49 protein-coding genes and 2 pseudogenes (1 of these 51 cut by a window edge) are annotated in these 56,563 nt (G+C 72.4%); 28 read left to right on the forward strand and 23 right to left on the reverse strand.

Annotated elements, in window-relative coordinates:
* Positions 1–150: 150 nt before the first annotated feature.
* Positions 151–1,491: an extracellular catalytic domain type 1 short-chain-length polyhydroxyalkanoate depolymerase gene (locus ACFFIA_RS39455; RefSeq protein ID WP_377261650.1), complete on the reverse strand. Its 1,341-nt coding sequence runs from the start codon at positions 1,489–1,491 to the stop codon at positions 151–153.
* 234 nt (positions 1,492–1,725) lie between these two features.
* Between ACFFIA_RS39455 and ACFFIA_RS39460 the strand changes: the two genes are divergently transcribed.
* Together ACFFIA_RS39460 and ACFFIA_RS39465 are read left to right on the forward strand one after the other, a co-directional pair.
* Positions 1,726–2,772 (forward strand): LacI family DNA-binding transcriptional regulator, encoded by a 1,047-nt coding sequence (locus tag ACFFIA_RS39460; RefSeq protein WP_377261652.1) that lies wholly within the window; start codon positions 1,726–1,728, stop codon positions 2,770–2,772.
* Positions 2,773–2,968: 196 nt separating this feature from the next.
* Positions 2,969–3,316 (forward strand): gamma-glutamylcyclotransferase family protein, encoded by a 348-nt coding sequence (locus tag ACFFIA_RS39465; RefSeq protein ID WP_377261654.1) that lies wholly within the window; start codon positions 2,969–2,971, stop codon positions 3,314–3,316.
* Between the two features lie 36 nt (positions 3,317–3,352).
* Here ACFFIA_RS39465 and ACFFIA_RS39470 read toward each other — a convergent pair whose 3' ends face one another.
* Positions 3,353–3,850: an SRPBCC family protein gene (locus ACFFIA_RS39470; protein WP_377261656.1), complete on the reverse strand. Its 498-nt coding sequence runs from the start codon at positions 3,848–3,850 to the stop codon at positions 3,353–3,355.
* The gene (locus ACFFIA_RS39475; RefSeq protein ID WP_377261659.1) at positions 3,847–4,455 is read right to left on the reverse strand and encodes a metalloregulator ArsR/SmtB family transcription factor; all 609 of its coding nucleotides are present in this window, start codon (positions 4,453–4,455) and stop codon (positions 3,847–3,849) included. Before ACFFIA_RS39475 ends, ACFFIA_RS39470 begins: the two co-directional genes overlap by 4 nt.
* A 231-nt stretch (positions 4,456–4,686) precedes the next feature.
* Here ACFFIA_RS39475 and ACFFIA_RS39480 point away from each other — a divergent pair, with 231 nt between their 5' ends.
* Positions 4,687–5,214: a LytR C-terminal domain-containing protein gene (locus ACFFIA_RS39480; protein WP_377261662.1), complete on the forward strand. Its 528-nt coding sequence runs from the start codon at positions 4,687–4,689 to the stop codon at positions 5,212–5,214.
* 45 nt (positions 5,215–5,259) lie between these two features.
* On the opposite strand, the gene ACFFIA_RS39485 is transcribed toward ACFFIA_RS39480, so the two are convergent.
* Positions 5,260–7,386, reverse strand: a complete 2,127-nt coding sequence (locus ACFFIA_RS39485) for a carbohydrate-binding module family 20 domain-containing protein (protein WP_377261664.1) — start codon at positions 7,384–7,386, stop codon at positions 5,260–5,262.
* A gap of 140 nt (positions 7,387–7,526) precedes the next feature.
* On the opposite strand from ACFFIA_RS39485, the gene ACFFIA_RS39490 reads away from it, so the two are divergent.
* The 5 genes from ACFFIA_RS39490 (at position 7,527) to ACFFIA_RS39510 (ending at position 13,215) form a co-directional block, all read left to right on the forward strand.
* The gene (locus tag ACFFIA_RS39490; protein ID WP_377261666.1) at positions 7,527–7,664 is read left to right on the forward strand and encodes a hypothetical protein; all 138 of its coding nucleotides are present in this window, start codon (positions 7,527–7,529) and stop codon (positions 7,662–7,664) included.
* A 79-nt stretch (positions 7,665–7,743) separates the two neighbouring features.
* A complete protein-coding gene (locus ACFFIA_RS39495; protein WP_377261669.1) occupies positions 7,744–8,997 on the forward strand; it encodes a sugar ABC transporter substrate-binding protein in 1,254 nt (417 codons plus the stop codon).
* On the forward strand, positions 8,998–10,629 hold the full coding sequence (locus tag ACFFIA_RS39500; RefSeq protein ID WP_377261672.1) for an ABC transporter permease subunit: 1,632 nt from the start codon (positions 8,998–9,000) through the stop codon (positions 10,627–10,629).
* Positions 10,626–11,459: a sugar ABC transporter permease gene (locus ACFFIA_RS39505; protein WP_377261674.1), complete on the forward strand. Its 834-nt coding sequence runs from the start codon at positions 10,626–10,628 to the stop codon at positions 11,457–11,459. Before ACFFIA_RS39500 ends, ACFFIA_RS39505 begins: the two co-directional genes overlap by 4 nt.
* A 4-nt stretch (positions 11,460–11,463) precedes the next feature.
* Positions 11,464–13,215 carry a glycoside hydrolase family 13 protein gene (locus tag ACFFIA_RS39510; protein ID WP_377261676.1) on the forward strand — a complete coding sequence of 584 codons (1,752 nt, stop codon included), beginning with the start codon at positions 11,464–11,466 and terminating at the stop codon, positions 13,213–13,215.
* Between the two features lie 302 nt (positions 13,216–13,517).
* On the opposite strand, the gene ACFFIA_RS39515 is transcribed toward ACFFIA_RS39510, so the two are convergent.
* Positions 13,518–14,570: an App1 family protein phosphatidate phosphatase gene (locus ACFFIA_RS39515; protein WP_377261678.1), complete on the reverse strand. Its 1,053-nt coding sequence runs from the start codon at positions 14,568–14,570 to the stop codon at positions 13,518–13,520.
* 70 nt (positions 14,571–14,640) lie between these two features.
* Positions 14,641–14,871, reverse strand: a pseudogene (locus ACFFIA_RS39520) (ATP-binding cassette domain-containing protein); the annotation flags it as partial.
* Between the two features lie 274 nt (positions 14,872–15,145).
* On the opposite strand from ACFFIA_RS39520, the gene ACFFIA_RS39525 reads away from it, so the two are divergent.
* Positions 15,146–16,486 (forward strand): family 43 glycosylhydrolase, encoded by a 1,341-nt coding sequence (locus ACFFIA_RS39525; protein ID WP_377261680.1) that lies wholly within the window; start codon positions 15,146–15,148, stop codon positions 16,484–16,486.
* Between the two features lie 145 nt (positions 16,487–16,631).
* Here the strand turns inward: ACFFIA_RS39525 and ACFFIA_RS39530 are convergent, their stop codons facing one another.
* Together ACFFIA_RS39530 and ACFFIA_RS39535 are read right to left on the reverse strand one after the other, a co-directional pair.
* Positions 16,632–17,183, reverse strand: a complete 552-nt coding sequence (locus ACFFIA_RS39530) for a GNAT family N-acetyltransferase (protein ID WP_377261682.1) — start codon at positions 17,181–17,183, stop codon at positions 16,632–16,634.
* 85 nt (positions 17,184–17,268) lie between these two features.
* Positions 17,269–18,099 (reverse strand): cyclase family protein, encoded by an 831-nt coding sequence (locus tag ACFFIA_RS39535; protein ID WP_377261684.1) that lies wholly within the window; start codon positions 18,097–18,099, stop codon positions 17,269–17,271.
* Positions 18,100–18,169: 70 nt separating this feature from the next.
* Here ACFFIA_RS39535 and ACFFIA_RS39540 point away from each other — a divergent pair, with 70 nt between their 5' ends.
* On the forward strand, positions 18,170–19,234 hold the full coding sequence (locus ACFFIA_RS39540) for a winged helix DNA-binding domain-containing protein (RefSeq protein WP_377261686.1): 1,065 nt from the start codon (positions 18,170–18,172) through the stop codon (positions 19,232–19,234).
* 385 nt (positions 19,235–19,619) lie between these two features.
* Here ACFFIA_RS39540 and yicI read toward each other — a convergent pair whose 3' ends face one another.
* From yicI to ACFFIA_RS39560, 4 genes are read right to left on the reverse strand one after another with little or no spacing between them, the layout of a single operon-like run.
* On the reverse strand, positions 19,620–21,857 hold the full coding sequence (gene yicI / locus ACFFIA_RS39545; protein WP_377261688.1) for an alpha-xylosidase: 2,238 nt from the start codon (positions 21,855–21,857) through the stop codon (positions 19,620–19,622).
* 10 nt (positions 21,858–21,867) lie between these two features.
* The gene (locus ACFFIA_RS39550; RefSeq protein ID WP_377261690.1) at positions 21,868–22,689 is read right to left on the reverse strand and encodes a carbohydrate ABC transporter permease; all 822 of its coding nucleotides are present in this window, start codon (positions 22,687–22,689) and stop codon (positions 21,868–21,870) included.
* The gene (locus ACFFIA_RS39555) at positions 22,686–23,579 is read right to left on the reverse strand and encodes a carbohydrate ABC transporter permease (RefSeq protein ID WP_377261692.1); all 894 of its coding nucleotides are present in this window, start codon (positions 23,577–23,579) and stop codon (positions 22,686–22,688) included. The genes ACFFIA_RS39550 and ACFFIA_RS39555 overlap by 4 nt, the downstream gene beginning before the upstream one ends.
* Positions 23,576–24,958, reverse strand: coding sequence for an ABC transporter substrate-binding protein (locus ACFFIA_RS39560; RefSeq protein WP_377261694.1), 1,383 nt, complete (start codon positions 24,956–24,958; stop codon positions 23,576–23,578). The genes ACFFIA_RS39555 and ACFFIA_RS39560 overlap by 4 nt, the downstream gene beginning before the upstream one ends.
* A gap of 497 nt (positions 24,959–25,455) precedes the next feature.
* On the opposite strand from ACFFIA_RS39560, the gene ACFFIA_RS39565 reads away from it, so the two are divergent.
* Positions 25,456–25,647, forward strand: coding sequence for a hypothetical protein (locus tag ACFFIA_RS39565; protein ID WP_377261696.1), 192 nt, complete (start codon positions 25,456–25,458; stop codon positions 25,645–25,647).
* 127 nt (positions 25,648–25,774) lie between these two features.
* Complete coding sequence (locus ACFFIA_RS39570) at positions 25,775–25,981, forward strand: hypothetical protein (RefSeq protein ID WP_377261698.1); 207 nt, start codon at positions 25,775–25,777, stop codon at positions 25,979–25,981.
* Between the two features lie 150 nt (positions 25,982–26,131).
* Here the strand turns inward: ACFFIA_RS39570 and ACFFIA_RS39575 are convergent, their stop codons facing one another.
* The gene (locus ACFFIA_RS39575) at positions 26,132–26,668 is read right to left on the reverse strand and encodes a GNAT family N-acetyltransferase (protein ID WP_377261700.1); all 537 of its coding nucleotides are present in this window, start codon (positions 26,666–26,668) and stop codon (positions 26,132–26,134) included.
* A gap of 216 nt (positions 26,669–26,884) precedes the next feature.
* On the opposite strand from ACFFIA_RS39575, the gene ACFFIA_RS39580 reads away from it, so the two are divergent.
* Positions 26,885–27,169 carry a hypothetical protein gene (locus ACFFIA_RS39580; RefSeq protein ID WP_377261703.1) on the forward strand — a complete coding sequence of 95 codons (285 nt, stop codon included), beginning with the start codon at positions 26,885–26,887 and terminating at the stop codon, positions 27,167–27,169.
* A 464-nt stretch (positions 27,170–27,633) separates the two neighbouring features.
* Here the strand turns inward: ACFFIA_RS39580 and ACFFIA_RS39585 are convergent, their stop codons facing one another.
* Both ACFFIA_RS39585 and ACFFIA_RS39590 read right to left on the reverse strand, forming a co-directional pair.
* On the reverse strand, positions 27,634–29,238 hold the full coding sequence (locus ACFFIA_RS39585; RefSeq protein ID WP_377261705.1) for an amidase: 1,605 nt from the start codon (positions 29,236–29,238) through the stop codon (positions 27,634–27,636).
* Positions 29,235–29,441: a hypothetical protein gene (locus tag ACFFIA_RS39590; RefSeq protein ID WP_377261708.1), complete on the reverse strand. Its 207-nt coding sequence runs from the start codon at positions 29,439–29,441 to the stop codon at positions 29,235–29,237. The genes ACFFIA_RS39585 and ACFFIA_RS39590 overlap by 4 nt, the downstream gene beginning before the upstream one ends.
* Positions 29,442–29,668: 227 nt before the next feature.
* Between ACFFIA_RS39590 and ACFFIA_RS39595 the strand changes: the two genes are divergently transcribed.
* Positions 29,669–31,495, forward strand: a complete 1,827-nt coding sequence (locus ACFFIA_RS39595; RefSeq protein WP_377261711.1) for an aminotransferase class V-fold PLP-dependent enzyme — start codon at positions 29,669–29,671, stop codon at positions 31,493–31,495.
* Between the two features lie 147 nt (positions 31,496–31,642).
* On the opposite strand, the gene ACFFIA_RS39600 is transcribed toward ACFFIA_RS39595, so the two are convergent.
* Positions 31,643–32,293 carry a response regulator gene (locus ACFFIA_RS39600; protein WP_377261713.1) on the reverse strand — a complete coding sequence of 217 codons (651 nt, stop codon included), beginning with the start codon at positions 32,291–32,293 and terminating at the stop codon, positions 31,643–31,645.
* On the reverse strand, positions 32,290–33,630 hold the full coding sequence (locus tag ACFFIA_RS39605; RefSeq protein WP_377261716.1) for a sensor histidine kinase: 1,341 nt from the start codon (positions 33,628–33,630) through the stop codon (positions 32,290–32,292). Before ACFFIA_RS39605 ends, ACFFIA_RS39600 begins: the two co-directional genes overlap by 4 nt.
* A 154-nt stretch (positions 33,631–33,784) precedes the next feature.
* On the opposite strand from ACFFIA_RS39605, the gene ACFFIA_RS39610 reads away from it, so the two are divergent.
* Both ACFFIA_RS39610 and ACFFIA_RS39615 read left to right on the forward strand, forming a co-directional pair.
* A complete protein-coding gene (locus ACFFIA_RS39610) occupies positions 33,785–35,866 on the forward strand; it encodes an MMPL family transporter (RefSeq protein ID WP_377261719.1) in 2,082 nt (693 codons plus the stop codon).
* Between the two features lie 10 nt (positions 35,867–35,876).
* Complete coding sequence (locus ACFFIA_RS39615; RefSeq protein ID WP_377261721.1) at positions 35,877–36,605, forward strand: hypothetical protein; 729 nt, start codon at positions 35,877–35,879, stop codon at positions 36,603–36,605.
* Here the strand turns inward: ACFFIA_RS39615 and ACFFIA_RS39620 are convergent.
* A complete protein-coding gene (locus tag ACFFIA_RS39620; protein ID WP_377261722.1) occupies positions 36,602–37,348 on the reverse strand; it encodes an N-acetyltransferase in 747 nt (248 codons plus the stop codon). The genes ACFFIA_RS39615 and ACFFIA_RS39620 overlap by 4 nt on opposite strands.
* Before the next feature lie 127 nt (positions 37,349–37,475).
* Here ACFFIA_RS39620 and ACFFIA_RS39625 point away from each other — a divergent pair, with 127 nt between their 5' ends.
* The 3 genes from ACFFIA_RS39625 to ACFFIA_RS39635 all read left to right on the forward strand — a co-directional run bounded on the left by ACFFIA_RS39625 (position 37,476) and on the right by ACFFIA_RS39635 (position 43,122).
* Positions 37,476–40,514: an EAL domain-containing protein gene (locus ACFFIA_RS39625; protein ID WP_377261724.1), complete on the forward strand. Its 3,039-nt coding sequence runs from the start codon at positions 37,476–37,478 to the stop codon at positions 40,512–40,514.
* Positions 40,511–41,821, forward strand: coding sequence for an aminotransferase class I/II-fold pyridoxal phosphate-dependent enzyme (locus tag ACFFIA_RS39630; RefSeq protein WP_377261726.1), 1,311 nt, complete (start codon positions 40,511–40,513; stop codon positions 41,819–41,821). Before ACFFIA_RS39625 ends, ACFFIA_RS39630 begins: the two co-directional genes overlap by 4 nt.
* A gap of 530 nt (positions 41,822–42,351) precedes the next feature.
* A complete protein-coding gene (locus ACFFIA_RS39635) occupies positions 42,352–43,122 on the forward strand; it encodes a hypothetical protein (RefSeq protein WP_377261728.1) in 771 nt (256 codons plus the stop codon).
* A 189-nt stretch (positions 43,123–43,311) separates the two neighbouring features.
* Here the strand turns inward: ACFFIA_RS39635 and ACFFIA_RS39640 are convergent, their stop codons facing one another.
* A complete protein-coding gene (locus ACFFIA_RS39640; protein WP_377261730.1) occupies positions 43,312–43,572 on the reverse strand; it encodes an amphi-Trp domain-containing protein in 261 nt (86 codons plus the stop codon).
* A 305-nt stretch (positions 43,573–43,877) separates the two neighbouring features.
* Positions 43,878–44,519 (reverse strand): DsbA family oxidoreductase, encoded by a 642-nt coding sequence (locus ACFFIA_RS39645; protein WP_377261732.1) that lies wholly within the window; start codon positions 44,517–44,519, stop codon positions 43,878–43,880.
* A 244-nt stretch (positions 44,520–44,763) separates the two neighbouring features.
* On the opposite strand from ACFFIA_RS39645, the gene ACFFIA_RS39650 reads away from it, so the two are divergent.
* On the forward strand, positions 44,764–45,411 hold the full coding sequence (locus tag ACFFIA_RS39650) for a TetR/AcrR family transcriptional regulator (protein ID WP_377261735.1): 648 nt from the start codon (positions 44,764–44,766) through the stop codon (positions 45,409–45,411).
* Positions 45,412–45,427: 16 nt separating this feature from the next.
* On the opposite strand, the gene ACFFIA_RS39655 is transcribed toward ACFFIA_RS39650, so the two are convergent.
* Positions 45,428–46,840: a GMC oxidoreductase gene (locus tag ACFFIA_RS39655; protein WP_377261853.1), complete on the reverse strand. Its 1,413-nt coding sequence runs from the start codon at positions 46,838–46,840 to the stop codon at positions 45,428–45,430.
* Here ACFFIA_RS39655 and ACFFIA_RS39660 point away from each other — a divergent pair.
* Positions 46,745–46,942, forward strand: a complete 198-nt coding sequence (locus tag ACFFIA_RS39660; RefSeq protein ID WP_377261856.1) for a hypothetical protein — start codon at positions 46,745–46,747, stop codon at positions 46,940–46,942. The two genes, ACFFIA_RS39655 and ACFFIA_RS39660, sit on opposite strands and share 96 nt — an antisense overlap.
* A 390-nt stretch (positions 46,943–47,332) precedes the next feature.
* Here the strand turns inward: ACFFIA_RS39660 and ACFFIA_RS39665 are convergent, their stop codons facing one another.
* A complete protein-coding gene (locus tag ACFFIA_RS39665; RefSeq protein ID WP_377261737.1) occupies positions 47,333–48,595 on the reverse strand; it encodes an NAD(P)/FAD-dependent oxidoreductase in 1,263 nt (420 codons plus the stop codon).
* A 244-nt stretch (positions 48,596–48,839) separates the two neighbouring features.
* Between ACFFIA_RS39665 and ACFFIA_RS39670 the strand changes: the two genes are divergently transcribed.
* From ACFFIA_RS39670 to ACFFIA_RS39680, 3 genes and pseudogenes are all read left to right on the forward strand, one after another.
* Positions 48,840–49,424, forward strand: coding sequence for a TetR/AcrR family transcriptional regulator (locus ACFFIA_RS39670; RefSeq protein WP_377261739.1), 585 nt, complete (start codon positions 48,840–48,842; stop codon positions 49,422–49,424).
* 68 nt (positions 49,425–49,492) lie between these two features.
* Positions 49,493–50,797 carry a ferredoxin reductase family protein gene (locus ACFFIA_RS39675; protein ID WP_377261742.1) on the forward strand — a complete coding sequence of 435 codons (1,305 nt, stop codon included), beginning with the start codon at positions 49,493–49,495 and terminating at the stop codon, positions 50,795–50,797.
* Between the two features lie 120 nt (positions 50,798–50,917).
* Positions 50,918–52,428: pseudogene (locus tag ACFFIA_RS39680) on the forward strand (amidohydrolase).
* A 115-nt stretch (positions 52,429–52,543) separates the two neighbouring features.
* Here ACFFIA_RS39680 and ACFFIA_RS39685 read toward each other — a convergent pair.
* Positions 52,544–53,161, reverse strand: a complete 618-nt coding sequence (locus ACFFIA_RS39685; RefSeq protein WP_377261744.1) for a hypothetical protein — start codon at positions 53,159–53,161, stop codon at positions 52,544–52,546.
* 254 nt (positions 53,162–53,415) lie between these two features.
* Here ACFFIA_RS39685 and ACFFIA_RS39690 point away from each other — a divergent pair, with 254 nt between their 5' ends.
* The 4 genes from ACFFIA_RS39690 to ACFFIA_RS39705 form a co-directional block, all read left to right on the forward strand.
* Positions 53,416–54,567 (forward strand): sensor histidine kinase, encoded by a 1,152-nt coding sequence (locus ACFFIA_RS39690; RefSeq protein ID WP_377261746.1) that lies wholly within the window; start codon positions 53,416–53,418, stop codon positions 54,565–54,567.
* Positions 54,564–55,235 carry a response regulator gene (locus ACFFIA_RS39695; RefSeq protein ID WP_377261748.1) on the forward strand — a complete coding sequence of 224 codons (672 nt, stop codon included), beginning with the start codon at positions 54,564–54,566 and terminating at the stop codon, positions 55,233–55,235. The genes ACFFIA_RS39690 and ACFFIA_RS39695 overlap by 4 nt, the downstream gene beginning before the upstream one ends.
* A 113-nt stretch (positions 55,236–55,348) precedes the next feature.
* Positions 55,349–56,035 (forward strand): SMI1/KNR4 family protein, encoded by a 687-nt coding sequence (locus tag ACFFIA_RS39700; protein WP_377261750.1) that lies wholly within the window; start codon positions 55,349–55,351, stop codon positions 56,033–56,035.
* Between the two features lie 135 nt (positions 56,036–56,170).
* Positions 56,171–56,563: the 5' portion of an ArsR/SmtB family transcription factor gene (locus tag ACFFIA_RS39705; RefSeq protein ID WP_377261753.1), read on the forward strand. Its footprint extends 393 nt past the window's final position; 393 of the gene's 786 nt are visible here — the first part of the coding sequence; the start codon lies at positions 56,171–56,173; its stop codon lies beyond the right edge, outside the window.

The following is a 56,563-nucleotide window of genomic DNA, read 5'->3' on the forward strand; positions in this document are numbered from 1 at the left end:
CTGGTCCGCCACGGCTACCCGGAGCTCACCTACGACGACCTCAACCTGCTGCGGGCGATGCTGGCCCGCTTCATCTACCCGCCGCAGTCCGCGGCGAGGCCGCCCGCCGCACCCGGGAGCGGGCACGGCGGGCGGCCGGACAGCCGTACGTCACGTGACGGTACAGGCGGTGCCGTTCAGCGTGAAGGCGCTCGGCCGGCCGGTGTTACCCGTGTGCGTGGCCTGGAAGCCGATACCCGTCGACGCGTTCGGCGCAAGGGTGCCGTTGTACGAGGCGTTGCGGGCGGTCACCTGCCCACTGGCGGGTGAGTACGAGGCGTTCCACCCGGACGTGATCGTCTGTCCACTGGGGAGGGTGAAGGAGAGCGTCCAGCCGTTGACCGTGGCGGTGCTCGTGTTCGTGATGGTGATGGCGGCGGTCAGCCCGGTGTTCCAGGCGTTGACCGTGTAGCCGACCCGGCAGGCGCCGCCGGCGGGCGGGGGAGTGGTCGGCGGTTGCGTGGTGGGCGGGGCGCTGGTCGGCGGGCCCGAGGTGGGCGGGGCGGAAGTGGGCGGACCCGAGGTGGGCGGCGTGGCGGTGTTCAGGCCGAAGAAGCGGATCGCCTCGGCCGCGTTCACCGGCAGGTTGTGCGGCACGCCCTGCATGCTGATCGCCTCGACCGGCGCCTGGCCGCCGCTGCCGCCGTACCGCGTGCGGGTGTGGCCGGACTGCGGCGTGTCGGTGAACGTGGGCGTCTGGCTCAGCCCGTGCAGGTTGGTCCACTGCTTGATCTCTTCGGTGAAGTTGGGGTAGCGCAGCGTCTCGTCGTTGGTGCCGTGCCAGAGCTGCATCCGCGGGCGGGCGCCGGTGTAGCCCGGGTACGCGTTGCGCACCAGGTCGCCCCACTGCTGAGGGGTGCGGGTGATCTGGCCGTTGGCGCACTGGCTGTTCCAGGTGGAGCCGTCGGTGGTGGCGAAGCAGCCGAACGGCACGCCGGCGTACGCCGCCCCGGCCTTGAACACGTCCGGATAGAGGCCGAGCAGCACGTTGGTCATCATCGCGCCGGAGGAGACGCCGGTGGCGAAGACGCGGTTGGGGTCGGTGCCGTACCGCTGCTGCACGTAGCTGACCATCGACATGATCGAGACCGGGTCGCTGCCGCCGCCGCGCCGGAGGGCCTGCGGGGAGTACACGTCGAAGCACTGGCCGCTGCGGGTCGCGGACGGGTAGATGACGATGAAGCCGTGCTGGTCGGCCTGCTGCGCGAACTGCGTGCCGGAGTAGAAGGCGGGCCCGCTTCCGGTGCAGTAGTGCACGGCCACGAGGATGCCGGGCCGGGCCTGCAGGCGGTCCGGCACGTACAGGTGCATGCGCAGGTTGCTCGGGTTGGTGCCGAAGCCGGTGACCTCCTGGAGCGTGGCCGCGGAGGCCGGCGGGGCGAGCGTGAGGGTGGCCGCCACGAGCGCGGTCGCGAGGCCCGCGGCGCCGATCACGATGCTTCTGAGTCTCATGCGGGGTGGTCCTTCCGAACCGATGGATGCCCTGGGCGCTGAAACATTCCGTAGTATGGACCGGAACACATCAACGCGCAAACATTCATCTATATGTGCTGGTCGGGAGTGATATCAGGGCATCGTTGCAGCGACCGAGGTGAGCGGCCGGTGCGATCGTCAGGGGGACGTCTCCGGAGGGTTCCGGAAGGCCGCTGCGACCGCGGCGGCGTGCCGCACCGTACAATGCCGCTCGTGACCGGGACGGGAGCCGCCGCATCCCTCGGCGACGGGCGTCGCCGAGGCAAGGTCACCGTGGCCACGATCGCCCGGCTGGCCGGCGTGTCGGCGCCGACCGTCTCCCGGGTCATCAACGGCCAGGCCGGCGTGGCGCTCAGCACGCGCCGCCGGGTCGAGGCGGTGCTCCACGAGCACGGCTACCAGCGCGGTGACGCCGCCGCCCAGGCGCCCCTCATCGAGCTGGTCTTCCACGCCCTCGACAGCCTGTGGGCGCTGGAGATCATCCAGGGCGTCGAGGAGGTCGCCCGCGACCAGAAACTCGGCGTCGTGCTCACCACCATGCAGGGGCGGCTCACGCCGGGCGCCGGCTGGACCGAGCAGGTGCTCTCCCGCCGCCCGATGGGCGTGATCGCGGTGCTCTCCGACCTCACCGCGCACCAGCAGGCCCAGCTCGCGACCGGCTCGATCCCGCTGGTCACGCTCGACCCCACCGGTGAGCCGCTGCACGACACGCCCTCGGTCGGCGCGGCCAACTACAACGGCGCGATGGTCGCCACCCGCCACCTGCTCGACTTGGGGCACCGGCGGATCGGCATGCTCTGCGGCAACCTGAAGTGGCCGTTCTGCCGGGCCCGCCTCGACGGCTTCCGCGCCGCGATGGACCATGCCGGCGTGCCGGTCGACCCCGACCTGGTGCGGGTCGGCCCGCTCTACGTCGAGGGCGCGGTCCGCGAGACCGAGGCGCTGCTCGGCCTCCCCGAGCCGCCCACCGCCCTCTTCGCCACCAACGACCTCCAGGCGCACGGCGTCTACGAGGCGGCCCGCCGCGCCGGGCTGCGCATCCCCGACGACCTGAGCGTGGTGGGCTTCGACGACCTCCCGTTCACGCGTTGGGCCGGGCCGCCGATGACCACCGTGCGGCAGCCCCTCAAGCGGATGGGCACGACGGCGGCCGCGATGCTCGTCGCCCTGGCCTCGGGCCAGGCGCCCCGCGAGCGCCGGGTCGAGCTCACCACCGACCTCATCGTGCGGGAGAGCACCGCGCCGCCGCCCGGCCGCTGACGCGGTGGCTGGCGGCCTTCGGCCGCTGATCCTCCGGCCCGCCGTAAGGCGCCGTTGGTCGGTGGTCGCCGCCCGAGAGATTTCGAGCTACCGCGATGTCCGCGCGCGACCGGCCCGGCCCGCCGCGATCCGTTCCCGTATACGTCCCATCAACTGAGAGTAAGTGCGGGGCGGTGGGGAGGGTATCCACCGTGGCATGATCATCGCCATGCCTCTGCTCTTCTCGTACGGCACTCTCCGCGACCCCGCCGTCCAGCTCGCCAGCTTCGGGCGCGAGCTGACCGGCCGGGCGGACCGCCTTCCCGGATACCGGCTGGAGCTGCTGGAGATCAGCGACCCGCGCGTGCTCGACCTCAGCGGGCTGGCCCAGCACCCCATCGTGGTGGAGACCGGCGACGAGCGGGACGGCGTGGATGGCATCGTGTTCGAGGTGACCGACGAGGAGCTGGTCTCCGCCGACGAGTACGAAGTGGACGACTACGAACGCGTCCTCACCTCCCTCGCCTCGGGCGTGCGCGCGTGGGTGTACGTGAGGAGCATCTGACGGCTGCCTGTTCCGCGCTCTACGGGTCGCGGCTGGTCACTCGGCGGTGAGCCCTTCGTAGTACGCCTTCTGGGCGGGGTAGTAGTCGTCGAAACGCACCGGCGGAGTGCCCGCGCGGGCGGCGACGAGAAGGTCCAGATAGTACTCCCAGCCCGGCCCGACCTCCTGGATGCCCTCGGCGTCGGCCAGGTGCTGGGTGAAGCGCACCTCGGTGCCACCGTCCACCTCGGACAGCCGCAGTGACGTGTGCCAGGTGCCGTGGTCGTCCACAGCGGACAGCTCCAGCCGGCGGGGCGGCTCGCACGCCTCGACGCGCATCTCCATCCAGGGCTGACCCTCCTCGAACACCATCCGCACCTTGACCGACCCGCCCGGCGCCGCCGTGCCCTCCCACGGCCCGAACCACCGCGCCGTCCGCTCCGGCTCGGTGAGGCTGGCCCACACGTCCTCGGCGGGGGCCCGGAATGTGCGGGTCAACACCAGATCGACCCCGCTCTCCGTGCGAAACAGTCGCCCGGTGGGAATGGCACTCATGCGCTGCGCTCCTCTCTCTGCGCCGCCCGCGGCGGCACACGCTGGTCGAACCTGTCGCGGCCGGCCTCCGCCGCCGCACCTTTGCCCGATCCCGCTTCGCTGCGACCCGCGGCCCGCCGCCCCGCCCCGGTGACCCCGGCAGCGGGCGGCGTGCGGCGCTCCCGCCGCGCGCGGTAGACCTCGGTCTCCAGCGCGTCGAAGCGTCGCTCCCAGGCCGCGCCCTCGTCGCCTGCCAGCGCGGCGGCGTCACCCGCCCGCGGGCCGGCCGTCGCCGCGACGTCGGTCGCCGGTGTGGCGACCCGTGTGGCGGCGTCGGTCGCCAGCGTGGCGGGCTGGCCGGCGACCAGGCCGGCCGGCATGAACGGCGCGAGCCAGCCGACCAGCTCGGTGAGGGGCGCCGGATCGAGCCGGTAGAACCGCTGGCGGCCGGTCAGCTCGTCGTGGACCAGCCCGCTCTCCCGCAGCACGCGCAGGTGGCGGCTGACCGCGGGCCGGCTGATCGTGAACCGGTCGGCGATCTGCCCGGCCGACATCCGCCGCTCGCGGAGCATCACCATGATCTCCCGCCGCACCGGATCGGCGATCGCGCCGGCCACCTCGTCCACGGCAGAAGCGTAACTGATGGGTTACACGTTTGGCCAGCCAGCCAGCTCGCCCGCCGCGCTGGCGGCAACGCCCCGGGCGCGGACACGGCGTCATCGCGGAAGTCGCGCGGACCTCCGAGAGGCGCGTGCGGACGATCCGATCGGGGGAGTAACGGATCCGGCCCTTCCCGCGTCTGACCATGGGGAGTGTCCGGTCCGGACGCCTCGCCGACCGGCACGGAGGTGGTATTTGTGACGTTCGCCCGGGTACGCGCGCTCGCCCTCGTCGGGCTGCTGCTCGTGGCCGCGGCGGTGGTGGCCGTCGTGGTGATGGTGCGGGACAGCCAGCGCGGTGACGCCGGGCCGGCCGCCTGTCCGGAGGGCGCGGTAGTGGTCGACCTGGCACTCCGGCATCAGCGCGAGATCACAGTCGCGGTGCTCGGCGGCACCGGCGCCGAGCGCGTGGCCGCTTCGGTCGCGGCCGACTTTCGCAACTGCGGCTTCCAGGTGGACGAGCCCCGCGACGAGCCGCGCCCCGAGCGGGTCGAGGGCATCGCCGTGCTCCGGTACGGGCCGGACGGGGTGGGCGCGGCGCACGTCGTGCGCGCGTACTTCCTGGGCAAGGCCACTTTGGACTTCGACGCCGGCCGGACCGGGGCGCAGGTCGACGTGCTCGTCGGCGAGAGGTTCCGGGCACTGGCCCAGCCGACAGACGTGAACATCGCACTGGCCGACCTGGGCCGTCCCGCCCTGCCGCCGGGGACCTGCCGGCGGGCCTGAGACCGGTGCCCGCCCGCACGGGACACGGGCGGGCACCGGGGCGGGTCACCGCCAGGTGATGCTCACGGTGGCGTTGGCGGTGGGCGTGAGCGTGCGGTTGCCGCCCGTCTCCCAGGTCACCGTGCCGTCGGGGTTCTTCTTGATCAGCTTGTACTCGACCGACTGGCCGGCTGGCAGCGACACCGTGCCGGTCCAGACCGGGTACTGGCTGGGGGAGAGGGCGACCGCGTTCGCCGGGTTCCACGAGCCGAGCGGCGCGGTGGAGCCGACCACGAAGACGTTCTGGCCGAAGGTGGTGGTGGCCGTGGCGTTGAAAGTGATCGCCGCGGTCCCGCCTCCGCCGCCGGTCTGGCTCCACGTCGCCGTGTGCGCCGCGCCGGCCGTACCCGACCGGTTGGGGGTGCTCTCCCAGGTGACCTGGCCGTTGCTGATCCGCACCAGCTTCCACTCGAAGGCGGTGCCGGCCGGGATCGAGACGGCGCCGCTGTACGAGCCGGCGGTCGCGCCCGGGGTGAGGCGCAGCCCGTTCGCCGGGGTCCACGAGCCGAGCTGGGGGATCGAGCCCACCACGTACACGTCCTGCCCGGTCGGGGCGGTCACCTGGAACGTGGTGTTGCCGGCCGGCGGTGGCGTGGTTGGCGGCGGGGACGTCGGCGTGCCGCTCGTTCGGGCGTTCACGTGCAGCGCCACGCCCCGGTCGGCCGGGATGCTCGTGGTGAACGTGCCGCCGGAGACCGTGACCGTGCCGCCCGTGCAGGCGCCGGTCGCGGCGTTGAACGTGCCCCGCGCGACGTTGCAGTACGTGCCGTTCGGCAGGCTCGTGCTGAACGTGCGGCTCCACGCGCTGCCCGTGGCGTTGAACGCGGCGTACCCTCGGCTGCCCCGGGCGAACGCGAGCCGCCCGTTGCCGTCGGTGACGGTGTTGGAGATGCCGGTGCCCTCGGTGGCGTTGCGGAAGCTGGGCATGCCGGCGACCTGCTCGTTGCGGTGCTCGCAGACCCACTGACCGTTGGCGCAGTTGGTGGCGCTGGTGGTGCCGTTCGACGAGCTCGGCGGGCCCTGCGCCTGGTTGGTGCCGAACGTGTAGCTCGACATCAGCTGCACCGTGCCGTACGGATGGGCCATCATGAACGCGTCCGCGAGGTAGTACCGGGCGCCGTTCTTGTATGTGAGCGTGGGCGTGGCCCGCTGCGTGTCGTGGTTGTCGACGAAGACGACCGCCTGGCCGCCGGTGAGCCCGCCGTAGTTCGGCATGCTGGCGAACTGGGCGATGTTGCCGCCCTGGAAGCCGCTGGCGACCGCCCGCTGGTAGTCGAAGTTGGTCACCTTGCCGAGCGGCGCGTACGCGGTGTACGGGATCGTCGCGTCGCCGTACACCTCGTGGAAGATGTCCGGCCGGCCGCCGAAGGCGGGCACGTCGCGCAGCCGGGAGATGATGTCGGCCAGGTGCGCCTCCTGCACGTGCTTGGCCGCGTCGACCCGGAAGCCGGCCACGCCGAGATCGATCACCGCGTTCATGTACTTGGCTATCTTGCGGCGCACCTCAGGATCGCCGGTGTTGAGGTCGGCGAGCGCGAGCAGCTCGCAGTCCTGCACCTCGGCCTTGTTGTTCCAGTTGCTGATCGTGGTGTAGCAGGGCCCGAAGTCCGCGTACCGGTACGCGTCGCCGGAGCCGTCGTTGAACAGGTTCGGGTAGTCGTACTTGCTGTAGACGGTGCCCGCGCTGCCCGGCCCGCTGCCCGCCGAGCCGGTGCCGGACATGTGGTTGAGCACCACGTCGACGTAGATCTTGACGCCGGCGTCGCGGCAGCGGTTGACCATGTCGACGAACTCGGCCCGCGTGCCGCGCCGGGTTTGGTCCAGCCGGTACGAGACCGGCTGGTAGTCCTGCCACCAGGGGTAGGTGGCGCCCTCCGCGCTCGGTAGGACGACGTGCTCCTGAGGTGGGGAGACCTGCACGCCGCCCCAGCCGTTGGGGCCGAGCGTGGTCTCGCACTCGCTGGCGATGGAGCTCCACCGCCACTGGAAAAGGTGCACGATCGACGACCCGTTCGCCACGGCGGCACGCGCGGCCGGCGCGGTCGCGATCGAGACGGCGACGGCGGCGAGCAGGAGCAACGGGATGGTCGCGACCGCTGCCCAGCTGGTCGCGGCCCTTCTTCGAGGTGTCACTGCACACTCCCCGGGATGGGATCGGTTGGCGGTGCCCCGCTCCGGAATCTCTTGCGATCCTTGCAAGAAGTTCCGCACACTGTCGCAACAAGGTAGCAACATAGATGGCCGTTTGTGAACCTCTGGTTTCGGGAGGCTCCATGCGAAGGCGCACCGAAATCCGCTGCTGGATCGCCGCCGGCCTCGTCGCCGGCCTGGCGGTCGGCCTGACCCCGCCCCGACCGCCGCGCAACCCGGCGCCGGGACGGGTCGGCGGCCCCGGCCAGTACCTGCGATGAAAGGTCTTCCAATCATTGCAAGAAGTTGCTAGCGTGCTCCCGCGACAACCCCCACGCGCAACTGAATAGGAGTTCCCCGATGCGCATCCGAACCGCGGGTGCGGTCGCCGCCGCCTTGGCTCTGTCGTTCGCCACCACCGCGTGTGGTGGCGGCGACGAGCCCGCCGCGACCGACTCGCCCGCCGCGAAGGCCGCCGGTGGCCGCTTGGTGATCTGGGCAGACACCAAGCGCACCGCCGCCCTCAAGCCGTTCGCCGACCGCTTCGGCCAGGAGAACGGCGTCACCGTCGAGGTGCAGGAGATCGCCGACGAGCAGCAGACCACGTTCGTGACCGCGTCGCAGCAGGGCAGCGGGCCGGACGTGATGGTCGGCGCGCACGACTGGATCGGCAACCTGGTGCAGAACGGCGCCATCGACCCGGTGCAGCTCTCCGCCGAGCAGAAGGCCGGCTTCGCCGAGATCGCCCTCAAGGCGGTGACCTTAAACGGTCAGGTGTACGGCGTGCCGTACGCGATGGAGAACATCGCCCTGATCCGCAACACCGACCTCGCCCCGCAGGCACCGTCCACAGTGGAGGACCTGGTGGCGACCGGCAAGCGGCTCATGGCGGAGAAGAAGGCGAGCGAGATCCTCTGCCTCCAGGTGGGGCAGAACGGCGACGCCTACCACCTGTACCCGCTCTACACCTCGGCCGGCGGCTACCTCTTCGGCACCGGCGCCAACGGCGACTACGACCCCAAGGACCTGGGCGTCGGCAAGCCCGCCTCGGTGGCCGCGTTCGACAAGATCCGGGCACTGGGCGAGAAAGGTGAGGGCGCCCTCAAGCGCTCGATCGGCGGCGAGAACTCGATCGCCACCTTCACCGCCGGCAAGTGCGCGTTCCTGGTCTCCGGCCCCTGGGCGATCACCGACGTGAAGAAGGCCGGCCTGCGGTACGACATCTCGCCGGTCCCCGCCTTCACCGGGGGCAAGCCGGCCACGCCGTTCGTCGGCGTGCAGGCGTTCTACGCGGCGGCGAAGGGGAAGAACAAGGCGCTCGCCCAGGAGTTCGTCGCCAATTACCTGACGGTGCCGGACCTGGCCGTCGCGCTCTACCGGGCCGAGCCCCGGCCGCCCGCGCTCACCGCCGCCTTCGACCAGGTGAGGGCGGAAGATGAGGACCTCGTCAAGTTTCAGGAGGCGGGGCGGAACGGCGTCGTGCTGCCGGCGATCCCGGAGATGGCCGCGATCTGGGACCCGTTCGGCAAGGCCGAGGCGGCGATCATCGGAGGCGCCGACGTCGCCACCACGGTCGACGCCGCCGCCAGGACGATCTCCGGGCAGATCAGGTAGATGGCGACCCAACTGACCAGTGCGGGGCCCGGCGTCCGGGCCCCGCGCGGCGGCCGGCACCGACCCGAGCCGCCACACGTCGCACGGGACGCCGCGCCGGTCACGCTCACCGGCCTGGTCGCGAGGGTCGTGCTCCTCGGCCTCGCCGCGGGGATCGCGATCTGGGCCGCGTTTCCGCTGGTGGAGGCGGGCGCGTGGATCGGCCTGGCGATCCTCGCCGGCACCACCGCCGGGATCTTCTACCTCTACCTGGGCCGCCGCCACGTCCCGGCCAAGTACCTCGTGCCCGGCACGCTCCTGCTCATCGCGTTCCAGGTCTTCCCGGTCCTCTACACGGCGAGCACCGCCTTCACCAACTTCGGCGACGGGCACCGGGGGAGCAAGGAGGAGGCCGTCGTCGCGATCCAGACCGCGTCGGTGACCCAGGTGCCCGGCTCCACCGAGTACGCCCTCGCGGTCGCCACCACCGGCGACCCGGCCACCGGGCCGCTGGTCTTCCTCGTCACCGACCCGGCCACCGGGGCGGTCTCCGCCGGCGACGGCACCGGGCTGCGCGCGCTGACGGAAACTGAGGTGACCGTCAACTCCGCCGGCAAGGTGACCGCCGCCGCGGGCTACACCGTGCTCGACGCCGGGCAGGCCAGCGCCCGCAGCGCGGAGATCACCGCGTTCGCGGTGCCGACACCCGGGGGCGCGATCCGCTCGTCCGGGCTGTCCCGCGCCTTCGAGGGCAAGGCATCCCGGGAGTACGTGGCGAGCTGCGACTGCGTCCGCGACACCGGCACCGGCCGGATCTGGACCGCCGACCCGGACGCCGGGGCCTTCGTCGCCGCCGATGGGGAGCGGCTGGCGCAGGGCTGGAAGGTCGGCGTGGGGCTGAGCAACTTCGGCCGCGTGCTGACCGACGCCTCGGTCTCCGGCCCGTTCCTGCGCACCCTGGCGTGGAACGTCTCCTTCGCCGTCGGCTCGGTCGCGGTCACCTTCGCGCTCGGCCTGCTCTGCGCGCTCGCGCTGCACACGCCCCGGATGCGCGGCCGCCAGCTCTACCGCGTGCTGCTGATCCTGCCGTACGCGATGCCGTCGTTCGCGATGCTGCTGGTCTGGCGGGACCTCTTCAACACCGACTTCGGGCTGGTCAACCGGCTCCTCGGGCTGGAGGTGGACTGGCTCGGCGGGGTCTGGTCGGCCCGGCTCGCGGTGATCCTCGTGCAGCTCTGGCTCGGCTTCCCGTACATGTTCCTCGTCGCCACCGGCGCGCTCCAGGCGATACCGAAGGAGCTGACCGAGGCGTCCAAGGTGGACGGGGCCGCGCCCTGGCAGTCGTTCCGCCAGGTGACGCTGCCGCTGCTGATGGTCGCGCTGACACCGTTGCTGATCTCGTCGTTCGCGTTCAACTTCAACAACTTCAACGCGGTACACCTCACCACCGAGGGCGGCCCCTTCCCGGCTGACAACCCCACCGCGGGGGCGACCGACCTGCTGATCACGTACACGTTCCGGCTCGCCTTCGGCGCCGCCGGTGCGCAGTACGGGTTCGCGGCCGCCATCTCGGTCTTCATCTTCGCGATCGTCGCGCTCCTGTCGGCGGCCAGTTTCCGGCGGACACGGCGGCAGGAGGAGCTGTACACATGAGAACCCTTCCGCTCCGGCACGCGGTCGCCGCCGGCGCCGTGGCCTTCGCGCTCTTCCCGATCGTCTTCGTGCTGTCGGCGGCCCTCAACCCGCGCGGCACGCTCTCCACGACCGAGCTGCTGCCGACCGGGGTCTCCGCCGAGAACTTCACCCGGCTGCTGTCGGAGACCTCGTTCGCGAGCTGGTTCGCCAACACGATGCTGATCGCCGGGCTCTCCTCGGCCGCGGCGGTCTTCCTCGGCGCGCTGGCCGCGTACGCCTTCAGCCGCATGCGTTTCCGTGGCCGCCGCGCCGGGCTGCTCGCGCTGCTGCTGATCCAGATGTTCCCGCAGTTTCTGGCGATCGTGACCATCTTCCTGATGTTCAGCACCGTCACCGAACTGTGGCCGGCGGTCGGCTTCAACACTCCGTGGGGCCTCGTGCTGCTCTACCTCGGCGGCGCGCTCGGCGTAAACACCTGGCTGATGAAGGGCTTCCTGGACACGCTCCCGCGCGAGCTCGACGAGTCCGCCACCATCGACGGCGCCAGCCACGCCCAGGTCTTCTTCCAGATCATGCTGCCGCTCGTGGCGCCGATCCTGGCGGTCACCGGGCTGCTCGTCTTCATTGCCACCGTCAACGAGTTCCTCATCGCCAACGTGTTCCTCACCGACACCGGCTCCAAGACGCTCGCGGTCGGCATGTACGGCCTCATCGCCGGCGAGCGGAACAACAACTTCGGCGTCTTCTGCGCCGGCACGCTGCTCACCGCCGTACCGACCGTGCTCGTCTTCCAATTCCTCCAGCGCTACATCGTCTCGGGCCTGACCACCGGAGCAGTGAAGGGATAGCCACGTGCCACACCACGACGGGACCATGGTGTCCAACCAGACCCCGGCCCTCGGCGAGACCGTGTCGGTGTTCCTGCGGACACCGGCCGGCGCGCCGGCGCGGCGGGTCCACGTGCGGTCCACACCGGACGGTGAGCCGCACTTCGCGGAGGCGGCGGTAGACCGGTCCACATCGGAGGCGACCTGGTGGCGCGCCGACGTGGTGGTCCGCAACCCGGTGACCAACTACCGCTTCCTCGTCGACGACCGGTGGCTCAACGGGCTCGGGCTCGCCGGCCACGACGTGCCGGACGACCTGGACTTCCGGCTCGTCGCGTACGACCCGCCGCCGGCCTGGTCCCGCGATGCCGTGGTGTACCAGATCTTCCCGGACCGCTTCGCCCGCTCCGGCGCGCCCCTGCCGGCGACCCCGGACTGGGCGGCGGCCTGTGACTGGGACACGCCGGTCGACACCGGGGCGGCGCTCGTGCAGCGGCAGTTCTACGGTGGCGACCTGGACGGCGTCGCCCAGCGCCTCGACCACCTGGAACGGCTCGGCGTCAACACCGTCTACCTGACGCCCATCTTCCCGGCCCGCTCCAACCACCGGTACGACAGCGCCGCCTTCGACCGGATCGACCCGCTGCTCGGCGGCGACGCGGCGCTGGCCCGGCTGGCCGACGCCGTACACGCCCGGGGCTGGCGACTGATCGGCGACATCACCACCAACCACACCGGGGACGCGCATCCCTGGTTCACCGCCGCCGTGTCCGATGTGGACGCGCCCGAGCGGGAGATGTACTACTTCGACAGCGCCGGCGACTACGAGTCGTGGAACGGCGTGAAGACGCTGCCGAAGCTCAACTGGGCCTCGCCGCTCGTGCGCGGGCGGGTCGCCGCGGCCGTCCGGCACTGGTTGCGACCGCCGTACGGCCTGGACGGCTGGCGCGTCGACGTGGCCAACATGACCGGCCGGTGCGGCGCCGACGCGTACACGCACGAGGTCGCCGCGCTCCTGCGGGCGGCCGCCGGCGACGCGCTGTTCGTCGCCGAGCACGCCCACGACCACACCGGCGACCTGGACCGGGGCGGCTGGCAGGGGACGATGAACTACGCCGGCTTCCTGCGTCCACTCTGGAGCTGGCTGCGCGCCGACGACCTCGACCTGCCGCTCTTCCTCGGCGTGCCGGGCGGCGTGCCCCGGAGGGACGGCACCGCGGCGCTAACCACCATGCGCGCCTTCGCCGCCCGCGTCTCCTGGCGCGCGCTCACCCACTCCTGGCAGCTGCTCGGCTCGCACGACACCGCCCGGATCCGCACGGTCGTCGGCGACCCGCACCGCCAGGAGGTCGCCGCCGGCCTGCTGATGACGATGCCCGGCACGCCCATGGTCTTCGCCGGCGACGAGATCGGGCTGCGCGGTGTGGACGGGGAGGACTCCCGCACGCCGATGCCGTGGCACCGCACGGGGGAGTGGGACCACGCGACCTTCGACCGGTACCGGGCGCTGATCGCGCTCCGCCGGGAGGTGCCCGCGCTGCGCCACGGCGGCCTGCGCTGGGTCCACGCGGATGCCGACACGCTCGCGTTCGTCCGGGAGACCGAGGTGGAGAGCGTGCTGGTGCTCGCCCGCCGGGCCTCCGGCACGCCGGTGCGGCTCACCGGCGTGGCGGGCGGCACCAACGTCTACGGCGGCGCGCCCGACCTGCGCCCGGACCCCGCCGGCGCGGTGACCCTGCCGGCGGACGGCCCGAGCTTCCAGGTCTGGCGCGCCTGAAGCCCTTGTTCCAGGACGGATTTGGGCTACCGCGATGATGTCCGCCGCGGTCCAGACCGCCGCGCGGGGTCCCCGGGGAGACGTGGAGCGCGGCGGAGCGTCTTCTTGGGCTGCTTTCCCGCGGCCTCACCCTCCGCGCTCTGGCCCGCTCCCGGAAGGGCGGGGTCGGGCTCACCGACCGCGTCGCTCCGCCTCCCCACGCGGGCCGCTTCCTACGGGAAGCCGAACTCCTGATCCTGAGCCGGCAGTCAGCGTCCGCCGCCGGCGCGGGACCGCCATGGGAGCGACGGCGCCGGCTTCGCTCAGTCGAGTACGCCGGACACAGAGAGCATGCTCCACAGGCCGGCGCCGTCCGGTGCCGATACCCAGCGGTTGCCGGCCTGGTCCGAGGCGGTGGGCGGGCGTTCCGCGGCGGACGGGAGGTGACCGGCCAGCACCGTCTGTGTGGGGGAGAGCGTGCGGATCGCGACGGCGGCGACGTGGTCGGGATGGCTCTCCGCGAACGTCCGGTAGATCTCCGGGTCGTGCTGCCCGTCGTCGCCGACCAGCAGCCACTTCACCCACGGGATCTCCTGCGTGAGCCGCCTCAGCGCGGCCAGCTTGTGCGCCTTCCCGCTGCGGAAGATGCGGTCGCGCTGCGGCCCCCAGTCGGTCAGGAGCAGCGGGCCCAGCGGGTAGAGGTGCCGGGAGAGGAAGCGGGTCAGCGCGGGCGCCACGTTCCACGCGCCGGTGGAGAGGTAGAAGATCGGCGCGGCGGGGTGCGCGGTGGTGAGGCGTTCGTAGAGGACGGCCATCCCGGGCACGGCGGCGCGGGCGTGCTCGTCCAGCACGAAGGTGTTCCAGGCGGCGAGCAGCGGCCGGGGGAGCGCGGTCACCATCACGGTGTCGTCGATGTCGGAGACCACGCCGAAGCGCGCCGCCGGGTCGACGATCCGCACCGGCGCCTCGACCGGCTCACCGTCGCCGCTGCTGACGAGCACGTGCCGCCAGCCCGGCTCGAGGTCGGCCTCCAGCACGGTGTCGATGAAGCCGCCCCGGTCGGCCACCAGCTCGTGCCGCCGCCCGCCCACCTCGACGGCGAACGGCGCGTCCTTGGCCGAGACCGTGGTGAAGCTGCGCCAGCCGCGCACCTTCCCCGGCTTGCGCTGGCGGCGCCGGTCCGGCCGGCTCACCATGACCCGGCCCATGACCCGGACCCAGCCCGGCGCGCCGTAGCCGGTGTACGGCACCACGGTCGCCGACCAGCCCCGCTTGCGCAGCCACCCTTCGAGGACCTCGTGCACGGCATCCTCGACCCGTGCCGCGCGGTGTACGGCGGACACGTCGTCGGTGGGCTCGCTGACCTGCTCTGACACGCCCGTCAGCCTCGCACACCGGCGGGCCGCCCGCACCAGGACACCAGCGCCCGACCGTGGTCCGCCTCGGGGCGCCGACCTCGCGCATCGGCACGGGCAGGTCGGCGTAGCGCCGTCCGCCCACGGTCACGGTGCCCCGCGTGGGCGCGTCCAGCCCGAGGATCATCCGCATGGTGGTGGTCTTGCCGGCACCGTTGGGCCCGAGGAAGCCGGTCACCCGCCCCGGCGCGACCGTGAAGGTCAGGTCGTCGACCGCCACGCCCCGGCCGAACCGCTTGGTCAACCCGCTCAGTTCGATCATGCCGACGATGGTGTCCGGTGGAGATGGCTCGTTCCGGAGAGGTTCTGTGAGTTTTCTGGGAGGCGGCCGGGGCGCCCGGCGCCGCGCGGCCGTTCCACGGGCGTCGGCGGTTCCCTCCGGGGCGGTCGTTGCCGAGGTGGCCGGTCCTGCGTGGAGAAGACGCGCACGGTGGCGACGAGCCGAATCCACAGGAAAATGTCAGCGCTGCATTGACAACCGTGATTGTCCATTGGCATGGTGTTAACGTTAACTGGGCAGCGAAGGGCGAAGAATCATGGCTGGGACGAGAAGGCGTACGGCGGTCGCCGGACTGGCGCTGGCGGTGGCCGCCGCCGGCGCGGTCGCGGTGGTGTCGGCGACAAACGCGCTGGCGGCGACCGGCTGCCGCGTCGACTACGCGGTGACCAGCCAGACGCCAGGGGCGTTCGGCGCGCGGGTCACCATCACCAACCTGGGCGACCAGGTCAGCGGCTGGCGTCTAATGTGGACGTACTCCGCCGGCCAGTCGGTCACGCAAACGCGCGGCGGCAGCCACACGCAGTCGGGCGTGCAGGTGACCGTGACCAACGGCCGCACCAACGGCACCATCGGCACGGGCGGCACCGCCGCGGTCACGCTGAGCGGCACGTGGAGCGGCGCCAACCCGGTGCCGGCGAGCTTCACGCTCAACGGGGTCGCCTGCACCGGGGTCGTCGATGCGCCGGCCGCCACGCCGCCGGCCAGCTATCCCAACCCCGGCCGGGTCACCGGCGACACCGGCGCGCACGACCCCACAGTGGTGCGGGCGCCGGACGGGCGGTACCTGCTCGCCACCACCGGCAACAACATCGCGCTCAAGACGTCGACCGACCGCACCGCGTGGCGCAACGCGGGCGCCGCCTTCCCGGGCGGGGCGCCGTGGACCAGCCCGTACACCGGCGGCTCGGCCAACCTGTGGGCGCCTGACATCTCGTACCGCAATGGACAGTACTATCTGTACTACTCGGCCTCGACGTTCGGCTCGCAGCGGTCGGCCATCTTCCTCGCCACCAGCCCCACCGCCGCCTCCGGCTCGTGGACCCACCAGGGTCTGATCATCGAGAGCAGCAACGCGGTCAACTACAACGCGATCGATCCCAACCTCATCGTCGACCAGAGTGGACAGTGGTGGCTGAGCTTCGGCTCGTTCTGGAGCGGCATCAAGATGATCCGCCTCGATGCCGGCACAGGCAAGCGTTCCACATCGGACACGGCGGTGCGGGCACTGGCCACGCGCACGACGGCGGGCGGCGCGGTCGAGGCGCCGGTCATCCACCGCCGCGGCGGCTACTACTACCTGTGGATCTCGTTCGACCGGTGCTGCCAGGGCGCGGCCAGCACGTACCGCGTGATGGTGGGGCGCTCGACCTCGGTGACCGGTCCGTACGTCGACCGCAATGGCACGCCCCTCACCTCCGGCGGCGGCACGCAGGTGCTCGCCGGCCACGGCTCGATCCACGGCCCCGGCCACCAGGCGGTGCTCACCGACACCGACGGCGACGTGCTCTTCTACCACTACTACGCCAACAACGGCGCGGCGCTGCTCGGCATCAACCTGATCGGCTACGACGCGGCCGGCTGGCCCTTCGTCTACTGACCCGCGCGGCTCCCGCCCGGCAGGCAGGCTCCACGCCTGCCGGCCGCGGGCGCGCTCTCCCCGGGCCCCGGCCGGCGACGGCCGCCCTCGCCGAGGCGCCGCCCACGCCGCGTACGCGGAAGCTCGCGACCTCGCAGACCTGGGCTCAGCCCCACTCGGCGCGCAGGGCCGCGTACACGTACTCGTCGCGCCAGGCGCCCTTCACCGCCACGACCTGGCGGAAGTGCGCTTCGCGGCGCATGCCCAGCCGCTCCAGCACGGCGGCCGAGGCGGCGTTGGCGGCGGAGCAGCGGCCGACGACGCGGTGCAGGCGCAGCCCCCCGAAGGCGATCCGGAGCAGCTCGCGGGCGGCCTCGGTCGCGTAGCCGGAGCCCTGGTGGCGGGGGTCGAGCACGTACCCGATCTCGCCCTGCCGGTGCCGCTCGCTCAGCCACACCAGCTCGACCTGGCCGACCACGACGCCGTCGGCCCGGCGGGCGGCGGCGAGGCTGAGGCAGTCGCCCTCCTTGACCAGCGCGTCCTCGCGGACCATCCGGTCGACGGCCACGCGCACCTGCTCCCGGTCGCGGGGCTCCCAGAGCATGTGGTGGGCCACCTCCGGCAGCCGCTGGTAGGCCCACACGGCGTCCAGGTCACCCATCGTGAACGGGCGGAGCAGGAGCCGTTCGGTCACGATCGGGTACGCGGGCCGGAGCACTTGTGGATCTTATCGGAGCGCCCGGCCGGTGGCCGCACCGCCGTCGACGGCCGCGCGGCGGCCCGGGAGCCGCCGCGCTCCGCGCTCACCAGGTGGCGAACACGCGGGCCTGGCCGCCGGAGCCACCTTGGTACGGGATGAGGCCCACCATGATGGTCGCGCCGGTCCGGGGTACGCGGTCGAGGTTGGCGAGGTTCTCGACGCCGTACCGGTCCGCGCCGGTGAGGATCAGGTGCGTGTCGAATGTGGACGAGTTTCCGGGGTCGATGCTGAGCGTGTCCACGCCGAGGCTGCGGATGCGGCGGTGGCGCAGCAGCCACTCGCACGCCTCCGGGCTGAAGCCGGGGAAGTGCAGCGTCCCGCCCGCGTCGGTGCCCCGGTAGGCGTCCGGGTCGCCGACCTTCGCGCCCCAGCCCGAGTACATGAGGACGGCGGCGTCCCGCGGGATCCGGCCGTACCGCCGCTCGAAGCCCTTGATGTCGTCGACCGTGACGGTCGTGTCGGGGTCGCGGGCGGCGCGGGCCGCGATGTCGACGACCACGGCGGGGACGAGCAGCTCGGCCGGCTGGAGCTCGGGGGAGAGGCGGCCGCCGGGCGTGAAGTGGCCAGGCGCGTCGACGTGCGTGCCGTAGTGCTCGAGGATCCGCCACTCCTGCATGTAGTAGCCGTTCTCCTCGACGGTCACGTACGTGCGGCGGCTCGCCTCCTCGCCCACGGCGAAGGCGGGGAAGGTGGTGGTGAGCGGGTACGTGAGGTCGCGCAGCCCGCGCCGCGGCGCCGGATGGTGGCCGCCGCCGGCCTGGGCCGGCCGCTCCAGCGCGGCGGTCGCGGCGATCGCGGCGGCGCCGACGAGCGCGGCCCGGCGGGAGAGCGCCCCGCCCCGGCCGGTCTGCTTGAGACACTCCTCTGTGCACATGTGACCTGGCTCCTCTCTGGGTCCTCCCAGCACTAAACGCGCTGTCGGACCCGGGCGCTAGCGTGTCGGCGTGATCGTTCTGGACCGCCGCGCGCTCAACCGGGCCCTGCTCGCCCGCCAGCTCCTGCTGCGCCGCCACGAGATGGGCGTGGCGGCCGCGCTCGAACACCTCGTGGGGCTCCAGGCGCAGGAGCCGCAGGAGCCGTACACGGGGCTGTGGAGCCGCCTCGCCGGCTTCGACCCGCTGGAGCTGTCCGGGCTGATCGAGCGGCGGGCGGCAGTGCGCACGCTGCTGATGCGCCGCACGCTGCACCTGGTCGTGGCGGGCGACGCGCTGGCGCTGCGGGCGGTGCACCAGCCGATGCTGGAGGCCCGGATGTGGGCGACGCTGCGGCGCGACCTGCCCGGCGTCGACCTGGCCGAGCTGGCCGTCGCGGGACGCCCGCTCTTCGAGGGCGAGCCGCGCATGCTCACCGACGCCGCGCGCGCGGTCGCCGACCGCTGGCCGGGCGTGGCACCGCGCGACCTGGGCGACGCGCTCAGCTGCCTGCTGCCGCTGGTGCAGGTGCCGCCGCGCGGCCTCTGGGGGCAGAAGGGCGCCGCGCGCCACGTCACCGTCGACCGGTGGCTGGGCGATTCTCCCGTACCGGCGACGCCGATGGCCGTCGACGGGCTGGTGCTGCGCTACCTCGCCGCGTACGGGCCGGCCGCCACCGCCGACATCCGCGCCTGGTCGGGGCTGAGCGGGCTGCGTGAGTCGGTCGAGCGGCTGCGGCCGGGGCTGCGCACCTTCCGCGACGAGCGCTGGCGCGAGCTGCTCGACGTGCCCGACGGCGCGCTGCCCGACCCGGAGACGCCGGCGCCGCCGCGGTTCCTGCCCGCGTTCGACAACGCGGTGCTGGGGTTCGACGACCGGGGCCGCGTCATCGACGCCGAGCACCGGGGGCTGAGCGTGCGGGGCGCGCGGTTCCTGCTGGTCGACGGCCGGGTCGCGGGCACCTGGGAGGTGCGGGAGGGCGAGCTGCGGATCGAGCCGCTGCGGACGTTGACGAGGCGCGAGCGCGACGAGGTGGGCGCGGAGGCCGAGGGCCTGGCCGCGCTGCACGCCGCCACGAGGATCAGGCTGGCGACGTAGCCGCGGTGTGGGTCTTGGCGGCTGCCTTGGGGGCGGCGGCTGCCTTGGGGGCGGCGGCTGCCTTGGAGGCGGCGGCTGCCTTGGAGGCGGTTCGTCCTAGGATGCTTCGGGACGAAGGTGGCCCGCCGCAGCGGCGCCGCGACCTGTCGCCCGTTCGCCATCGCCCTGACCCCTAGGCGGTCGATGTACGAGGAACGTAAGGGTCTGGTACGGACCGCGGCGCGCGGCTCCCGCACGGGAGCGACCGTCCGCCCTCGGCGGCGCTCGGCGTCGCCGGCCGCTCGCGCCGCACCGCGAACCGCAGCAGGACGCCGCTGCCGGTGAAGGACATGGATCTCAGGCTACGTCTCCGCCGCCGTTCTGTGTATGCGGGACACGGGCCGCGTCAGGCCGTCCACTCACGCTCGCTGGCGGGTACGTCCACCGGTTCGCGGCCGGCCGCCTGCACGCGCCACGGCGCCGGTTCGCCGGTCCGGCGGATCCGCACGTCGCCGTCGCCGGGCGTCACCGTGAACGTCGCCGCCGCGCTCCCGTCCGCCGCCGGCACCTCGACCACCGTCGCGGCCTCCACGTCGAACAGGCGCAGCGTCACGCCGTCCGCGTAGTCGTAGTCCGGCCGGTCCTCGCGGGCGCCCCACGGCAGCACGGTCCCGGGGCGCACGTACACCGGCACCTCGTCGAAGCCGCACACCTCGCGCACCCAGCGCGGGCCCTCGACCACCTCGCCGGTCAGCAGGTGCGTCCACCGCCCGGCCGGGACGTAGTACGCGGTCTCGCCCGAGGCGGTGAAGACCGGCGCCACCAGCAGGCTGTCGCCGAGCATGTACTGCCGGTCCAGGTGCGTGCAGGCCGGGTCGTCCGGAAACTCGGCCACCATCGGCCGCATCACCGGCACGCCCTCACGGTGGGCGGTGACCGCCGCGCCGAAGAGGTACGGCATCAGCCGAGCCTTCAGCCGCGTGAACCGGCGCAGCACCTCGACGGCCTCCTCGTCGAAGAGCCACGGCACGCGGTACGTCTGGTTGCCGTGCAGCCGGCTGTGCGACGACAGCAGTCCGAAGGGGATCCACCGCTTGAAGACGGCCGGGTCGGGGCGCCCCTCGAAGCCGCCGATGTCGTGGCTCCAGAATCCGAAGCCGGACAGCGCGAGCGACAGCCCGCCGCGCAGGCTCTCGGCCATCGACTCCAGTGTGGACTCGCTGTCGCCACCCCAGTGCACCGGAAACTTCTGGCCGCCGGCGGTGGCTGAGCGGGCGAACAGGACCGCCTCGCCCTCGCCCCGGTGTTCGCGGAGAAGCTCGAAGACCGTCTCGTTGTACAGGTGCGTGTAGTAGTTGTGCATCCGCTCGGGGTCGGAGCCGTCGTGCCACACCACGTCGGTGGGGATGCGCTCGCCGAAGTCCGACTTGAAGCAGTCGACGCCGAGGTCGAGCTGGGCGCGGAGCTTGTCGGCGTACCACCGGCGGGCGGCCGGGTTGGTGAAGTCGACGAGCCCCATGCCGGCCTGCCACTTGTCGGTCTGCCACACGCCGCCGTCCGGGGTGCGCACGAGGAAGCCGGCCGCCGCGCCCTCCGCGAAGAGCGCCGACCGCTGGGCGATGTACGGGTTGATCCAGAGGCTGATCCGCAGCCCGCGATCGCGCAGCCGCTTGAGCATTCCGCGCGGGTCGGGGAAGGTGCGCGGGTCCCACTCGAAGTCGCACCAGTGGAACTCCCGCATCCAGAACGTGTCGAAGTGGAACACCGACAGCGGCAGGTCGCGCTCGGCCATGCCGTCCACGAAGCTGGTCACCGTCTCCTCGTCGTACGAGGTGGTGAACGACGTGGTCAGCCAGAGCCCGAACGACCACGGTGGCGGGAGCGCGGGGCGCCCGGTGAGCGCGGTGTACTTGCGCAGGATCTCCTTCGGCGTCGGCCCGTAGACGACGAAGTAGCGCAGCGCCTGCCCTTCGACGCTGAACTGCAACCGCGACACCGCCTCCGAGCCCACCTCGAACGAGACCAGGCCGGGATGGTCGACGAAAACGCCGTACCCCGCGTTGGTGAGGAGGAAGGGCACGTTCTTGTACGCCAGCTCGCTGCTGGTGCCGCCGTCCGCGTTCCAGATGTCGACGGTCTGGCCGTTCTTCACGAACGCGCCGAAGCGCTCGCCGAGCCCGTACACGTTGGCGCCCACGCCGAGCGACAGCTGCTCGCGGACGTAGTGGCGCCCGGCGTCCTCGATGAGCGCCATCGCCTTGTATCCGCTGCTGGTGAGCACCTTCCCGTCGGCCACGAACTCCATCCGCCACGGGTCGCGCTGGAACCGCACCGACAGTGCGCCGGCGGTCAGCGAGAGGTCCGTCACGGAGGCAGCACCATCCACCATGGAGAGATCGAAGAACGGGCCGGGGGAGACGCCACCGGTGAAGTGCGACACCGTCACGCCGATGACGTCGGGCATCGGCGACTGCGCGCGGACCGTCATCAGTGGACGGTTGAGCGTGTCGCCGCGGTGCTCCAGTCGCTTCGTCGGGGCGTACACGGTGAGCGAATCGCGGTCGGCGGTGTGGTCGTGCACCTGCGCGGGGTACAGGGGTTGGACGCCCTCGCGCATGTGCCAGTAGCCGTCGGTGAACTTCAACGTAGCTCCGTCACTTGATGGCCCCGGACATGATGCCCCGGGACAGGGTCCGCTGGAAGATCAGGAAGAACAGCACCGCCGGCAGGATGCCGAGCAGCGCCGAGGCGCTCGTGGTGGTGGCGTCCATCAGCCGGTCGCCCTGCAGCACGCCGAGCGCCACCGGAACGGTCTGCTTGTCGTTGGAGATGAGGAAGACCAGGGGCAGGAAGAACTCGTTCCAGGTCCAGATGAAGAAGAAGGTGAACAGCACCGACAGGCTCGGCCAGCTGATCGGCACCACCACCTTCCACAGTGTCCGGAGCTTGCCGGCGCCGTCCATCGCGGCCGCCTCGAGCATCTCCCGCGGAAACGTGGCGAAGACCGAGGAGAGCAAGTACGTGCCGAACGCGCTCTGGATCGCGGTGAAGATGATGACGACGGCGAGCTGCGTGTTGTAGAGACCGACCTGTTTGGACAGGTAGTAGAGCGGGTAGACCAGCGCCTCCTGGGGGAGGAGGTTGGCCAGCAGGAAGAAGACCAGGAACACGGAGCGGCCGCGGACCCGCCCGATGCCCAGCGCGTACGCGTTGAGCACCGAGACGACGACCGCCAGCACCGCCACCGAGCCGGCGATGACGAGGCTGTTGACGAGCTTCTCGCCGAAGTCCACGCGGACCCAGAAGTCGGCGATTCCCTTGAGGTACAGGCCGTTCGGCAGCGACAGCGGCCCCTCGGTGGCGTACTCGTCGGGGCTCTTGACCGCGTTGAGGCCGACCAGCGCGAAGGGTGACAGCACCAGCAGCACCAGCACGGTGAGCGTGGCCAGGACGGCGGGCCGGAGCGCGCGGCTCATGCGGCGTCCCGCCGCTCGTCGCGGCTCTGGATGCGCAGGAACGCGGTGGCCAGCACCACGATGATGAGCGCGAGCACGGTGGCGATCGCCGAGCCGTAGCCGACCTGCGCCTTCTCGAAGAAGTTCTGGTACGCGAAGTACGCCGGCACGAGCGTGGCGTTGCCCGGGCCGCCGCGGGTCAGCACGTAGATCTGCCCGAAGATCTTCAGCGCGGCGATGGTGGTTGTCACGAGTACCACGTAGATTTCGGGCTTGATCTGGTGGACCGCGATGCGGGTGAACCGCCGCCACCATCCCGCCCCGTCGATCGACGCCGCCTCGTAGAGTTCTGGGTCGACCCGCTGGAGCCCGGACATGAACATCACGACCGGATAGCCGACCTGAAACCAGATCATCACGACCATCACGCTGTAGAGCGCGTACGCCGGGTCGCCGAGCCAGTTCTTGGCGAGGGCGTCGAGTCCGGCGCTGGTGAGGATCGCGTTGAGCCCGCCGAAGCTGGGGTTGAGGATCCAGCCCCACACGATGCCGGTGACCGCGACCGGCAGCACCTGTGGAAGGTAGAAGCCGGAGCGGAGCGCGCTCGCGGTGCGCGGGCCGATCGCCTTCGCGACGTAGTCGAAGAGGACGGCGGCCAGCACCAGACCCAACAGCGTCGGTACGACCGCCATCGCCACGATGAGGAAGAGGATGTTGCGGAACGACGCCCAGAAGTTGTCGTCCCGCAGCAGCCGCGCGTAGTTGTCCAGCCCGATCCATTCGGGGGTACCCACCCCCTGCCACCGGGTGAAGCTGATGCCGACGTTCATCACGAGCGGCACCACGATGACCACCAGTGAGAGGAGCGCGCCGGGGATCAGGAAGGCGGCGTACCCCCGATGGGATCTCATTTGCCGAGGCTGGCGAGATTGTCGTTGTACGGCTTGGCGATTTCGTCGAGCACCGCGTCCGGGCTCTTCGTGCCGTTGACGAGGTGTTGCACGCCGGCCACGAGCACGTCGTAATAGCCCGGCGCCGGCCAGTCGGGATAGAAGGCCAGACCGTCCGTCGAGGCCACCTTGTTGAAGTTGTCGATGAGCTCTTTGCTCTTCTCGTCGGTGATCGCCGCCGGGTCGGCGAGTACGGGCACGCCGCCCGAGTTGCCGAGCAGGTTCTGGATTTCCGGCTTCATCGTGATGTCGATGAAGTCGTACGCGAGGCTCTTGTTCTTCGCGTTCTTCGGCACGACCCACACGTTGCCGCCGGAGCCGGGGTGCAGCGTGTTGCCGGGGAAGAGGAACGTGCCCCACTGGAAGCTCTTGACCTCCGCGACGAAGCGGCCGTACCACCAACTCCCCGAGATCACCATAGGGAACTTGCCCTGGGTGAACGCGACGCCCATGTCCTCGGCCTTGATGCCGGCGGAGTCCTTCGCGATGTACCCCTTCTTCACCCAGTCGGCGAAGGTGTTGGCGGCGTACGTGAACTCCGGCCCCTGGAAGTCGACCTTTCCCTTGTAGAGCTGGAATCCGTCCACAAAGGAGCGGCTGGCCTTGGAGAGCGCCAGCTCGTAGAAGATCTCCTGGGCGGGGTACTCGGCGCCGCCCACCGACAGCGGGGTGACGCCGGCCTTCGTGAACGTGTCCATCGCGGTCTCGAACTCGGCGAGCGTCGTGGGCACCTGCACGTTGTGCTTCGTGAAGAGGTCCTTGTTGTAGTAGACCATCACGTACTCGGCGTAGTTGGGCACGCCGTACCACTTGCCGTCGCCCATGATGCCCTCGGCATCGTACTTCGAGGTCGTCTGCAAGCTGGGGCCGATCCTGTCCCAGCCGCGCTTGCTGGCCTCCTCGGTGAGGTCGGTGAGCAGCCCCTGCTTCGAGAGCAGGCCGGCGGTCGCGTTGCCCTTGTTGTACTCCATGATGTCGGGCGCTTCGTCGGAGTTGAGGATCATTCCGGCGTTCTGCCGGATCTGCTCGAAGCCTTTCTCCTCGAACTGCACCTTGACGCCGGGGTGGGACGCCTCGAACTGCTTGATCGCCTCGGTCCAGGCGACGCCCATGGCGCTGTTCGCGCCCTCGTAGTGCCAGAGCCGGAGGGTCTTGCCGTCTCCGCCGCCGGCGCCGTCGTCCGCGTCGGCACCGCATGCGGCCAGGACGAGGGACGCCGCCGTGAGTACGGCGACGGTGCCCGCGCGTACCGGCTTGCCGGCCCGAGCCTCGCGGCGCTCGCGTCCCGCGATCCGCCTGTGGACGCGACCGAAGTTGAGGGGAGGTACAAGAAAGCTCACTACTGCCTCCTCGTGGAGCGGTGGGCGGGCCGGCCGGCCTGGCGGCCCGCGTAGCGAGACAGGGGTGGATGCGGGGCGCGGCTCGCCGGCCCGGCGTCAACGGGCCCGCGCCTCGGTGGGGCGACGTGTCGAATCGAGAGAGAATCGAAGCGCTTCGACTACTCGTTCGCAAGCTAACTGGACGACCGACCGCCGTGTCAACGGGGTAAACCGATGATTTCGTAACGGTTTCGGCGGCCATGGTTGTCAGATTACTTCGTATGGCATCCCAACTATTGGCAGCCTTGCGGGCCGTCGGCAAGTGTCGTGCCCGTGCGCGCTCCGAGAGCCTGGCTTGCCGCCGCGGTCACCGCCGTCCTCCTCGCTCCGGCCGTCCCCGCGCGGGCGGCCGACCCGGCGCACCCTTTCCGTGACCCCGACCTCCCCTGGCCACGCGGATCGACGACCTGGCCACGCGGATCGACGACCTGGTCGGGCGCCTGACGCCGGCCGAGAAGATGTCCCTCCTGCACCAGTACCAGCCGGCGATCCCGCGCCTCGACGTCGGCGCGTTCCGCACCGGCACCGAGGCACTGCACGGCGTCGCCTGGCTCGGCGAGGCGACCGTCTTTCCACAGGCGATCGGCTTGTCCACAACCTGCGGTCGCTGGCGAGCCCGCGCCCGTAGGCGGTCGACATCACGCCAGTGAGGTACGGGTCCTCGGAGTACCCCTCCTCGTTGCGGCCCCAGCGAGGGTCGCGCAGCAGGTTGACGACGGGGCGCCCACACGTTGACCATCCCACGTACCTCCAGACCGCGCCGACGCGGAGCCGTCCGTGGTGGGGAGCGGCACGTACGACATCCTCGTCGGCGCGTCCGCCACCGACATCCGCCGCACCGCGACGCTCAGCGTGAAGGGCGAGACGATCCCGCCACGCGGCCTGCGCGCCCCGGTCGCGGCGTGGACCTTCGACGACTACTCGGGTACGACGCTGGTCCCGTGTACCTCGTCTTCACCGGCCCCGCGCGGCTCGACACCGTGAGCCTCGCCTGACCTCAGGTGCGCCCGCGTTGTCGCCGCCGCGTCCGGTGGCCGTGGCCGCGTCGGCGGTGGCCCCGGTTGTGGTCGTGGGGGCGATCGGGTGGGCCTTGGCGGCGGCCGGTGGTTGGCCAGTGGCCGAAGCCGCCGGTGGTCAGAGCGGCTTGTGGTAGACGACGAAGTCGCACGGGGTCGCGAGCAGCGGCGCCAGCGCCGGATAGTCGTCGGCCAGCCTGGCGACGCGCACAGGCCGGTAGCCGAGCCGGATGTACCAGTGGTGGAGGAGGTCCTTGACCGGGTGCGTCCACGTCTGGGGGACGAGCAGTTCCAGCTGCATCGTCGCCAGGTCGCGCTCCCGCGCCCACCGCTCGGCGAACTCGACAAGCCGCCGGCCCAGCCCGATCCCGCGATGCTCCGGGCTCGCGACCAGCATGCCGAACTCGCCCTCGCCGGTCGCCAGCCGCTGCACGCGTACCGCCCCGACGACCTGGCCGTCGAGCCGGGCGACCGCGAGCTGGCCGGCGCGGACGATGCCCGCCAACTCGGCGGGGCTGGTCCGGTCGGTGTCCTCGCGCCAGATGCCCTTCTCCGCGTCGGTGTACACGCGGTTGACCAGGTCGGTGGCGTACGCGACGAACGCGCCGTCGTCGGCTGTGGACGGCGGGACGAGCGAGATCTCTACGAGCGCCACCCGGCCATGGTGCCACGCGTGCGGGGCGGGGTGAGATCGTCGAGGCGTGCGGCCGAGGGCGCCAGGTTGCGCGCGGGCGTGGCTGTCCGCGGCGGTGGGCGGCGCGCCGGCCACCGCCGGGGTTCGCGGGGCTTGCCACGCCGACCGTCCACGTGGGCCTGGTCCGGAGCCTGCCGAGCCTTGTGCGTTCGAACAAATGTTCGATAGCGTGGTGGAATGGAGATGGTCGGGCGCTGGTGGAACGAGGTCGCCCGCGGGCCCGAGCGGCGGGACATCTGGCTGCACCAGGACGGCGGCCGGTGGCTCGTGCGGGCCCGCGACGGTGGGCCGGGTGGGCGGGAGTTGGCCTGGCCCGCTTTCGAGGACGAGTGGGTGGCCCGAGCCTGGGTCGACCGCCTGATCGTGGCGTCGCCGTCGGGCCCGGGCGAGTGGCGCGACGTGCTCAAGCTCGTGCGCAAGCCACCGGAGGGCGGCTGGCGCACGCCGGTGGGCATGGACTGAGGGTCAGCGGAGCGGTCGTCACGGCATCTGTCGCCGGCGAGGTTCGTCCGCATCCTGGTGCGCTTTGGTGCTCCGCACGGAGATCACCGGCCGGTTGTCGGTGCGGCGAGCCATGAGCTGCCCTCACTCGCTGATGGCAATCGTTACCAACAAGGCGAGGTCTCGGTCATGTCCGGCGTGGTGATGCTCGCGGGCGCTGAGCCGGGGCATTCGGTGAACTTGAGGACGGGCTCATCTTCGTGATCCGCCGCCCGCGCGAGGATGTCCGCCACGCCTGCCGGCCCAGTCGGGCGGCGGCCCGAGGTGTGGGTTGGCCGGTCGCGCACGAGGCCTTCGCCGTGCACACTGTGCGCCCACACCTGTCACGGCTGTGGATGACCACTTGAGCTCCCTTGTGGATGGACGCGCGGGAACCGGGCCGAGGCAGGAGCGCCCCGACCCGGTGGCAGTCCGGCGAGTTCCGGCTACAGCGCGGGCCGCGCCTTGTGGTGTGCCGTGACCGACTGGAAGGCGTCCGCGACGCGGAGCGCGATCCCGTCGTCGCCCGGCTTGGCGGCGACCTGCATGGAGAGTGGCATGCGCTCCACGCGGGAGAAGCCGGTCGGGATGGCGACCGCCGGCGCGCCGCTGAGGTTCCAGATGTTGGTCTTGCTGCCGCTCGACGGGCGGGGCAGTGGCGGGTTGGTGCCCGACTTCAGGCCGGCGATGTTGTCGGCGGCGTGGATGACCACGTCGATGTCGTCGAACATCGACAGGAACCCGTCCCGCCACAGCCGCCGGACCCGCTGCGCCTGCAGGTACGCCGTGCCCGGCAACATGAGGCCGGCGACAACTTTGTTGCGGTAGTCCTGCGACATGTTCTCCGGCTGGGTGACGAGGTTGCGGTGCTGGAACGCCGCCACCTCACCGCTGCGGATCGGGTCGTAGAACGAGCTGACGCTGGTCAGCCCCGGCAGGCGGACCTTGCTGCGGACCGGCCGGACCGTGGCGCCGAGCGAGCGGATCACGCCGACCGCCTCCTCGAACGCGGCGACCTCCTCGTCGTTGGGCACGCCGCTGAGGAAGTCGTCCGGCACCGGTACGCCGACCACGACACCGCGCAGTGGCTTGCGCCCCTTGTTCTTCGCCAGCTCGTCCGCGAGGCGGTACCGCTTGACCTTGCGGCTGAGCGGGTCGAGCGGGTCCACACCGCCGATCGCGTCGACCAGCAGCGCCGCGTCGCGGGCACTGTGGACGAGCGGGCCGGGATGGTCCATCGACCAGGCCAGCGGGAAGATGCCGTGCAGGCTGATGGTGCCGTACGTGGGCTTGAAGCCGGTCAGCCCACAGTTGGCCGCCGGCCCGCGGATGGAGCCGCCGGTGCAGGTGCCCATGCCGATCATGAACTCCGAGGCGGCGGCGCCCGCCGCGGATCCGGAGCTGGACCCACCGGGGGTCCGGGCGAGGTCCCACGGGTTGTTGGCCTCGCTCGCGGTCGACGTGGCGAGTTCGCTGGTGCCGACCTTGCCGAAGATGGTTGCGCCGGCGGCTTTCAGCCGAGCGACCGAGGTCGCGTCGACGTCCGGCACGAAACCTGTGTACAGCCGCGAGTTGCCTTCGGTGACCTTGCCCTTGGTGAGGTAGATGTCCTTCAGGCCCACGGTTACGCCGTGCAGGGGACCGCGGTAGTGGCCGCGCCGGATCTCCTGCGCCGCCTTGTGCGCCGCGGCGAGGATCTCGGCGGCCGGGTACAAGTTGACGAATGCCTTGACTTTCGGTTCGACGGCGGCGATGCGGGCGAGCGTGGCCTCGGCGAGGTCCACCGGCGACAGCTTTCGGGTGCGGATCAGCTGCGCCGCCTGCCACACCTCCAGGTCGTAGAGGGGAACGTCGGGCGTGCGTCCGGAGAAGGGCGACGCGTGCGCGGGCGAACCGGTCAGTACCGTGCCGCCGGCCGCCGCGACGCCCGCGATGGCCGCGCCCGCGACAAGCGTCCGGCGGCTGATCGCGGAGGGTGCCGCCGGTGCGCCGGCGACCGTGGCTGCGGACGGCGATCCGTGCGCCGGACCGGCGGCGGGCGCCGCGCTCACGGGAGCCACTCCGCGACGAGCTGGGTCAGCGGCGACGGCGTCTCCGTCTGGGGGATGGTGGCGAGGAGAGCGTCGCACTCGGTCGCGCCGTTGAGGACGTCGGCGGCGATCGCGGTCGGCAGGTGGATGTCGGAGAGGCCGAGCAGTGGAGCGAGCTGGCGGGCCAGTTCCAGCGCTGTCTCGTTGGTGTATGGGGGCGGCATGACACTCCCTTCGAGCCCTTCGAGGCTTGCGGAAAGCGAGCTCGGGGGCTTGTGGAAAAGCGTGGCTAGAGCGTGCGGACCTGGCGGGTTGGAGATCAACAGGCGAAACGAAGTCGCCTCGCGGTGTTTACACGCCTGTGCTCATCTGGCCGCTGTGTCCGGTTTACGCCTCATGAGCTGCCCGAAAGGCGCTGGTGCGCGCCCCAACATGGGCGCACTCTCAACTTATGACCGGCGTGATCGCGACGACGCGGGCGGCGGGGCCGACAAGGGCCGCCCTGATCAGACGGATTCGGGCCGGGATCATCGGCGAGGGCGCGGTGCTCGACGGGCCGTACGGGCCGCGCCGCATCACCTACGCCGACTACACCGCCTCCGGCCGATCCCTCGCCTTCATCGAGGACGCCATCCGCGCACAGGTGCTTCCCCGGTACGCCAACACGCACACCGAGAGCTCCGGCACCGGCCTCGCCACCGGGCGGCTGCGCGAGGAGGCCCGCCAGATCATCCACGAGGCGGTCGGCGGCACCGGCGACGACCTGGTCATCTTCTGCGGCTCGGGCGCCACCACCGCCGTCAACAAGCTGATCGGCATCCTCGAACTCCGCGCCCCCGCCCGGTACCGGGTCGAGGCTTCCGAGCGGCGGCCAGTCGTCTTCGTCGGGCCGTACGAGCACCACTCGAACGAGCTGCCGTGGCGGGAGTGTGACGCCGACGTGGTGCCGATCGGCGCGGACCGGGATGGGCACATCGACCGGGCCGAGCTCTCCGCACAGCTGGAGCGCCATGTTGACCGCCCCGTCAAGATAGGCAGCTTCTCGGCCGCCTCCAACGTCACCGGCATCCTGTCCGACGCCGACGCGATCGCCGCGCTGCTGCACGCGCACGGGGCGCTGTCGTTCTGGGACTACGCGGCGGCTGGGCCGTACGTGCCGATCCGTGTCCGCGAGTCGGTGCCCAGCGCCGGCGACCACAAGGACGCGGTGTTCCTGTCGCCGCACAAGTTCGTCGGCGGGCCGCAGACCCCGGGCGTGCTCGTGGTCCGCCGCGAGCTGGTGCGCAACGCGGTGCCGACCGTGCCGGGCGGCGGCACGGTCGCGTTCGTCGACCCGGCCGGGCACCGGTACCTCGACGACCCGATCGCCCGCGAGGAGGGCGGCACGCCGGCGATCGTCGAGTCGATCCGGGCCGGCCTGGTCTTCGCGCTCAAGGAGGCGGTGGGCGCCGACGTCATCCAGGCCAGCGAGGAGCGGCTGTGGAAGCGGGCGCTGCGCCGCTGGTCCGCCAACCCCAACGTCGAGCTGCTGGGCAACCCGGAAGCCCGGCGTCTGTCGATCGTCTCGCTCCGGATCCGTCGCGGCGACCGGTACCTCCACCACAACTTCGTGGTCGCCGTACTCAACGACCTGTTCGGTATCCAGGCCCGCGGCGGCTGCTCGTGCGCCGGGCCGTACGGCCACCGGCTGCTCGCGATCGACGTCGTGCACTCGCACCGATTCCGCGACGAGATCCGCCAGGGCTGCGAGGGCATCAAGCCGGGGTGGACCCGCATCAACTTCAACTACTTCATCTCCGACACCGTGGCCGACTACCTGGTCGAGGCGGTCGACCTCATCGCGCGTTACGGGCACCGGCTGCTCGGCGACTACCGCTTCGACCCGCATACCGGGCTGTGGCGGCACCACGCCGGCGCCCCCGTACCGCCGCTGCGGCTGCGTGACCTCGTGTTCGCGGCGGACGGCACGCTCAGCCGGCCGGCCCGGCCGGCGCGGGTCGGCGAGGAGGCGCTCGCCGGATACCTGGAGGAGGCGCGGCGGCTGCTCGCCGGATACCCCGAGTCGCTCGACGACGGGCCGACCGGGCTGGCCCGCGACTTCGAGGCGCTGCGCTGGTTCCACCTGCCGCGGGTCTGCCTCGGCGACGGTCGGCGACCGTCCGGTGTGGAGCCGGGCGGCGGGCAGGTCGCGGGAGGCTGCGCACAAGCGAGTGGCGGCGCACAAGCGAGTGGCGGCGAACCGGACCGGGCCGGGCGCGGGGAGGCCGAGGTCGAGTGACCACAGCGGACGAGACCGCCGCGCAACGGCCGGGCGCTGCTGGAGCCGCGCCCGGTCACGCGAGCCACCGACCAGTTGAGGTCGTCGTCACCGACGACTGACTGTGTCCGGCGGCATCAGTGGGCTACCGGCCAGGGGGCCGTCCGCCTACCGGGGCCGTTCGGGGACCAGGCCGGCGTCGTACGCGTGGATGATCGCGGCTGGCCGGTCGCGGACGCCGAGCTTGAGGAAGATGGCCGAGATGTGGCCTTTGACTGTGCGCTCACTCAGGTGGAGCGCGGCCGCGATCTCGGCGTTGTTGGCGCCCGAGGCGACGAGGCGGAGCACCTCCCGCTCGCGCTCGGTGAGCGCGTCCAGGGACGGCGCCGGCCTGGCCGCGCGGCGGCGCACCGTGTCCAGCACCCGCCGGGCGACCCGCGGGTCGAGCCACGTGCCGCCGCGCGCCGTGACCCGGATCGAGCCGACGAGGTCGACGGCGGGCGCGTCCTTGAGTACGAAGCCGGCCGCGCCCGCCTCGATGGCGCCCCACAGCACCTCGTCGTCCTCGAAGGTGGTGAGCGCGAGCACCTGCGGCGGCGCGGGCTCCCGCAGCAGCCGGCGGGTCGCCTCGACGCCGTCGAGTACCGGCATGCGGATGTCCATGAGCACGACGTCGGGGCGCATCGCGCGGGCGGCGTCGAGGCCGGCACGCCCGTCGGCCGCCTCGCCGACGATCTCGAGGTCGTCGTGGGGCGACAGGATCAGCCGCAGGCCGGCGCGGACGAGTTCCTGGTCGTCGACCAGCACGATCCGGATCATCGGCCCTCCACCGTGCCGCCGCGCCCCGGCCGGGGCCTGGAGGGAGCCGCCGTAGCCTCGGCCTCCGAGGGCCCGCCGCTGGCGTCCCGCGGCCGGATCGGCTCCGACTGCCCGCCGGAGGCGTGGCGAGGCCCGCCGGCCGCCGCCCCGTTGCCGGAGGCGGCCCCCGGTGCCCCGCCGTCGCGGAGCGGCAACGTCGCCTCGACCAGCCAGCCGTCGCCGTCCGGTCCCGCGGACACCGTGCCGCCGAGCGCGCCGACCCGCTGCCGCATCCCGTCCAGGCCGGTGCCGCCGCCCCGGCCGCCGCTCGCCGCGCGGCGGGAGGGGCCGTTGCGCACCGACACCGCGAGCCGCCCCGGCTCACGGGTCAGGCGTACCAGCACGTCGGCGCCGGGGGCGTGGTGCTCCACGTTGGACAGCGCCTCCTGCGTCAGGCGGTACGCGGCTAGCCCGGCGTAGGCGTCCACCGTGGACAGGTCGCCGGACACCTCGCTCCGCAACGCCAGCCCGGAGGCCGCCGCGGTGTGCAGGAGCGCGGCGAGGTCGGTCGCGCCCGGTGGCGGTGGTCGCGTCCCGGTGGGGTCGCCGGCCGGCTCGCGGAGCAGGCCGACGATGCCCCGCACCGAATCGAGGCTCTCCCGTCCCACACGCTCGGCGCGGTCGAGTGCCTCGCCGGCGGCCGCGGGGTCGCGTTCCAGCACCTGCCGCGCACCGACCACATTGAGCAGCACGACGCTGAGCCCGTGTCCCACGGCGTCGTGCACGTCGACGGCGATCCGGCGGCGCTCGGCGGCGGCCGCGGCGGCGTCGAGGCGGCCCTGCGCGTCGGTGAGCGCGGCGACGAGCTGCCGCTCGCGGCGCAGGATCCGGCCGATCAGCCAGGCGAGGAGCGTGCCGGTGCCGAAGAAGACGGGGAAGGGGTAGTCTTCGCGCCACTCGCCGTAGCGGGCCAGGCCCACCACCGGCGCCGCCAGGGTCACGGCGAAGGCCGCCACCTCAGGCGCTGCCGCGCCGGCGCCGAGCTCCGCCCGTAAACCGCCCGTCGCGGCGAGCCACGCGACCGCCAGCAGCGCCAGGAAGATGGCGCCGGGCGCCTCGTAACCGACGCTCATCAGCGCCGGTACGCCGGCACCGGCCGCCGCCATCGCCCACGGCGGCAGCCGGACCTGGCCGGCCAGCAGCGCCCACGGCACGAGCGCCACCACCAGCGCGCCCACCAGGCCGGCCGAGACGCCCGCCGTCGCGAAGACCAGCAGCGCCGCGCCGAGCGCCGCGAGCGGGAAGGCCAGGCTCGTCGTTATCGCACCGCCCCAGGCGCGCAGCCCCGTCCTGTCCACGATCGCAGGGTACCGCCGCGCGGAGGCGCCCCGCCCCGTCCCGTGGTACGGCCCGAACCGGACCGGGGTACGGGGGCGGCACCGGCGGCGGTACGCGCGAAAACCGGCCGCGGTGCGATGTGGAAGGGGGGTGCCACGGCGCAGATTTCTTGGCATGTTCGCGAGAATCGGCCACCTCACCGTCCGGCGCCGCCGCCTCGTCCTGGCGCTGACCGTCCTCTTCGTACTCGGCGCCGGCGCGTTCGGTGCCAACCTCTTCGGCGCGCTGGGCGATGGCGGCTTCGCCGACCCCGACGCCGAGTCGTCGCGGGCGGCCGCGTTCCTGGCCGCCGCCGGCGCGTCCACGCCCGAGCTGGTGCTGCTCGTCGAGGCGCCCGCCGGCGTCGACGACCCGGCCGTGGCGGCGGCCGGGCGCGACCTCACCGCGGCGGTCGCCGCCGAGCCGGGGGTTGCCGGCGCGGTGTCGTACTGGTCCGCGGACGGCGAGCCGGCCCTGCGCGCGACCGACGCGCGCTCCGCCCTGCTGGTGGTCGACGTTTCGGATGACGCGGCGGCCGGCGTCGCGGAGAGCTATGCCGGCCCGCGCGGGCCGGTCACCGTCCGGGTCGGCGGGGCGTACGCGATCGACACCGCCATCGGCGACCAGCTCGGCACCGACCTGGTCCGCGCCGAGGCCATCGCGGTACCGGCGACGCTGCTCCTGCTGCTGGTGGTCTTCGGCGGCCTGGTGGCGGCGGCGCTGCCGCTGGTCGTGGCGGTGGTGGCGGTGGCCGGCGCGCTGCTCGTGCTCGCTGGCGTCGCCCAGGTCACCGACGTCTCGGTGTACTCGATAAACCTCATGACCGGCCTCGGTTTCGGCCTGGCCATCGACTACTCGCTGTTCGTGCTGACCCGCTTCCGCGAGGAGCTGGCGGCCGGCCGCCCGACCGGCGCGGCGGTGGTGCGCACGCTGGAGACCGCGGGCCGGACGGTGGCGTTCTCGGCACTCACGGTGGCGGTGTCGCTGTCGGCGCTGCTGGTGTTCCCGCTGCCGTTCCTGCGCTCGTTCGCCTACGCCGGCACCGCGGTGGTGCTCAGCGCCGCGGCCGCCGCGCTGCTCACGCTGCCCGCGCTGCTGGCCGTGCTCGGCCCGCGGGTCGACGCGCTGCGCCTGCGCCCGGCCCGCGCGCGGGCCGGAGCGGCCCGGCGCGGGCGTTTCTGGCACCGGCTCGCCGAGGCCGTCATGCGGCGCCCCGTCCCCGTCGCGACCTGCGCCGTCGTGGCGCTCCTCGCGCTGGGCAGCCCGTTCCTCCGCGTGGATCCGGGCCTCCCGTCGTACCAGGCGCTGCCGCCGGGCAACGAGGCACGCCAGGTCGCCGAGCGGCTGGAGAGCGGGTTCACCGGCGACCGGACCGGCGAGTTCGGCGTCGCGCTGCCCGGTGTTCGGGACGCGGGGGCCGTCGAGGCGTTCGCCGACCGGGTCCGCGCGCTCGACGGCGTCGCGGAGGTCGCGGTGCGCGAGAGTACGGCCGGCTCGTGGCTGAGCGTCGTGCCGTCGGTGGTGCCCCGTTCGCCGGCGGGGGAGCGGCTGGCCAGGGAGATCCGTGAACTTGACGCCCCCTTCAAGTTCATCGTCGGCGGCGACGCGGCCGAGCTCGTCGACGCCAAGGCGGCCATCGCCGGGCGGCTTCCGCTCGCGCTCGCGGTCATCGCGCTCGCCACCGCCGTACTGCTGTTCGCCGCGTTCGGCAGCGTGCTGGTGCCGGTCAAGGCGATCCTGCTCAACCTGCTGTCGCTCACCGCCACCTTCGGCGCGATGGTGTGGATATTCCAGGATGGACACCTCTCCGGCCCGCTCGGCTTCACCGCGACCGGCCAGCTCGACGTGACGATGCCGATCCTCATGTTCTGCGTGGCGTTCGGCCTCTCCATGGACTACGAGGTCTTCCTGCTCTCGCGCATCAAGGAGGAGTACGACCGCACCGGCGACAACGCGCGCGCGGTCGCGACCGGGCTCGGCCGCACCGGCGGGCTCATCACCGCGGCGGCGGTGGTGCTGGCGATCTCGTTCGCCGCGTTCGGCGCCAGCGGGATGAGCTTCCTCAAACTGATGGGGATCGGCCTCGCCCTCGCCATCCTCGTGGACGCGACGGTCGTCCGCGGGCTGCTCGTGCCGGCGTTCATGCGGCTCGCCGGGGACGCGAACTGGTGGGCGCCCGCCCCGCTGCGCCGCCTCCACCGCCGCCCGCCCGGCTAAGATCCACTCCATGCTGCGCAACCGTGACGCCGACTGGGACGCGTGGCCGGTCCAGGACTACCTCGCGGAGAACTACCGCCGGCTGCACCGTGCCGACGAGGCGGTCATCGACCACCACAGCGCGGTGTACGCCCGGCTCGATCCCGACTCCCTCGACCGCACCGTCGAATTTGGAGCCGGCCCCAACTTGTACCCCCTGGCGCTCGCCGCCGCCGCGAGCCGCCTCGTGCACGCGGTGGAGCCCAGCGCGGCCTCCGTCGCCTACCTGCGGGGCCAGCTCGCCGAGGGCCCAGACGACACATGGGACCCGTTCTACGCGCGGTGTCGGCTGCGCAATCCGGCGCTGCCGCCGTCGCTGGTCCAGGCCCTCTCCCGGGTACGGGTGACGCGTGCCGACGCGCTGACCCTCCCGCCCGGCCGGTACGCGCTGGCCTCGATGAACTTCGTCGCGGAGAGCGCCACCGAGGACCGGGCCGAGTTCGCGGCGTTCTGCCAGGCGTTCGTGCGCGCGGTGCGGCCGGGCGGGCACCTGGTCGCCTCGTTCATGGAGAACATGGGGCGGTACTCGATCGCCGGCGGCCGGGAGTGGCCGGGCGTGCCTGTGGACAGTGAGCGGGTCGGCGAGGTCTTCGCCCCGTACACAGTCGACCTGGAGGTGCGCCGCATCGACGCGGACCCGGACCTGCCCGAGTGGGGGTACACCGGCATGGTCCTGATGTCGGCCCGGAGGGCCGGCTAACCGTGGAGCTGGTGGCGCACCCACACGTTGGGCTCGACGTAGACCGCGCAGTCCTGGGCCGGGTCGCAGTGCACGGGCACGAGCGCCTCCGGCACGTGGACCGGGCCGGCGGTGTCGAAGGGTAGCCCGGTCCACTCTCGCCAGTCGGCCAGCGGCGCGGTGAGCGTCATCGAGGCCGGCGCAATGCCCACGATCTCCCCGCCGGCGCGGACGTGAGTGCGCAGCCACGGGTCGTGCGGCAGCCCGTCGGGGCGGGTGCGGGCCACGTACGCGGCTAGCGGCAGGTCGGGCTCGAGGTGCTTGTGGGTCGGGCGGACCGGGACCAGGATGGCGCCGAATCCATGGCGGGCGGCGTTGGCGCGGAGCGCGTCCAGCATGATCCGGGAGACGCCCCGCCCCTGCCACTCGGCCGCGACCGTGACCTCCAGCGCGACCACGATCAGCCCCGGGCGGCCGTCGAGCAGGTCGCCGGCCGCCGCCATGATCGCCGCGTCGTGGCCCTCGGCGGGCAGCGTGCCCGGCGGCCAGGCGACCGGCACGCTGTACGCCTTGGCCACCAGCCTCCCCTGCTGCCCGCGCTCGACCGCGACCAGGCAAAACCCGGGGTGGCGCGGGGCGACGGAGGAGTAGAAGAGGGTCGAGAGCGGATGGTGGTGCAGGAAGCGTGGCCAGGTGCCCAAGAGATCGTCAAGTAGCGGAGTGAGATCGGGACGTTCGGCGAGAGTCACCATCTGAAGGTCCACACGCCGCTCCTGATCTCTGCTTCAACAGATCATCTAAGGGATAGCCTACGGATATTGGCCCGTCAGTGGGGCAATCGTCACGGCCTGCGATCAGGCCGCCGGGCCGTCGCACGCGGAAGAGGTGATCATGTCGAGTCGCCGGGTCATCACCGCGTTCGCCAGCGTGATGATCGTGCTGACGGCGGTCTACTACGCCTTCCCCGGCTGGCACATGGCGATCTGGACGGCGATCGGCACGGCCAGCGCGCTGGCGGTGGCGGTCGGCGTGGCCCGCAACCGGCCCCGGCAGCGGCTGCCCTGGCTGCTGCTGTCGGTCGGGATCTTCGCGTTCGCGATGGGCGACACCACGTACCTCTTCCTGACCGAGGTCCTCGGCCATCCACAGCCCTTCCCCTCCCTCGCGGACCTGATCTACCTGGGGTTCTTCTTCCCGCTCGCGGCCGCCGGCATGATCGGGCTGGCCCGTACGAGGGCCAGTCGCGACCGGGCAAGCCTGCTGGACGCGCTCGCGCTCACCGTCGGCCTCGGGCTGCTCTCCTGGCTGTTCCTCATCGACCCGTACGTGCGGGCCGACGACCTGACCTGGGTGCAGAAGGCGATCTCCATCGCGTACCCGCTCTTCGACGTGCTGGTGCTGGCGATCCTGGCCCGCCTCGTGATCTCGATGCGGCTGACCCCGTCGGTGCTGCTGATGGCGATCGGCGGCGTGGGGCTCCTCGTCGCCGACGTGCTCTACGGTCTCTCCCGGCTGGGCTTCGGCGCGTCCTGGCTGATGGGCGGCCCGATCGACCTCGGCTGGATCGTCTTCTACGCGGCGTGGGGCGGGGCCGCGCTGCACCCGTCGATGGTCGCGCTCACCGACCCGCGCGTACCGGGCCGCGCCAGCCTCACCGTCCGGCGCGTCGTACTCCTTGCGCTTTCGACCCTTATTGCCCCGACTGTCCTGATTGTGCAGGCGATCCGGGGCCACGACCGGTACGTCGGCGTGAGCGCACTTGTCGCGGCCCTCATGTTCCTGCTCGTGCTGGCCCGGCTGTACGGCGCGGTCAGCGGCTACCGGGGCGTCGTCGCGCGCGAGCGGGCCCTGCGCGAGGCGGGCGCCGCGCTGGTCTCGGCCAGCGACGTCGGCGAGGTCACCGACGCCGTCCAGGCCGCGGTCAGCCGCCTGCTCCCGGCCGGCTTCGCGCACCGCGTGGTGCTCGCGGTCGGCGAGCCCGGGCCGGACAGGGCCGCCACGCCCGCCGGCATCAGGTTCGTCTACACCGCCTCGCTCGGCCCCGACCTGGCCCGCCGGCTCGGACACATCGAGGTCGCCGCGAGGTGTCCACTGGTGGTCACCCACAGGACGGCCGGCAACCCGTACCTGGGGACGCTCCTCGTCGCGGCCGACGAGACGACGCTGGCCTCGCTGCGTGAGGCGATCGAGGTGCTGGCCTCCCAGGCGGCGCTGGCTCTGGACCGCATCGGACTCGCCTGGGAGATCACCCAACGGCGGAGCCAGGAGTACTTCCGCACGCTGGTGCAGAACAATTCTGACGTCATCCTCATCTTGGACGGCGGCGACCTTATCCGGTACGCGAGCCCGTCCGCCGGCGCGATGTTCGGTGCCGACCCGCTGCCCGGCACGCCCGTGCTCGACCTGCTCGACCCGTCCTCCCGCAGGGTGGCGCGGCGCATGCTCAACCTGCTGCGTACCGGCGAGCGGGGGACGACGCAGGACGACTGGGTGGCGATCGGTGTGGACGGTGCCCGGGTCCAGGTCGAGGCCTCCTGCCGCGACCTGCGCGCCGACCCCACCGTGGGCGGCCTGGTGCTCACGCTGCGCGACGTGACCGAGCGGCGGCGGCTGGAACAGGAGCTGACCCACCGGGCCTTCCACGACTCGCTCACCGGGCTGGCCAACCGCGTGCTCTTCCACGACCGCGTGGAGCAGGCGCTGGGGCGGGCCGCCCGCAACGGCACGATGGTCGGCGTCCTCTTCATCGATCTCGACGACTTCAAGGTCATCAACGACACCATGGGCCATGCCTGCGGCGACGAACTGCTCGTCGCGGCCAGCCAGCGACTCACGGCCGAGCTGGCCGCCGGCGCCACCGCCGCCCGCCTCGGCGGGGACGAGTTCGCCGCGCTGGTCGAGGATGCCCGCGACCCTGAGGAGGTGGAGCTCGTGGCCCAGCGCGTGGTCGCGGCGTTCGGCAAGCCCTACCTGATCGGCGACAGCGTATTGAACGGACCCGCCAGCATCGGCATCGCCACCACGGCCGAGGCGATCGACGGCGACGACCTGCTCCGCCAGGCGGACCTCGCGCTCTACGTCGCCAAGGGCGCCGGCAAGGGCCAGTGGCGGCGGTACCAGGCGGCGCTGCACAACCAGGTGCTCGACCGGCTTGAGCTCCGCGCCGAGCTGGACCAGGCAATCGCCGACCGCTCTTTCGTGCTCCAGTACCAGCCGATCGTCGACCTGCGCACCGGCGCGGGCATCGGGCTGGAGTCGCTGGTGCGGTGGCAGCACCCGACCCGCGGGCTGCTCGCGCCGGGACGCTTCATCGACGTGGCGGAGGAGAGTGGGCTTATCGTGCCGATCGGAGACTGGGTTATCGAGCAGGCGCTGACCGACGCGGCGGCGTGGTGCGGGACGGTGGCGCCGGGCGACAGCCCGTACGTGAGCATCAACGTCTCGGCCCGCCAGTTCCGCGACCCGGGCTTCGTCGACCGCGTGCTGGAGCGGTTGTCCACAGCCGGGCTCCCCGCCGACCGGCTGGTCCTGGAGATCACCGAGACGCTGCTGCTCGGCGACGACGAGCGGGTTCGGCACGACCTGGTCCGGCTGCGGCAGGCCGGCATCCGCGTGGCCATCGACGACTTCGGCACCGGATACTCGTCGCTCAGCTACCTGCGGAAGGTACCTGCGGACGTCCTCAAGATAGAGAAGTCGTTCATCGACGCGGTGGCGTCCCATCCACAGCAGCGGGCGCTGGTCGAGGGGATCCTGCGGCTGGCGCACACGCTCGGGCTGACCGTCGTGGCCGAGGGCATCGAGGAGGAGGCGGACCGCGACGCGCTGGTCGCGGCCGGCTGCCGGTACGGGCAGGGCTACCTCTACTACAGACCGATGAACCATCCGGACGTGCTCCGCTGGCTGGCGGACGCGCAGGTGGCGGCATGAGCGCCCCTCTCGCGCGCGGACGCGCGGACGCCGGCACGAGCGCGCCGGCATACGTGAGCCGGTGGACCGAGCTGGAGCGGCTGCTCGCCACAAACCCGATGATGGACGCGGTCATCGACGAGGTACGCGGCCGGGAGATCCGGGTCGGCGACCACTGGCTGGTCGACTTCGCCTCCTGCAACTACCTCGGCTTCGACCTCGAGCCGGAGATCCAGGAGGCGATCGGGCCGGCGGTCGCCCGCTGGGGTACGCACCCGAGCTGGTCGCGCATGCTCGGCAGCCCTTTGCTGTATCCGCGAATCGAGGAGCGCCTCACCGACCTGCTCGGCGCGCCGGACACGCTCGTACTGCCCACCGTCACGCTCATCCACATGGCGGTGGTACCGGTCCTCGCCGGCACCGGCACGGTCATCTACGAGCACAACGCCCATCGCACGATCTTTGACGCCTGCCAGTACGCCCGCGGGCTGGGCGCCACCGCCCACCGCTTCCGCGCCGGTGACCTCGAACAGCTGGAGCAGCGGCTCCGGGCGGCGCCCACCGGCGGCCCCCGGCTGGTCTGCGTCGACGGCGTCAACAGCATGACCGGCAACCCGCCCGACCTGCCGGCGTACGCCCGGCTCTGCCGCGAGTACGGCGCGCTGCTCTATGTGGACGACGCGCACGGCTTCGGCCTGCTCGGCGAGCGGCGCCCGGACGAGACCTCGCCGTACGGCTCGCGGGGCAACGCGGTCGTCCGGTGGTTCGGCGAGAGCTACGACAACGTGGTGCTGGTGGGCGGCTTCTCCAAGGCGTACTCGTCGCTGCTCGCCTTCATCGCGGTGCCCACCGAGGTCAAGGAGCACCTCAAGGTGGCCGCCCCGCCGTACCTCTACAGCGGACCGTCGCCGACCGCGTCGCTCGCCACCGTGCTGGCCGGCTTCGACGTGAACGAGGCCCGGGGCGACGCGCTCCGCGGCCGGCTGTACACGCTCTCCCGCAGGGTGCTCGACCGCGTACGGGAGCTGGGCCTCGCCACGCCCAACACCAGCGGTACCCCCATCATCGAGCTGCCGCTCGCCGCCGGTCGGGAGCTGTCCGATGTGGCCGACGAGCTGTGGCGGCGCGGCGTCTACGTGACGCTGGCCGCGTACCCGCTGGTGGCCCGCGCGGACGTGGGGCTGCGCGTGCAGCTCACCGCCACGCACACCGACGAGGATGTGGAGCGGCTGTTGGCGGCGCTGGAGGCCTTGGCCGATCGGGGTGACCTCCGGGCGGCCGGCGGCCAGGTCGCACCGCGGCAGGCGCGACCGGGCCCCGACTCCTGACCCTCGCGGCTGCCCGCCCTCGGCGACGCGCTCGTGCCGCTCGCCGCCGAGCGACCCCCTGGACTCACGGCGGTGGTCTCCGTCGCCGTGAGCGTCCGCTTGACGGCGCTTCCCCACGTTGCGGTCGGCCTCAGGTTCGAACAGGCGTGGAGGTGTGGTGTGTCTGCCCGAGGTGCCTCTCCTGAGCCTGCGGTTGGGTGTGCGATGCGTCCGCGCGTGGTGGCTCGGTATGCGGCTGAGGTTCTTCTAAGCCTGCGGCGTGGATGGGCGGTGTGAGGTGCGGCGCGGTGCCCTCGGCGCGGGTGCGGCTGGGCGCGCGGTGCCTCGGCGTGCGGCGCGGGCGCGGCTGGGCGTGAGGGCCGGCGAGGTGCGGTGTGGGCGAGCCGGGCGGTGGGGCGCCGTGCTTTGCGGCGCGGTGGGTGAGGTGGGGCGGTGCGGGCGCGGTGCGGGGCGGGAAATCGTGTGGTTGCGGTAATCCGGACCCGGCCCCTGTGGCGTCCGCGCGCTGATAGCCTCCATACGGGGTATTCATGGGGGAGTGGTTCCGTCACACCATTGTGGACACCGGGCGCCTGTCGCTGTTCAGCTTCTTCGCCGCGATGATGGTCGGCTTCTTCGGCATCCGCTTCTCCACGCGCATGATCCGTGCCGGCGTGCGGTGGTGGCCGGGCAACGTGACGCCCGGCGGGCTGCACATCCATCACGCCGTCTTCGGCATCGGGCTGATGCTGATCGGCGGGATCACCGGCTTCGCCATCGACCCCGACCTGACCGGCTGGCGGTCGGTCGCGGCGGCCGTCTTCGGGCTGGGGTCGGCGCTCGTGCTCGACGAGTTCGCGCTCATCCTGCGGCTGCGCGACGTGTACTGGTCGCGGGAGGGACGCGAGTCGGTCACCGCCGTCTTCGTCGCCTGCGCGGTCACCGGGCTGCTCGTCCTCGGCGTGCTCCCGGAGAACATCACCGAACTCGTCCGCGCCGACGACCGCGGCGGCCTCGCCGGCTGGGCGGCAGGCATCGCGCTCGCCGCGTTCAACCTGGGGCTGGCCGTCCTCACCGTCCTCAAGGGAAAGCTCTGGACCGGCCTCATCGGACTGTTCTTCCCCATCCTGCTGTACGTCGGCGTGATCCGACTCGCCCGACCGAAGTCGCCGTGGGCGCGCTGGCGGTACCACCGCCCGGGTGAGCGGCCGGCCCGCAAGCTCGCCCGCGCGCAGCGCCGCGAGGAACGATTCCACCAACCGGTCGCTCGGCTTGGCGACCGGCTGAGCAACCTCATCGCCGGCCGGCCGGACCAGGCGTAGCTGACGTACGCCGGGCCGTCCGGCGCCGGAAGCGTGGACTCACCGGTGAGGTGCGAGGGCGATGTGCTCCCGTACCGCCGCGGGCCGCCTCCGGTGCGGGCGGCACTGAACGTCGCCCGTCCGCGATGACGCTGTCACCGGGGCGTGGTGGGGGAGCCGAGTCGTGCGACCGGCTCCCCGGAACCGCTGCTAGACGACCGACTCCTCGTCATCGTCCGCGGAGTCGTCCTCCTCCAGCGTCCACTTGAGCTGGAACTCGATTTCCTCCTCGCCATCGCCCCGCTCGTGCTCGATGGAGAACTGGGCGCGGGCGGGAACGCGGATTCGCTCGCCGGCGATCTGGATCCGGAACGGCGTCTCCGACTCCAGCGCGTCCGCCAGGCGCCGCAGCTTGGCGACGACCTCGGGCGTGGAGTAGAAGCGTTCGACGTCTCGCGTCGTCTCGGTCACGTGACCTCCGATCTCAAGGCCGCCCCCGTGCGGGCGCACCTGCGCGGGACATTCAACCAGCGCCGGCGAGGGCGTGGGTTAGCCACCCTCCGCGGACACGCGAAAGGCGAGGCCCGCACCTTGACACCGCCCTCAACCTCGCGCCTCCATCCCGGTGCGGGGGGTGCGGGGGGTGCGGGGGGTGCGGGGGGTGCGGGGGGTGCGGGGGGTGCGGGGGGGTGCGGGGGGTGCGGGGGTGCCGGACACGCCCGGTGGCCGAGGTGGCGTGGCACGGGATCCACGGACTGTGGACCGCGGCTCGCCCCCTACGATCCCACCGGTGACGCGGCCTTCTCGAGCGTCGCCAGGAAGGCCTCGATCGGCTGGGCGCCCGAAATGCCGTACGTGCGGTTGAAGACGAAGAACGGCACGCCGGTCGCGCCGAGCTTCCGAGCGGTGCGGATGTCTTCGTGCACCTCCGCCGTGTACGCGTCGCCCTCGATCACCGCGCGCGCCTCGTCCGCCGGCAGCCCCGCGTCGGTCGCGATCCGCACGAGCGTGTCGGTGTCGTCGACTGCCTCGCCCTCGACGAGCGCGGCCCGGAACAGCCGCTCGTGGATCGCGTCCGCGGCGTCGCGTGCGGCGGCGAAGTGGGTGAGGCGGTGGGCATCGAACGTGTTGGCGGTCAGCGACCGGTCGAGGTGGTAGCTCAGCCCTTCCTCGGCGGCGAGCGCGGTGACCCGGTCCTGCATGGTCTGCGCCTGGGCGGCCGGCACGCCGTACTTCGTGGCCAGCATCTCCGTGGTGGGGCGGTTGTCGCCGCGCTGCTGCGACGGGTCGAGCTGGAAGCTGCGCCAGGTGACCCGCACGTCGCCGGCGTGCTCGAAGCGGGCGAGCGCGGTCTGCAGCCGCCGCTTGCCGATGTAGCACCACGGGCAGATGACGTCGGACCAGACCTCGATCTTCAACGTTGCCACTCCTCGCTCACCAGCACGTGCCGTCGGGGGCACACACGTCGGCGCCGTCGGTCTCTACCATGACGAGGGCGACGGGCGTCTCCTCGTCCTCCGGTGCTTCGGCGGCGTGCACTTCGGGCTCATCCATGGCGCCCCTCCGCGCGGTATCTTGATGCTTGCCTCAACTTGCGTCTCGAACCGTAGCACTAAAGTTGGGGCTTGCGTCAACTTAGCGTTCGAGGTGGAGGGAAGGCGTATGGCGAAGGCGACGCTGCGCGCGGACGCGCGGCGCAACGTCGAGAAGCTGCGGGGCGCCGCCGTGCACGTCTTCCGGGAGAAGGGCCTGCACGCGCCCCTCGAGGAGATCGCGAAGCTGGCCGGCGTGAGCCCTGGCACCCTGTACAACCGCTTCGGCTCCCGCGAGGCGCTCATCGACGCGGTGATGCCCGAGCTGGCCGCCGCCAGCCTCGGCGAGGTCGGCCGGCGGGCGCTTGAGCACCCCGACCCGTGGGGCGGCTTCGCCACCTACGTCGAGGGGGTCTGCGAGCTCCAGGCCAGCGACCCCGCGCTCAACGACGTGATCTCCCGTCGCTACGCGGCCGAGCAGCTCACCGTGATCTGCCGGGTCACCGAGGAGCGCGAGCGGTACATCATCGAGCGCGCCCAGCGGGAGGGCGCCCTCCGCGCCGACTTCACCCGCGAGGACATGCTCTTCGTCTTCTGGTCCACCGCGATGCTCGTGCGGCACACCGCCGAGGCGGCCCCGGAGGCGTGGCGCCGCAGCATCGGCTTCCTCCTCGACGGGCTGCGCGCCGAGGCGGCACATCCGCTCCCGGTCCACCCGCTCACGCGCGACCAGGTGGAGGAAGTGATGTTTCGCCTCGGCGAGCTGGGCTCGATCTGAGGCCAGCGTCAACTTCCTAGCCGGCCGCGATGGACTCGGCCGCGCGCACGGCCAGCGCCATGCTCGTCAGCGTCGTGTTGCAGGCGACGCCCGTGGGGATGACGCCACCGCCGCCGAGGTAGAGGTTGTCGAGACCCCACACCTTCGAGTACGGGTCGACGACACTCTCCGCCGGCTCCGCGCCCATCCGGGCCGTACCCGTGATGTGCAGCGCGAACCCCGCCTCCAAAAACGCCGGCTCGGCCCCGGGCAGGAACTTGCCGAGCGCCGTCGCCGCCTTCGTCATGTCGGTCACCATGTCGTCGGCGCGCGCCCGGTCCGCGGCGCTGGGCCGGAAGTGGAAGGTGGGCTGCGGCAGCCCGTACGGGTCGGCCACCCGATCCGAGAACGTCACCGCGTTGTCGCGCCGGACATCGCACGTGCTGAACCACACGAGGTCGGTGACGGTCCGCCGGTCGACGCCGTCGGGCACCGCCGCGTACCCGAAGACGCCGCGGTGCAGCTGGGCGTGCCACGGGCGCCCCGGCGAGACGGGGATCCACAGGTAGGGCTCGACCGCTGGCGCTCCCGGATCGAGCCGCTGGGCCAGGTCGTCGGAGAGGGCCACCTGGCAGGTGGCCATGGTCTGTTCACAGAGGTACCGGCCGAGCGCGTCCGGCCGGATCCCGGATGTCCACAGGAGCTGGGGCGTGAGGACGGAGCCGCCGGCCACCACGTACACGTCGGCGACCAGTGTCCGCTCCGCCCCTGTGGACAAGTCACGTACGGCGGCGCCGGTGACCCGTCCGCCACTGTGGACAAGTCCGGTGCAGAGGTGCTCGGGCACGAGCGTGAAGCGCGGGTCGTCCGCCACGCTCGTCCCGCGGTGGTCACCGCCCTTGAGGATGATCTCCGGCCCGCTCCAGTGCACGCGGGGCGGGTCGACACTGAGCCGCTCGACAGCGAGCGGGAGGCGGCGTACGTCGTATCCGGTCTCGTTGAGCTTTTCGGTGATAACGCGACCCTGCGCCGACATTTCGTAGGCGTCGGTGGTCGTGTGCAGTAGGTTTTCCGCCACTGCGTACAGTCGGGAAAGCTCGTCGCTGCCGACGAACGGAATGCTTTCCACAACCGGATGGGTCCGTGGTGTGGCGCACGCCCAGAAGATTCCCATTCCGCCGACCGCGCGGGCGACCCTGGACGCGCCGAGATTCGTGGCCGGATTCTGGTCGGGATTAGTGTGCGAGTCCTTCCCGGATCCGGCGGCGGGCGGCACGGATATCCGAACCGCGTTACTTCTGATGACGTCAGTGAATGTGTCCGAGTTGTGCTGGTAGATCGTTTCATTTCGCAGATGGCCCCCGAACTCGCCGGACTGCCGCCCGCCTGCCTCGATCATGGTGACATCGATTCCGGCGTCGACCAGGAGTCGGGCGAAAGTGCAGCCCACCGGGCCGGAACCGATGATAAGAGCGCTTTTCGCCACAACGGCCTCCATTTGATCGTGGGTGCAATGACGCTAGCCATGCATTTAGCGGGATGCATCCAGTAATCGGCCACACGTCGGCAATCCGTTCTCCTCTTGTGCGGCGAAGGCGCGGCGTAATTGTCTTCCTTACGAGGAAATATCGGTGGACGTCGGACGGCGGTGCAATTCCTCCGTTGCGCCGCGCCGACAACGCCGCCCGACAACGCCGCCCGACAACGCCGCCCGACAACGCCGCCCGACGGCGCCGCCTGACAACGCCGCCCGACAACGCCGCCCGATGGCGCCGCCCGATGGCGCCGCCCGATGGCGCCGCCTGACAACGCCGTGCGGCCCTGCTGCCCCCGGGGCGCGGTAGCGGCAGCCCGAACGCGACGTCGGTCCGCGACTCACCGCCCCCAGTGTGACGAGCGGTGAGGGGGTGCTGAGGCCGAGGTGCAAAGCGGAGTCGCGCCGCTATCGGCCGGGGAGGGACGTGCAGAGCCGCCCGGCGGCCACCGCGGCCAGCCGCTCGCCGACCAGGCGCAGCAGCCCGCCCATCCCCAGGAGGCGCAGTGCCGTGCCGGCGTTGAAGAAGTCGTCCACAGGGGACATCCCGGCGAACGTGCCGAACAGGCGCTCGATCTCCGCCGGTCGCCGCCGCTCGGCCAACGCGCGCAGCAGCAGCCGCTCGCCCGGTCCACTGTGGTAGGTCGCCAGCCGCAGTGTCAGGTCGTACATGGGGCGCAGCGCGCGGTCGCGGTCGCGCTGGTGGGCGGCGAGCGCGGCGGCCAGCGGGCGGACGCCGCCGATCCCCGCCGCGATGGCGCCGGCGAGGCCCTCCGCGTCGCGCAGCGCGTTGGCGATGCCCTGCGCGGTCACCGGATCCATCGTCACGCCCGCGTCACCGACCAGGCACCAGCCCGGCCCGTGCGCCTGCCGAAAGTGATTGGGCAGGTCGGGGGTGGTGCGCAGCCGCTCGGCGCGGGTGCCGGCACGCACCCGCGCGCCGAGGTCGCCGCAGCGGTCGAGGGCCGCCAGGTAGTTGGCCTCCGGGGCGGCGCGGAAGGCGTCGAAGCCGGTGAGCGGCGCGCTCAGGTACACCATCGTGAGGTCGTCGTTGGTGGGGAAGACCGCGGCGGCGATGCCCTCGCGCTGGTGCAGCTCGCCCGCGGTGACCGGCACGTCGGCCCAGTACGTGTAGCAGGCGAAGGAGCGGGGCGGCCGCTGCCGGTACGTCCGGGCTCCCACCGCCCGTGCCACGAACGACCGCTTGCCGTCCGCGCCGACCACCAGCGGGGCGCGCTCCACGCGATGTTGACCCCCGGGTGAACTTCCGCGGACACCGGCCACGCGCCCGCCCTCCCACAGCAGCTCCTCGACGCGCCACCGCTCACGGACCTCGGCGCCCGCCGTCCGTGCCGCCTCCACCAGCGCGTGGTCGAGCACGGTGCGGCGCGGGCTGTGGATGGCCGCTCCGGCCGGGAACGCGCCTTCCAGCACCGCCCCGCGCGTGTCGAAGCGCACCCGGTGGGCCGGTGGCGCTCCGGCGAGCTGGTCGAGCAGCCCCCACCGTGCCAGCCGCTCGACGCCGGGCGGCTGGATCTGGTGGGACGAGAGTGTGTCGCTGGGGAAGGCGGCCCGGTCGACGGCGAGCACGCGGAACCCGTGGCGGGCCAGGAGGAGAGCGGTGGCGGCGCCGGCGATCCGCGCCCCGACCACGATCACGTCGTATCCCACGGCCGTCCCCCGTCCACAGGTGCCATGCCGTCCACAAGAGCCCCGTCCACAAGCGCCATTCCTCCTGCGAGGGCCGTCCCACCTACAAAGCCGTCACCAGCCGTCACCATCACAAGGCCGTCACCATCACCGAGGCCCCCACCATCACAAAGCCCCACCATCACAGGGCCATCACCACCACGGGGCCATCACCACCGCAGAACCATACGCGACCGTATGGTTGACCGTACGATAGCGTATGTGCGTGGCGGATGGAAAGCGGCGCCTGGCGCGGGAAGACTGGGTCGACGCGGCGCTGGCCGCCATCGCCGAGGGCGGCGTGGCCGCGGTGGCCGTCGAGCCGCTCGCCGTCCGCCTCGGCACCACGAAGGGGAGCTTCTACTGGCACTTCGCCAACCGCGCGGCACTGCTCGACGCCGCGCTGGCGCGGTGGGAGGAGCGGACCACCACCGCGGTCGTCGACGAGATCGTCAACGCCACCGAGGAGCCGGCCGACCAGCTCCGCACCCTCATCGTCCGCGTGATCGAGGCGGCCGAGCGCGACCGGGTCGGCCCGGCGCTGCTCGCGGCGGTCGGGCAGCCGGTGGTCGCGAGCGCGATCGACCGGGTCACCCGCGCGCGTGTCGGGCTGATCGTCACGGTGTTCACGCGGCTCGGGTTTCCGCTGGCGGAGGCCCGCTCGCGCGCGCTGCTCGCGTACAGCGCGTACCTCGGCCACGCCCAGCTCGCGCACTCCACCGACGGCGTACTGCCGGACACGGTGGGGGGCCGGCGGGCGTACCTGCGCGACGTGATCGGCGTGCTGACCGCCGGAGCGTCGGATAGCTGACTGACCCGCTGCGGCCGTCCCGCTCGTACCGACAATGCCGGGAAGCCGATCATGTGGGGGCGATAGTCATGGCTGTGGGGACGGTGGCGCGGGCGGCGCTGTGGACAGCCTTCGCGGCTCACCTCGTCGTTGTGGAGTACCTCTTCGTCCGGTACGGCCCGGGGAAGAACTCGCTCCTCACGGTCGGCAAGTTCTTCGGCCTCCACCTCGCGTCGATCATGCTGCTCCAGCTCGTGCTGGTGGCCCGCCTGCCGTGGCTCGACCGCCGGATCGGGATGGACCGGCTCACCGTATGGCACCGGTGGATCGGGTTCGGGCTGGTCTGGACCCTCATCCTCCACTTCACGTTCATCATCGCCGGGTACGCCGACCTCGCCTCGCAGCCGCCGTGGGAGACCTTCCTCAGCCTGGCCGGCGTGACCGCCTCGCTGCTCGGCATGTGCGCGGCCGCGGTCATCCTGGTGGTCGCCTCAGTTTCCATCCGGTACGTGCGCCGCCGCCTGCCGTACGAGGCGTGGCATGGCCTCCACCTGCTGCTCTACGTGGCGCTCGGCATCGGGCTGGTGCACCAGGCGCTCGAGGGCACGACGTTCGACTCGGCGTGGGCGACCGCGTACTGGTGGACGGTGTGGACGGTCGTGCTCGCCGCGCTCCTCGCCGGCCGCGTGGGCGTACCGGTGTGGCGCAACCTCTACCACAGGTTCAGGGTCGCGGCCGTCGTGCCGGAGGCGGACAACGTCGTCTCCGTGCACGTGACCGGCCGGCACCTCGACAAGCTGCCGGCGCGGGCCGGGCAGTTCCTCATCTGGCGCTTTCCCGGGCACCACGGCTGGTGGCGGGCCAACCCGTTCTCCCTCTCGGCCGCGCCCAACGGCCGCTCGCTGCGCCTGACCGCCAAGGCGGTGGGGAAGGGGAGCGCGGGCCTGCGCCACCTGCGGGTCGGCAGCCGGGTCTTCGTCGAGGGGCCGTACGGTGCGTTCACCACCATCCACCAGACCCGCCCCGCCTCGCTGCTCATCGCCGGCGGCGTCGGCATCACCCCGATCCGCGCGCTGCTGGAGGAGCCGGGCGGTCCGACGACCGTCCTGTACCGCGTGCACACGATGGCGGAGGCCGTGCTGCTGCCCGAGCTCCAGGCGCTCGCCAAGGCGCGCGGCGCCTGCCTGCATGTGCTCACCGGCCGCACCGGCGAGGGCTCCCCGCCGAACGTCCCGTTCGCGCCCGCCAACCTCGCCGCCGCCGTCCCGGACATCGCACAGCGCGACGTCTTCGTCTGCGGCCCGCCGGCGATGACCGATGCGGTCGTCCACAGCCTCCGCGCGCTGGGGGTACCCCGTCGGCAGGTGCACGCCGAGAAGTTCAGCCTGGCCTAAAGTTGCGGTGTGCCGCGGCCCGACCTCGTCTTCGTGGGCGGCTCGACCTTCGTGGGCGGCCGCTCCCGCCCCGGCGGCGTCGCGGTCCACGACGGCCGGATCGTCGCCGTCGGCGCCGGCGTGCGCGAGCTCTCCGGTCGGGGCACCACCGTCGTCGACCTCGCCGGCGGCCTCCTGCTGCCCGGCTTCACCGACGCGCACGCCCACCCGGTCTACGCGGGCATCCAGATGCTCGGCTGCGCGCTCGACCGGGAGGGCGACGCGGAGGGATACGTGGCGGCCGTCCGCGCGTACGCGCACGCCCATCCCGACCTGCCGTGGATCCGGGGCGGCGGCTGGTCGATGGAGGCGTTCCCGGGCGGCACGCCGCGCAGGGAGGCGCTCGACGAGGCGGTGCCCGACCGCCCGGCGTACCTGCCCAACCGCGACTACCACGGCGCGTGGGTCAACAGCCGCGCGCTCGCCCTCGCCGGCATCGACCGCCACACGCCCGACCCGCCGGACGGCCGCATCGAGCGCGACGCGCGGAGGGCGAGCCCACCGGGATGCTGCACGAGGGCGCCGCCCTGCTGGTCGGGCGGCTGCTGCCAGTGCTGACCGAGCGTGATCTGGACACCGCGTTCGACCTGGCCCAGCGGCACCTGCTCGGGCTGGGCGTCACCGGCTGGCAGGACGCGATCGTCGGCTCGTACCTGGGCCAGCCCGACCCGCTCGCCACCTACCTGCGCGCCGACACCGACGGCCGGCTGCGCGCCCGCGTCACCGGCGCACTGTGGTGGGATCGCGACCGTGGCCTCGACCAACTCGGCGAGCTGCGCGAGCGGCGCGCCGAGGCCGCCGCGGGCCGGCGCTTCCAGGCACCGGCTGTCAAAATCATGCTCGACGGCGTGGCGGAGAACTTCACCGCCGCGATGACCCGCCCCTACCGCGACGCCCACGGCCACACCACCGCCAACGCCGGCCTGTCCTTTGTAGACCCGGACGCGCTTGGTGAATACGTGACGCGGCTCGACGCCGAGGGCTTCCAGGTGCATTTCCACGCTCTCGGTGACCGGGCCGTACGCGAGGCGCTGGACGCCGTCGAGGCCGCCCGCGCCGCCAACGGGCCCGGCGGCCGCCATCACCTCGCCCACCTCCAGGTCGTCCAGGCATCCGACGTACCCCGCTTCGCCGCCCTCTCCGCCGCCGCCAACATGCAGCCGCTCTGGGCCTGCCACGAGCCGCAGATGGACGAGCTGACGATCCCGTTCCTCGGCGAGGGCCTGGCCGCGCGCCAGTACCCGTTCGGCGACCTCCACCGCGCCGGCGCGCACCTGGCGGCGGGCAGCGACTGGCCGGTGAGCAGCCCGGATCCACTGTGGGGAGTCAGGGTCGCGGTGACGCGTGTGGCGCCGGGCGAGCCGGCCGAGCCGTTCCTGCCCGAGCAGGCGCTGGACCTGGGCACGGCGCTCACCGCGTACACGGCGGGCAGCGCGTGGGTCAACCACCGGGAGCGCGTGTGCGGGGCCATCGAGGTGGGGCTGGCGGCGGATCTGGTGGTGCTCGACCGTGACCCGTTCGCCGGGCCGCCCGACGAGATCGACCTGGCCCGCGTCGTGCGGACCTATGTGGACGGGCGGCGGGTCCATTGAGGAGCTACCTCGTCTGCGGCACGCCCCGGACGGCCAGCTCGCCGCTGCTCGCCACGCCACCGGCGGCAGGCGGACCGAGCTCGACCGCCGGTGGATCGACCGTTGCCGGGCGGAGTCAGGGAGCGGCTGAGCCGCGCCGGAGGCGGCCGGCGGCCGGCCCCGCGGCAGTCACCGTCCGCTCGGGCGCGTGCGGTGCCACGCTCAGCCAGATCAGTGAGCCGCCGGCGACCACGTGCACCGCGCTGGTCACGGGCGAGTCCGGCAGCGACGCGAGCAGGGCCAGCAGCGTGAACGCCACACCGTAACCGACCGCCGGTGGCAGCGGCAGCACGCGCGCCCGGACCATCGAGACGCTGAACAGGATCGTGCCGGTCACGAAGACGAGCGCGGCGCCGAGCACCGCGATCCGGGTCGGCCCGGCCAGCACCTCGTCGGCGACCGCCTCGTCGACGTAGAAGAGCACCAGGTTGAGGGCGAACGCGACGCCGGCGAAGAGGCCCAGCCCGATGAGGTTGACCGCGTACGCGACCGCGCCGAAGCGGCCGGCGGCGTGCTGCTGCCGCAGGTGGAGTGCGGTCAGCGCGGGCGCCCCGAACGCCGCGCCCACGCCGATGACGAAGCTGGTGGCGGCCGTCTCGCCGGTGAACGCCTCGATGAGGCCGGGCACGGCTGTGGACAATCCGAGCAGCACACCGCAGGCGGCCCCGAAACGCAGAAGCCAGGTTGTGGACATGGCGGCACCTTCCTTCTTGACGTGTGTCTCAGCTTTGCCGCGACCGTAGGCGCGCGGGATCGGCCGGGATAAGTGCCGGGAGGCCAGCCGAACGGCACGTGCCGAACGGCCAGAAAGCGGGCGGAGGTGGTCCGGATCCGTGCGCCCGGCCGTAGCCTGCTGAGCAGGATGTCGCCTTCCACGGGACACGAGGTCGCCTTCCACAGGCAGGAGAGCGCCTCCCCGCGGGGACGGGGCGGCGGAAGGAGTACCGGATGGACTCTCCCCGGCGGCCCGTCCCGTGGGCGGTGGCCGTGGTGTACGCGGCGGTGCTCACCGGCGGTGTCTACTGGTCGCTGGTCGGCGAGGGACTGGCGCGGCCGGGCCACCTCGCCGGCTTCGTCGCGGTGCTCGCGCTGCTCTTCGGCGTCGACCTGGTGGAGTGGCGGCGCTGGCCGTCGTCGTCCACACCGCCGCTCGCCGCCGGCGGGCTGCTCGCCGCGCGGATCGGGCTCTTCGTCGCGGCGGCGCTGCTCGACGGCTCGGGCACGTCGCGGGCGCTGCTCGTGCTGGTGCCGTTCGTCGCGTACTTCGCCTTCGGCCGCGCCGCGAGCGTCGCCCTCGCCGCCGCCTGCCTCGCGCTCCTCGTCACCGGCTTCAGCGTCTCCACGCCTGGCTGGCACCGCGACGCTGAATACGTATCCGACCTGCTCATGTTCACCATCGGGCTGGTGCTCGCGGTGTGCATGGCGGGGGTCGCCACGGCCGAGCGGGACGCCCGCGCCCGGCTCGAGCGCACCCTCGACCGGGTCGCCGCGCTCTCCGCCGCGATGGAGCGCACGCGGGTCGCCCGCGACATCCACGACAGCCTCGGCCACCACCTCACCGCCATCGCGATCCAGTTGGAGAAGGCGTCCGCCTTCGCGGACCGCGATCCCACCCTCGCCGCGCGGGCCCTCGCCGACGCGCGGGGGTCGGCCCGGGACGCCCTGACGGAGGTACGGCGTTCGGTGCACGCGCTCCGCGAGGACGCCGCGCCGTTCTCGCTGCCGGAGGCGCTGGCCCGCCTCGCCGACGGTGCGGGGGAGCCGGCGGTAACGGTCACCGTCACCGGCGAGCCCGACCGGTACGACACCGCGACCCTCACCGCCCTCTACCGCGCCGCGCAGGAGGGGGTCACCAACGCGCGGCGGCACGCCGAGGCGAGGACGGTGACCGTGTCGGCCGCGTTCGACGAGGCGGGCGCGCGGCTGGTGGTCGCCGACGACGGGCGGGGGTTCGACCCACCGGGCGAGGGCTTCGGCCTGCACGGCATGCGCGAACGCGTGGAGCTCGCCGGCGGGCGGATGACCGTCGACAGTGGACCCGGCACGGGGACCGTCATCACGGTGACCATCCCGCGCGTGCCCGCCTGGAGCGCGGCGTGAGCGGGCCGGTGCGGGTGCTCGTCGTCGACGACCAGCGGCTCGTGCGCGAGGGCATCGCGTCGCTGCTCGGCATCCAGCCCGGCATCACCGTCGTCGGCACGGCGGCGGACGGAAAGGCCGCCGTGAGCGCGGCGGTCGAGCTGGCACCGCACGTGGTGCTGATGGACGTCCGTATGTCCGAGATGGACGGTGTCGAGGCGACCGCGATCCTGCACCGCCGGGCGCCGGAGATCCGGGTCGTCATGCTGACCACGTTCGACGACGAGGAGTACGTGCTCCAGGCGCTGCGCGCGGGCGCGAGCGGCTACCTGCTCAAGGACCTGCCCGCGGCCGACCTCGCCCAGGCGGTGCGGCTGGCCAACGCGGGCGTCGCGCAGCTCGACTCGTCGGTCACCGCCAGCCTCGCCGCGGCCCTCGCGCGGGGCAGCGCGCGGCCGGTCGCACCGCCGACCGCGCCCCGCCCGGACGAGGTGCTGACCGCCCGCGAAATCGACATCCTCCGCCTCGTCGCGACCGGCTCCACCAACCGGGAGATCGCCCGCCGGCTCTTCCTGAGCGAGGGGACAGTCAAGAACCACATCTCCCGGATCCTCGGCCGGCTCGGCCTGCGGGACCGTACGCAGGCCGCCGTGTACGCGCACGACCACGGCCTGCTTCCCGAGCGTTGAGCCGCTGCTCAGGACGCCGGGCGAGGTGCGAGGCGGCCGGGTAGGTGACTGACCGGTCAGTCCGCCACGCTGGGCTGCCGGCGGTGGTGCGCCCGCCGCCTAGCATGCGTTCCGTGACGTTGGACATCGCATGGGTACGGGAGTCGCTGGCCCAGCTCGCCGCGCGCGAGACCGGGCAGTCGCTGGCTCAGCGGGCACACGGGTTCCGCCTGCGGCCGCCCGTCGACCCGGCCACTCTGAAACGGGCGGAGCAGGCGATCGGTGCCCCGCTGCCGGAGGGGTACCGGCATTTCCTGACCGCGGTCGGCGACGGCGGCGCCGGGCCGTACTGGGGCGTCGTCCCGCTCGGCGAGGCGCTCGAACGCTGGACCGGAGCGCTCGGCGACCTGACCGCGCTCGGCCGCGACTGTCCACTCACGTCCGACGTCGACTTCGGCGAACTGATTGGTCAGCCGGACGACTGGGACGAGCACCTGGCCCGCCTGGAGTCCGACCCGGAGTACGAGGCGGAGTACGACCGGCTGGCCGTCACCTACGCCGAGCCGCCGTGGATCGACGGCCGCGTGCCGCTCGTCGACTACGGCTGCGGCGACTGGTTCTTCCTCGTCGTACGCGGCCCGCGCCGGGGCACGGTGTGGGTGGACAGCGTCGACGGCAGCACCGGCCTGTACTGCCTCGAGGTCGACTTCGAGACCTTCTACGCGCGGTGGCTGCGGCGGGCACTGGCGGGGGAGGAGTTGCCGAACGCGTACTACTCGTACCTCGAGTACGGCGACAACCCCCGCTACCGGCCGGTGTAGCGGCGGCCGGCCGCCCACCTCGTGTGTGGACTCTGCCGAGGCCGGATCGGGCACGGTCGCGGTGCCGGTTGACATGCAGCCAAGTGGCTGCCTATTGTCAAATGCAGCTACACGGCTGCCTAACGGATTGCGACGATGGACGACGTCTTCAAGGCACTCGCCGACCCCAGCCGGCGCCGGCTGCTCGACCGGCTCAACGAGCGCAACGGCCAGACTCTTCAGGAGCTCTGCGCGGGCCTGGCGATGGCGCGGCAGTCGGTGAGCAAGCACCTCGCGGTGCTCGAGGCGGCCAGCCTCGTCAGCACGCGGCGGCGAGGGCGGGAGAAGCTGCACTTCCTCAATGCCGAGCCGATCAACGCCATCGCCGACCGGTGGATGACCCGATACGACCGCGCGCGGGCGGACGCCCTCGCCGATCTCAAGCACGCGCTGGAGGAGCAGACGATGGACGACAAGTTCGTCTACATCACGTACATCAAATCCACGCCGGAGCGCACCTGGGGTGCACTCACCGACCCGGCGTTCACG

The organism is Phytohabitans kaempferiae (assembly GCF_042433955.1).
GTDB lineage: Bacteria > Actinomycetota > Actinomycetes > Mycobacteriales > Micromonosporaceae > Phytohabitans > Phytohabitans kaempferiae.

Bases quoted from the DNA above. Each gene is read 5' to 3' on its own strand.
- ACFFIA_RS39455 (WP_377261650.1), bottom strand. From the start codon at position 1,491: ATGAGACTCAGAAGCATCGTGATCGGCGCCGCGGGCCTCGCGACCGCG.
- ACFFIA_RS39465 (WP_377261654.1), top strand. From the start codon at position 2,969: ATGATCATCGCCATGCCTCTGCTCTTCTCGTACGGCACTCTCCGCGAC.
- ACFFIA_RS39470 (WP_377261656.1), bottom strand. From the start codon at position 3,850: ATGAGTGCCATTCCCACCGGGCGACTGTTTCGCACGGAGAGCGGGGTC.
- ACFFIA_RS39490 (WP_377261666.1), top strand. From the start codon at position 7,527: ATGCGAAGGCGCACCGAAATCCGCTGCTGGATCGCCGCCGGCCTCGTC.
- ACFFIA_RS39495 (WP_377261669.1), top strand. From the start codon at position 7,744: ATGCGCATCCGAACCGCGGGTGCGGTCGCCGCCGCCTTGGCTCTGTCG.
- ACFFIA_RS39500 (WP_377261672.1), top strand. From the start codon at position 8,998: ATGGCGACCCAACTGACCAGTGCGGGGCCCGGCGTCCGGGCCCCGCGC.
- ACFFIA_RS39505 (WP_377261674.1), top strand. From the start codon at position 10,626: ATGAGAACCCTTCCGCTCCGGCACGCGGTCGCCGCCGGCGCCGTGGCC.
- ACFFIA_RS39525 (WP_377261680.1), top strand. From the start codon at position 15,146: ATGGCTGGGACGAGAAGGCGTACGGCGGTCGCCGGACTGGCGCTGGCG.
- ACFFIA_RS39535 (WP_377261684.1), bottom strand. From the start codon at position 18,099: ATGTGCACAGAGGAGTGTCTCAAGCAGACCGGCCGGGGCGGGGCGCTC.
- ACFFIA_RS39550 (WP_377261690.1), bottom strand. From the start codon at position 22,689: ATGAGCCGCGCGCTCCGGCCCGCCGTCCTGGCCACGCTCACCGTGCTG.
- ACFFIA_RS39555 (WP_377261692.1), bottom strand. From the start codon at position 23,579: ATGAGATCCCATCGGGGGTACGCCGCCTTCCTGATCCCCGGCGCGCTC.
- ACFFIA_RS39565 (WP_377261696.1), top strand. From the start codon at position 25,456: ATGTCCCTCCTGCACCAGTACCAGCCGGCGATCCCGCGCCTCGACGTC.
- ACFFIA_RS39580 (WP_377261703.1), top strand. From the start codon at position 26,885: ATGGAGATGGTCGGGCGCTGGTGGAACGAGGTCGCCCGCGGGCCCGAG.
- ACFFIA_RS39590 (WP_377261708.1), bottom strand. From the start codon at position 29,441: ATGCCGCCCCCATACACCAACGAGACAGCGCTGGAACTGGCCCGCCAG.
- ACFFIA_RS39595 (WP_377261711.1), top strand. From the start codon at position 29,669: ATGACCGGCGTGATCGCGACGACGCGGGCGGCGGGGCCGACAAGGGCC.
- ACFFIA_RS39600 (WP_377261713.1), bottom strand. From the start codon at position 32,293: ATGATCCGGATCGTGCTGGTCGACGACCAGGAACTCGTCCGCGCCGGC.
- ACFFIA_RS39610 (WP_377261719.1), top strand. From the start codon at position 33,785: ATGTTCGCGAGAATCGGCCACCTCACCGTCCGGCGCCGCCGCCTCGTC.
- ACFFIA_RS39615 (WP_377261721.1), top strand. From the start codon at position 35,877: ATGCTGCGCAACCGTGACGCCGACTGGGACGCGTGGCCGGTCCAGGAC.
- ACFFIA_RS39625 (WP_377261724.1), top strand. From the start codon at position 37,476: ATGTCGAGTCGCCGGGTCATCACCGCGTTCGCCAGCGTGATGATCGTG.
- ACFFIA_RS39630 (WP_377261726.1), top strand. From the start codon at position 40,511: ATGAGCGCCCCTCTCGCGCGCGGACGCGCGGACGCCGGCACGAGCGCG.
- ACFFIA_RS39635 (WP_377261728.1), top strand. From the start codon at position 42,352: ATGGGGGAGTGGTTCCGTCACACCATTGTGGACACCGGGCGCCTGTCG.
- ACFFIA_RS39650 (WP_377261735.1), top strand. From the start codon at position 44,764: ATGGCGAAGGCGACGCTGCGCGCGGACGCGCGGCGCAACGTCGAGAAG.
- ACFFIA_RS39660 (WP_377261856.1), top strand. From the start codon at position 46,745: ATGGCCCCCGAACTCGCCGGACTGCCGCCCGCCTGCCTCGATCATGGT.
- ACFFIA_RS39675 (WP_377261742.1), top strand. From the start codon at position 49,493: ATGGCTGTGGGGACGGTGGCGCGGGCGGCGCTGTGGACAGCCTTCGCG.
- ACFFIA_RS39685 (WP_377261744.1), bottom strand. From the start codon at position 53,161: ATGTCCACAACCTGGCTTCTGCGTTTCGGGGCCGCCTGCGGTGTGCTG.
- ACFFIA_RS39690 (WP_377261746.1), top strand. From the start codon at position 53,416: ATGGACTCTCCCCGGCGGCCCGTCCCGTGGGCGGTGGCCGTGGTGTAC.